The 53,837-nt window shown below is 50.6% G+C and carries 35 protein-coding genes (1 of these 35 cut by a window edge); 22 read left to right on the top strand and 13 right to left on the bottom strand.

Annotated features, from left to right (window positions below):
* Positions 1-324 precede the first annotated feature (324 nt).
* Genes AC1VOR_RS16140 through AC1VOR_RS16130 form a run of 3 tightly spaced genes read right to left on the bottom strand, consistent with a single transcriptional unit; the run spans position 325 to position 4,318 of the window.
* Entirely contained in the window at positions 325-1,347 is a 1,023-nt protein-coding gene (locus AC1VOR_RS16140) for a FecCD family ABC transporter permease (RefSeq protein WP_482619192.1), read from the bottom strand.
* On the bottom strand, positions 1,344-2,372 hold the full coding sequence (locus tag AC1VOR_RS16135; RefSeq protein WP_482619190.1) for a FecCD family ABC transporter permease: 1,029 nt from the start codon (positions 2,370-2,372) through the stop codon (positions 1,344-1,346). Before AC1VOR_RS16135 ends, AC1VOR_RS16140 begins: the two co-directional genes overlap by 4 nt.
* A gap of 2 nt (positions 2,373-2,374) precedes the next feature.
* Positions 2,375-4,318, bottom strand: coding sequence for an ABC transporter substrate-binding protein (locus tag AC1VOR_RS16130; protein WP_482619189.1), 1,944 nt, complete (start codon positions 4,316-4,318; stop codon positions 2,375-2,377).
* A gap of 192 nt (positions 4,319-4,510) precedes the next feature.
* Here AC1VOR_RS16130 and AC1VOR_RS16125 point away from each other — a divergent pair, with 192 nt between their 5' ends.
* A complete protein-coding gene (locus AC1VOR_RS16125) occupies positions 4,511-5,386 on the top strand; it encodes a restriction endonuclease (protein ID WP_482619187.1) in 876 nt (291 codons plus the stop codon).
* 72 nt (positions 5,387-5,458) lie between these two features.
* On the opposite strand, the gene AC1VOR_RS16120 is transcribed toward AC1VOR_RS16125, so the two are convergent.
* Both AC1VOR_RS16120 and AC1VOR_RS16115 read right to left on the bottom strand, forming a co-directional pair.
* Positions 5,459-6,913 (bottom strand): carboxylesterase/lipase family protein, encoded by a 1,455-nt coding sequence (locus tag AC1VOR_RS16120; RefSeq protein ID WP_482619185.1) that lies wholly within the window; start codon positions 6,911-6,913, stop codon positions 5,459-5,461.
* A gap of 45 nt (positions 6,914-6,958) precedes the next feature.
* Positions 6,959-7,711 carry a sulfite exporter TauE/SafE family protein gene (locus tag AC1VOR_RS16115; protein ID WP_482619183.1) on the bottom strand — a complete coding sequence of 251 codons (753 nt, stop codon included), beginning with the start codon at positions 7,709-7,711 and terminating at the stop codon, positions 6,959-6,961.
* Positions 7,712-7,832: 121 nt separating this feature from the next.
* On the opposite strand from AC1VOR_RS16115, the gene AC1VOR_RS16110 reads away from it, so the two are divergent.
* Together AC1VOR_RS16110 and AC1VOR_RS16105 are read left to right on the top strand one after the other, a co-directional pair.
* Positions 7,833-8,702, top strand: coding sequence for a LysR family transcriptional regulator (locus tag AC1VOR_RS16110; protein ID WP_482619182.1), 870 nt, complete (start codon positions 7,833-7,835; stop codon positions 8,700-8,702).
* Between the two features lie 72 nt (positions 8,703-8,774).
* Positions 8,775-8,963 carry a hypothetical protein gene (locus AC1VOR_RS16105; protein ID WP_482619181.1) on the top strand — a complete coding sequence of 63 codons (189 nt, stop codon included), beginning with the start codon at positions 8,775-8,777 and terminating at the stop codon, positions 8,961-8,963.
* Positions 8,964-9,056: 93 nt separating this feature from the next.
* Here the strand turns inward: AC1VOR_RS16105 and AC1VOR_RS16100 are convergent, their stop codons facing one another.
* Positions 9,057-9,578, bottom strand: coding sequence for a ClbS/DfsB family four-helix bundle protein (locus AC1VOR_RS16100; protein ID WP_482619180.1), 522 nt, complete (start codon positions 9,576-9,578; stop codon positions 9,057-9,059).
* Between the two features lie 192 nt (positions 9,579-9,770).
* Between AC1VOR_RS16100 and AC1VOR_RS16095 the strand changes: the two genes are divergently transcribed.
* The 8 genes from AC1VOR_RS16095 to AC1VOR_RS16060 all read left to right on the top strand — a co-directional run bounded on the left by AC1VOR_RS16095 (position 9,771) and on the right by AC1VOR_RS16060 (position 21,782).
* Positions 9,771-11,585: a sensor histidine kinase gene (locus AC1VOR_RS16095; protein ID WP_482619179.1), complete on the top strand. Its 1,815-nt coding sequence runs from the start codon at positions 9,771-9,773 to the stop codon at positions 11,583-11,585.
* Entirely contained in the window at positions 11,582-13,093 is a 1,512-nt protein-coding gene (locus AC1VOR_RS16090; RefSeq protein WP_482619177.1) for a response regulator, read from the top strand. Before AC1VOR_RS16095 ends, AC1VOR_RS16090 begins: the two co-directional genes overlap by 4 nt.
* A gap of 261 nt (positions 13,094-13,354) precedes the next feature.
* A complete protein-coding gene (locus tag AC1VOR_RS16085) occupies positions 13,355-14,209 on the top strand; it encodes an ABC transporter permease (protein ID WP_232436852.1) in 855 nt (284 codons plus the stop codon).
* 12 nt (positions 14,210-14,221) lie between these two features.
* Positions 14,222-15,091 (top strand): carbohydrate ABC transporter permease, encoded by an 870-nt coding sequence (locus tag AC1VOR_RS16080; protein WP_059050953.1) that lies wholly within the window; start codon positions 14,222-14,224, stop codon positions 15,089-15,091.
* Positions 15,092-15,136: 45 nt separating this feature from the next.
* Positions 15,137-16,810, top strand: coding sequence for a type 2 periplasmic-binding domain-containing protein (locus tag AC1VOR_RS16075; protein ID WP_482619175.1), 1,674 nt, complete (start codon positions 15,137-15,139; stop codon positions 16,808-16,810).
* Between the two features lie 110 nt (positions 16,811-16,920).
* On the top strand, positions 16,921-18,051 hold the full coding sequence (locus AC1VOR_RS16070; RefSeq protein ID WP_482619215.1) for a glycoside hydrolase family 88 protein: 1,131 nt from the start codon (positions 16,921-16,923) through the stop codon (positions 18,049-18,051).
* A 15-nt stretch (positions 18,052-18,066) separates the two neighbouring features.
* The gene (locus tag AC1VOR_RS16065; protein ID WP_482619173.1) at positions 18,067-19,947 is read left to right on the top strand and encodes a DUF2264 domain-containing protein; all 1,881 of its coding nucleotides are present in this window, start codon (positions 18,067-18,069) and stop codon (positions 19,945-19,947) included.
* Positions 19,948-19,952: 5 nt separating this feature from the next.
* Complete coding sequence (locus tag AC1VOR_RS16060) at positions 19,953-21,782, top strand: heparinase II/III domain-containing protein (RefSeq protein WP_482619213.1); 1,830 nt, start codon at positions 19,953-19,955, stop codon at positions 21,780-21,782.
* Positions 21,783-21,866: 84 nt separating this feature from the next.
* Here AC1VOR_RS16060 and AC1VOR_RS16055 read toward each other — a convergent pair whose 3' ends face one another.
* From AC1VOR_RS16055 to AC1VOR_RS16045, 3 genes are all read right to left on the bottom strand, one after another.
* On the bottom strand, positions 21,867-22,046 hold the full coding sequence (locus AC1VOR_RS16055) for a hypothetical protein (RefSeq protein WP_059050961.1): 180 nt from the start codon (positions 22,044-22,046) through the stop codon (positions 21,867-21,869).
* A 682-nt stretch (positions 22,047-22,728) separates the two neighbouring features.
* Positions 22,729-24,507 (bottom strand): ABC transporter ATP-binding protein, encoded by a 1,779-nt coding sequence (locus AC1VOR_RS16050; protein ID WP_482619171.1) that lies wholly within the window; start codon positions 24,505-24,507, stop codon positions 22,729-22,731.
* Complete coding sequence (locus AC1VOR_RS16045; protein WP_482619169.1) at positions 24,500-26,311, bottom strand: ABC transporter ATP-binding protein; 1,812 nt, start codon at positions 26,309-26,311, stop codon at positions 24,500-24,502. Before AC1VOR_RS16045 ends, AC1VOR_RS16050 begins: the two co-directional genes overlap by 8 nt.
* Before the next feature lie 265 nt (positions 26,312-26,576).
* Between AC1VOR_RS16045 and AC1VOR_RS16040 the strand changes: the two genes are divergently transcribed.
* From AC1VOR_RS16040 to AC1VOR_RS16025, 4 genes are all read left to right on the top strand, one after another.
* The gene (locus AC1VOR_RS16040) at positions 26,577-27,857 is read left to right on the top strand and encodes a DEAD/DEAH box helicase (RefSeq protein ID WP_482619167.1); all 1,281 of its coding nucleotides are present in this window, start codon (positions 26,577-26,579) and stop codon (positions 27,855-27,857) included.
* A gap of 447 nt (positions 27,858-28,304) precedes the next feature.
* Positions 28,305-32,567 carry a PA14 domain-containing protein gene (locus AC1VOR_RS16035; protein WP_482619165.1) on the top strand — a complete coding sequence of 1,421 codons (4,263 nt, stop codon included), beginning with the start codon at positions 28,305-28,307 and terminating at the stop codon, positions 32,565-32,567.
* Between the two features lie 26 nt (positions 32,568-32,593).
* The gene (locus AC1VOR_RS16030; protein ID WP_482619163.1) at positions 32,594-34,237 is read left to right on the top strand and encodes an S-layer homology domain-containing protein; all 1,644 of its coding nucleotides are present in this window, start codon (positions 32,594-32,596) and stop codon (positions 34,235-34,237) included.
* 49 nt (positions 34,238-34,286) lie between these two features.
* Positions 34,287-39,629 carry a GH92 family glycosyl hydrolase gene (locus tag AC1VOR_RS16025; RefSeq protein WP_482619161.1) on the top strand — a complete coding sequence of 1,781 codons (5,343 nt, stop codon included), beginning with the start codon at positions 34,287-34,289 and terminating at the stop codon, positions 39,627-39,629.
* 76 nt (positions 39,630-39,705) lie between these two features.
* Here AC1VOR_RS16025 and AC1VOR_RS16020 read toward each other — a convergent pair whose 3' ends face one another.
* From AC1VOR_RS16020 to AC1VOR_RS16010, 3 genes are all read right to left on the bottom strand, one after another.
* Complete coding sequence (locus AC1VOR_RS16020) at positions 39,706-40,455, bottom strand: GTP pyrophosphokinase (RefSeq protein WP_059050972.1); 750 nt, start codon at positions 40,453-40,455, stop codon at positions 39,706-39,708.
* 286 nt (positions 40,456-40,741) lie between these two features.
* Positions 40,742-40,999, bottom strand: coding sequence for a spore coat protein (locus AC1VOR_RS16015; RefSeq protein WP_482619159.1), 258 nt, complete (start codon positions 40,997-40,999; stop codon positions 40,742-40,744).
* Between the two features lie 16 nt (positions 41,000-41,015).
* Entirely contained in the window at positions 41,016-41,201 is a 186-nt protein-coding gene (locus AC1VOR_RS16010; RefSeq protein ID WP_059050980.1) for a hypothetical protein, read from the bottom strand.
* Between the two features lie 260 nt (positions 41,202-41,461).
* On the opposite strand from AC1VOR_RS16010, the gene AC1VOR_RS16005 reads away from it, so the two are divergent.
* Complete coding sequence (locus AC1VOR_RS16005) at positions 41,462-43,183, top strand: methyl-accepting chemotaxis protein (RefSeq protein WP_482619157.1); 1,722 nt, start codon at positions 41,462-41,464, stop codon at positions 43,181-43,183.
* A gap of 84 nt (positions 43,184-43,267) precedes the next feature.
* Here AC1VOR_RS16005 and AC1VOR_RS16000 read toward each other — a convergent pair whose 3' ends face one another.
* A complete protein-coding gene (locus tag AC1VOR_RS16000) occupies positions 43,268-44,185 on the bottom strand; it encodes an aldo/keto reductase (RefSeq protein WP_482619155.1) in 918 nt (305 codons plus the stop codon).
* A 219-nt stretch (positions 44,186-44,404) separates the two neighbouring features.
* Between AC1VOR_RS16000 and AC1VOR_RS15995 the strand changes: the two genes are divergently transcribed.
* The 6 genes from AC1VOR_RS15995 to AC1VOR_RS15970 all read left to right on the top strand — a co-directional run.
* Positions 44,405-44,716: a DUF1806 family protein gene (locus AC1VOR_RS15995; protein WP_482619153.1), complete on the top strand. Its 312-nt coding sequence runs from the start codon at positions 44,405-44,407 to the stop codon at positions 44,714-44,716.
* The gene (locus AC1VOR_RS15990; protein WP_482619151.1) at positions 44,713-45,447 is read left to right on the top strand and encodes a PIG-L deacetylase family protein; all 735 of its coding nucleotides are present in this window, start codon (positions 44,713-44,715) and stop codon (positions 45,445-45,447) included. Before AC1VOR_RS15995 ends, AC1VOR_RS15990 begins: the two co-directional genes overlap by 4 nt.
* Positions 45,448-45,463: 16 nt before the next feature.
* Positions 45,464-46,459: a LacI family DNA-binding transcriptional regulator gene (locus tag AC1VOR_RS15985; protein ID WP_482619149.1), complete on the top strand. Its 996-nt coding sequence runs from the start codon at positions 45,464-45,466 to the stop codon at positions 46,457-46,459.
* Between the two features lie 450 nt (positions 46,460-46,909).
* Positions 46,910-48,277, top strand: coding sequence for a family 8 glycosyl hydrolase (locus AC1VOR_RS15980; RefSeq protein ID WP_482619147.1), 1,368 nt, complete (start codon positions 46,910-46,912; stop codon positions 48,275-48,277).
* Positions 48,278-48,491: 214 nt separating this feature from the next.
* Positions 48,492-53,366: a S8 family serine peptidase gene (locus AC1VOR_RS15975; RefSeq protein ID WP_482619145.1), complete on the top strand. Its 4,875-nt coding sequence runs from the start codon at positions 48,492-48,494 to the stop codon at positions 53,364-53,366.
* 234 nt (positions 53,367-53,600) lie between these two features.
* Positions 53,601-53,837 carry the 5' end (the start) of a LacI family DNA-binding transcriptional regulator gene (locus tag AC1VOR_RS15970; RefSeq protein WP_482619144.1) on the top strand. It continues 795 nt past the right edge of the window, so only the first 237 of its 1,032 coding nucleotides appear in the window; it begins with the start codon at positions 53,601-53,603; its stop codon lies beyond the right edge, outside the window.

Genomic DNA, 53,837 nt, shown 5'->3' with positions numbered 1-53,837 from the left:
CCTCCGTTAGTTTTATTATCTTTTTCTCTTAACGAGGTGTCCACTTTTTATTCTAGCTCTAGAATTCCATATAATTAGCTGCAATATGCGGAAAGTAGCGGGAGAAATTCCCTATAAGCTCGGGGTGGCTTCTCCCAGCTAATTAACTAGTTGTATCTTTCGTACCTCACTATACAGTACATTCACTAAATAGGACCTCACTATATCATACCTCGCTTCATCCCATCCAGAACTTATCCAGACCCACTTCCTGCATTCTTCACCTTTGTCCGCTCTTACCCGCCACCACTACCGGTGCTGCCAGCAATACCGCCAGCACTACCACTACCGCTGTCGGCGAAATTCACGCCGCAGCAGGTAGAGGAAGTAAGGGGCGCCGATTAGAGCCGTAATAAGTCCGGCGGGGAACTCGATGGGCGGGGCTACCGAGCGGCCGAGGGTGTCGGCCAATAGCAGCATGATAGAGCCCACCAGAGCGGCGACCGGGATGTAGATGCGATGGCCACCCCGGACCATGCGCCGGGCCATATGGGGGCTGACCAGGCCAACGAAGCCGATCATGCCCACTACAGCGATGGAGCTGCTGGTTAGCAGCACGGCTAGAAAGAGATAGAAGAAGCGCACCCATTCCACGCGCATGCCCAGCCCTTTGGACGAAATATCGCCTAAATGGAGAATGTCGAGATGAGTACCCAGCACCCAGGCCACCGGGATAAGCAGCAGCACGATGGGGCCAAGCTGCGATACCTGCGCCCACGTCTGGCCCCATAATGAACCATTCAACCACAGCAACACCGTGTTGGTGTTCATGGACGAATGGATCACCAGCAACTGTACCAGCGTGCTTCCGCAAGCGCTGACTGCGACGCCCACCAGCCCAAGTCGCACGGGATTGAGTCCGTTGCGGTAAGCGAGGGCGTAGACCAGCATCGCTCCAAGGGCGCCCCCGGCGAAGGCTGCGATGGAGGATAGGCCATAGCTTTGCCACTCCGGCTGCAAGCTGACCATCAGAAGCACGGCGCCGATCGCCGCCCCGGAAGAGATGCCCAGCGTATCGGGAGCGGCCAGCGGATTTAGCAGAATCGTCTGGGCAATCAGCCCGGATACAGCCAAGGCACTGCCGACCAGCAGGGCCAGCAGAATGCGTGGCATCCGATAATGGATGATGATATGCGACAGGTCGGGGTCACCTTCACCCGTGAAGGCGTGCCATATATCGGCCACAGACATGGGCACAGCGCCAATGCCTATATTAACTATGGCCAGCACGGCGGCAATCATCGTAAGCAGCAATATAACAGAGATATTTCGCACCCGAATCGGAACCGCAACAGCTATTTTCTTCATGCGGACCTCCTGCTCCGGCGGCGTGCCAGATAAACGAAGTAGGGCGCCCCGACCAGCGCGGTTACAATACCGACAGGCGTCTCGGCAGGGAAATTCACAAACCGTGAGCCGATATCGGCTGCGGTTAACAGAATGCCGCCCGCAATGGCCGAGAAGGGAATTAGCACCCGATAATTATTGCCCAGTAAATAACGGCTGATATGAGGGACGATCAGTCCCACGAACCCGATGGGACCTGCTACCGCTACAGAGATGCCCGCCAGCATAATGACGATGGCGCTGCCGCTGATGCGCAAGAGCCATACCTTTTGCCCCAGCCCCTTTGCAATTTCATCTCCCAGGTTCATTAGGGATAAAGAACGGCTAATCAGCACCGCGCCTAGCAAGCCGCCCAGACTGAATAGGGCCAGCAGCGTGACCTGCTCCCACTTGATTCCAGCCGCCGATCCAGCCAGCCAGAACAGGATGCGGGAAGAAGATTCTTCATTGAAAATAAGCAGTCCCTGCGTAAAGGAAGACAATACGGCTTGAATCACGATGCCGACGAGCGCCATCCGCAGCTCCATCTGGCCACCGCGGGTGGCTGCGCTCATTGAGAGAACAAGCAGTACAGCGAGAAGCCCTCCGGCAAAGCTGGCCCCGGCCAGCAGCAAGCCGCCCACACCAGGCAAGATAACCATGCTAAGCACCACCGCAAAGGAAGCCCCGGCATTCAGCCCGAACAGGCTGGGGGAAGCGAGCGGGTTACGAGTTAATGCCTGCATGATGCAGCCTGCTACCGCCAAGTTGGCTCCGATCAGCATAATGGCGACGGCACGCGGCACGCGCAGCAGGTGGAGGATCAAATGGTCCTTATTTGTCATGGAATAATCAAATACATATTCGCGAAGAAGAGAAAGGCCGTACCCCGTAGGGCCGACCAGTAGTGACACAAGAAAGAGCAGCAGCAACACCATAAGACCAAGTAGGCTATACCCCAGGAACCTGGAGCGGCCTGCTGAAGTATTTTTGAACAAGGATATCATGGCTAGAAGTGATCAGGCGCTTCAGCAATGACCTTGTCGAGGGCAGGAATGCTGCGTTGTCTGGACCAGGTGGCCAATTCTACCTCATGGGCTTGTCCGTTCTGAACCGAACAAAGTTGATTCCATAGTGGATTGCTTGCTTGTGCTGGCAAAATGGATTCATCATCTTCGTTGATCAGAATCAGCAGAACATCCGGATCAATCGTTAGCAATTGCTCAATGGTCATGAGTTCGTTATGTTCCTTGTCGTTGCTCAGCGCGTAGTTCAGACCCACATGCTTGAGAAAAGAACCATGGAACGAAGAATCCGTCCGCACCTGGAAGGTGTTCCCGTCCTCTTCTTGAGGGGCAACAATCAGCACGCTTTGGTCCAAATTGATCGCTTGTGCCAAGGCCTCTACCTTCTCCTTATGGCTAGCAAGCAAAGCGGCGGCTTCATCCGATTTGTTCAAAGCATCGCCGATGGCCTGGGTTGCGAGGATAGCCTGCTCATAGTTACCTCCGTCATTCTTATAAGCGATGGTAGGCGCGATTTCACTCAGTTGGCTGTAGACCTCCGTATGACGACCTGTATCGGCGATAATAAGGTCTGGCTTCAAGGTGCGAATGACCTCCAGGTTGGGCTCGGACCGGGTACCGACGGAGGTATAGCCTTCAATATAGGCCAGAGTATCCTGCGGGAAACGCTCCGGTTTATTATCATCCGCCACCCCCACTGGCTTGACCTCCAGAGAAGCGATGACCTGGGTAAAGCCTTGCTCCAGCGTAACGATACGCTGCGGAATTCCCTCGATCTGCGTCTCTCCTAAATCATGAGTAATCGTGCGAGCTTCGCTGGTTGCTTGTGTATCTTGCGGCCCGGCCGCTTCATTGGCAGCAGGTGAAGGTGCAGCGTTGTTAACGCTATTTGTCGGTGCGGTGCAAGCGCTGAGCAGCAAAAAGGTGCTAACCAGCAGCAGCATGACTTTATAGCGTGTGAGCATGTAGTGATTCATGTTGGACTTACCCCCTAATTGGTATTGATTATTATTATCAATATAATCATGGAGTTGCCCGGCAACAATGGAATATTCGGAACCGGAAGATGGCACTTTCGGACTTGTAGCATGAATGGAATGCTGATTGCGGTAAGCCAGGGGAGAGAGACCACTGTATTTTTTGAACATTCGGCTAAAGGAATAGCTGTCCAAATATCCTACTCCGGTAGCAATATCCTGTAAGTTCAGCTTCGTACTGCGCAGCAATTTGGCGGCTTCATTCATCCGGACATGCATCAAATAATCCGAGGGGGTTAGTCCGAGGCCACTTTGACGGAAAATCCGTGAAAGATGACGGGTTGAGCAATGCAGGTCAGCAGCCATCGACTCAATTGTAATCGGCTCGGCATAACGTTCATGAATGTAACGGAGAGCCTGAGAAGCCAGATCGCTGGCAGGCTCGCTCATACCCTGAACATGAAGCTGCCCCAGCAGCTCATGGACCAATTGCAGGAACAGAGCTTGAACGCGCATTTTCTGCAAGGGACTGCCGTCTGCCCAGGCCTCCCGAATTTGCCCCAGCCATTGATGAATCAACACAGGATGATCTGTAACTGCTATATAATGCTGTTGAAGCGGGTTGCGTCGTTCCAGCAGACGCTTGATGCCCTTCGGGTCGGCCAGGGTATAGACCGGCTTATACAGCATGAATTGATACTCCAACGTTGCTTCCAGTGGGGTAATGCTCACGCTCATTCCTTTGCAAGCATGAATGATGTGAAAGGGGCCAACTCTATGCTCCTGCTCATCGATACGTACTCGTGCTTCCCCTTGAAGGATGGCGATGAAGGCATTGGCCGGCATGCGGTACACCTTGGGTTGCTCATGGCTGCTGCTCGTCACATGGCGGATATCCAGCATGCGAAATGCGGATTGCTGCCACATGCGAATATGCTCCTCAATATTCATGGTTTCCTCCCAAATCTCTCTATTCTATCGCCCTATCGCGAGTGCTTAATTTAAATTTAAGTATATACTAATGAAAATTATTCTCAATTACAAGGTGAATGATAGCTATACGTAGATAGAATGTCGAAGGAAATGCAGGAACCCTTGTCGAAATATGGATAGACATCATAATTTGGAAGGATGACGAAATCCATGGCAAGAACTTATAAGTCGGAAGGCAAACAACTGGCTTACGTGTTAAAAGGTTTGTTCCTGATTGCAGGGCTGGCGGCGTATTTTCTGTTCCCAAGCCTGAACTGGGGATATACTATCGCCATCATCCTGGGGTCGTTTATAGTGGCGGATGTTATTGGGACCCTCTGGACAGCCAAGAGACGTCGCAAAAAGAAGAAACCTAGTAAAAATAACGCCCGTACCGGGTCCAGACGCTCCAGCAATGAGGTGAGGTCTGATGAAACTATATTGAGCAGCCGTTTGGAGGATCTATCGGGAGCTGAGTTTGAACGCTTGTTAGCTCTCTATTTTCGCGATCAAGGTTACACGGTCAAGGAAGTAGGGGTAGGCGGCAGAGACGGTGGGGTTGATCTGGTTATTACAGACCGGAGGGGGGAGAAGACCGCCGTTCAGGCCAAATGTTATGCTGATCATAATATGGTTCAAGTCATGACCGTGCGTGAATTGGTAGGGGCGAAGCGGAATCACGATTGTATATTATCCCTGCTGATAACGACCTCTGATTTAACCGCTCCGGCCAAGAAGGAGGCCGAGCAATTCAAGGTGGACTACTGGCATGGTGGATTATTGGAGCAGAAGCTTAACGCTTGGGGCAAGTGGAAGCCTGTGAAGAAGCGGCGCCCTACTGCCAGTAAAGAGGCAGCTCTTTCCGAGATGACCAAGGCCAAGCGTGAGGCCGCGGCAACCAAACCTACAACAACGAGAGCTACAACAAACACAGCAACGACAACATGTAAATGTGGAGCCCCGATGGTGCTTCGGAAAAACAAGCAAGGCGGTGAATTCTGGGGCTGCAGCACTTATCCTAAATGTAGACATACTCAGAATGCGTAGTATTAAATAATGCATAAATAACCCGCTGATTTGTGCAACCGAATCAGCGGGTTATTTGTATAAACTTCAACCCTACAGCCGAATCACCGGCACGGGGAAGAGGGGCGGTTCTTGGCTCTCGAACGGAGCCAATGCTTCTACCCGGCAGGTGTGATTGAACACCTGAAGCTGTCCTCCGCCCGCCTGATACGCGGGCCATGCGGGTAAAGCGGCTGCCGGAGAGCGGTGGTGAATGAAGGCAGTCCAGGCCTGGTGAACCGAGCGGGCCAGTTCTTCTTCGCTAGCGGGAACATGCTGGTTGTTCCAGACGAAGTCGAACTCCTCGGCGTGAGACGCCTTGCCGAGCGGGCCTGGACGGTCAAATCGGTAAAGCCACACGGGAGCGCCTGCCTGGCTCCAGGCCTCTGCCGTGCGCAGTGCGCCGAGCCGATACATATGGTCCGTGAGCGTCTCTTCCCAGCTTGCGGCATCCACAGGCTCCGCAAGAGAGCGGCCCGAGCGCCGGGTATATGCGGCCGCAACTGCCGCGGCGTTCAGCCCGAACATACGGTGAAGCAGCTCCGGCGTGGGCCGACGCAGGCCCTCGTCAGCAGCGATGAAACCAGCCGCTTCGTGCCGGTTGGTGCCGATCAGCAGGGCGGGCAGCATCGCCCGCTGCTTCAGTCCGCCCAGCGGCGCGTCCACGATGGTTCGGCCGTCGATGACCGGGCCGAACAGGTGGATGCCGCTGGTATCGCGGACCCAGGCATGCTGCGCCTGGATCAGCGTTGCGGCGGGCAACTCGGCGAGGCGGCAGAGTTCCTGCTCCGGCAAGGCCAGGGTATCCAGGTAGGACTGGGCCAGCTTGATGGCGGTCGCCTGGTCGCGAATCGCTTGCACCGATCCGCTGATAGCAATCGCCTGCTGGAACAGCCCTTCCGCCGCCGGGGCATAGAGCAGCCCGCCCACCGCTTTGGCTCCGGCCGATTGGCCCATAATGGTCACGCGGTGCGGGTCGCCCCCAAAGCAGGCGATGTTCGCCTGCACCCACCGCAAGGCCTGGATGAGATCGAGCAGGCCATTGTTGCCGGACGAGCGGTAAGCCTCGCCCAACCACTCGGATACATCCAGAAATCCGAACACGCCCAGACGGTAATTCGCGGTGACGACCATGACATCCCCATCCCGGGCAAAGGAACTGCCCGCATAGATATCATCGCCCCCTGTACCGCCCGTAAAGCCGCCCCCGTGGATATAGAAGAGAACCGGGCGCAGCGTGTGTTCGAGACCGGGCGTCCAGATGTTTAGCGTCAGGCAGTCCTCCGATTCGGAAGACGACGCAGCAGAATCAGCCGACTGCACGGCCATGGGGCCATAGCTGACGGCGAGGCGAATTCCGCTCCATGGCTCTGGCGGAGCGGGAGGGAGAAAGCGTTGCGGCGGCTTGGCATAGGGCAGTCCACGAAACGCTAACAATCCCTGCTCATGTTGACCTTGCACCCGCCCATCCGGGGTTTGCACAACTGGGGGATGTTCATTATTGTTCATTTCGCTATCTCTCCTTTGGGTTGGGTGAACGTAAGCGGGTCCCTCTTACAACACAAGCACACAGGCTGCGACTACGGGCATGACAATCACGCCTGTCTTCAGTAGCCGGGCCGGGGCATATTTGGTAAAGCGTGCGCCGATATAGGAGCCGACCATGGTTCCAGCCAGCACCTTCAGTAGTAGCAGGGCATCAAAGCCGCCCCCCTGGTAATAGCCCAGCCAGCCCGCAGCGGCAATGGGCAGGATGACGAGCATCGAGGTGCCTGCTGCCTTACGCAGATCCAGGCCAAGCAACAGAATCAAGCCAAGCTGGATGAAGGGCGTGCAGCCGATACCGAAGGCTCCGGTGAGGAAGCCTACCGCAAGGCCCAGACCGACGGCCCGCAGGATGTATTCGGTACTGCCACGCTGCACGGATAGCGGCTTCGCCTGCTTCACCATCGTCAAGCGAAGCCACATCAGCAGGGAGGACAGAACCAGCATGGATGCGGTGAACCAGGTCATTTGCTCCGGGGCAATCAGGAAGGCCGCCTTGGAGCCGAAGATGGAGCCGACGGCCCCGGTGAGCCCAACCCATAGCCCGGCGGCAGTCTCCGTATTACGCTGCCGCTGTTGGCCGATCATGCCGGAGAGAGAAGTGAAGAGCATCGCCGCCAAAGCGACGCCCATCGCTGTATGTACCGGGTAGCCGAATCCCGTGGTCAGGATGGCGATAATAAAGCCGGACCCTCCTGCCCCAATAAAGCCGAGCAGCAGTCCGACCAGCAGCATGACGAATATGAGTGTTAATGTGGTCATGTGAACCTTCCTCTGTCTGCAATTTGAAAGCTCTTCCAATTGTAACGAGCTTTTTCAGGATCGTCTAATGTATAATTCTAATTAATATGATGCACAAAAGGTATGAATAGGGGGAAGCACGATGGAATGGCAGCAGTTGGAGTATTTTCAGACGGTGGCTCGGCTGGAGCATTTCACGCAAGCTGCCGCCGAGTTGAACATCTCGCAGCCAGCATTAAGCCGGGCGATGGCCGGGCTGGAAGCGGAACTCGGAGTAGCCTTGTTCGACCGACAAGGCCGGGGGGTTCGCTTGAACCGTTATGGCAAGCAGTTCTTTGAGCGGGTAGAGCGGGCGCTGCTGGAGATACATGAGGGCAAGGAAGAACTCAGGCACGGGCTTAACCCGGAATATGGCACAGTATCCTTCTGCTTTTTGAAATCACTGGGTCTGGCCGCAGTTCCCCGGCTGCTGGGTGAGTTCATTCCGAAGCATTCGCATATCGGCTTCAAGCTCCATCAATTATCCACCCAGGATATGCTGGATTTGCTGGTAGCGGGGGAGACGGACTTCGCCCTGTCGTCCATGACGGAGACAAGGCCGGGAGTGGAGTGGTGCGAGCTGTGGCAGGAGCAGTTGTATGCCTACGTCCCTTGCGGCCACCAACTGGCTGAAGCTGGCCACGTCAGCTTGGCGGAGCTGGCCGCTGAGCCCTACATTGCCTTGAAGCCCGGCTATGGACTACGTACGATCAGCGAGGAGTTATTCGGCTTAACCGGAACGCGGCCAGCCATTCTGCTGGAGGGGGAAGAAATCATGACGGTGATCGGGTTTGTATCCGCAGGACTTGGAGTCTCCCTGCTACCGGATATTCCCCACCTGTCCCCTACAGCAGCGGTGCGTCTTGAGGTCGATGATGAGCGCTGCCGCCGTACTATTGGTCTGGCCTGGCGGCAAGGTGCTGTTCTGTCACCTGCGGCCGAACGCTTCCGTTCCTATCTGCTATCCCGGTAGTCTGAAGTGGGGAGCCAGATATTTTGCAGCGTATGCAGCACACATTAAATCATGAATCGTAGGTGATTTTTCATGAAACAACGGATAAAAAAGTGGTTAGTATCCATCCTGGTATTTTGGGGTTTGATTCAAATCTTCTCCGCTATTCTGAGTTATTTAAGCATATCTGACCCTTATTCGCTCATTGGGTTATTACTAATGATCCTGTTATCCCTGGTATTCACCTCGCTTCTGGTTAACGAGCGGAATAACGAGGATTGATGAGGTCCAAATGCCTCTAATCTTCCATCGCTCTCCCGGAGCCAGTCCTCAGTCTGAGTACAGTTAGTCAGTAGCCAGTTAACGGCTGAATCGCTATAGTTTCTGCCGATGCTTCTTCCACTTTCTGATCTTGGCCCGGAACGTCTTGAACGGGGCCGCCGAATTGATGTGAATCCAGCGGGCGACGGGCCAGTTCTCCTTGCTGCCCGTCCACTTGCGGTGGCCCTGAGTGAACAACTCTTCTTCACTGAACGTGTCGATCCACTGCTGCCAACGTTGCTCCAATTGCTGGAATTGGTTACGAAGCTCGGGCAACGACAAGGTAGCGTATTGATCATAGAACGATTGATACATTCCGCCAAGCTGATTCCACTTGTAACCGGGAGCAGGCATACTGACCTCTTTGCCGTTCCCTTCATCCTCATCCCAGCCCATCACCAAATGCATCCAGCCTAGTTGATAGGCGATGATCTCCGCCGGAGTTCGGTCCACCTCAGCAATTCGCATATCCTTATCCCCGGGATTCACATCATCAAATTCCCCATCCAATAGCAAGTACAAAGCATGAATCGTCTCTATGAGTTCCTTTTTCGATTTATATTCAAAGCTTGCCATATCCGTTCACTCCCTCTTTTTGATCCTAGTTATAACATAGGATTGTGACAACAGGATGTCCAGTTTATATCCCTTTACTCGCGGGGTTCTTTGTCGCGAGAATTAATTTTTCTTTGTATCTTAAAATGAATTCCGATATTATAGGCATATCTATTTTATTGTAAGCGTTTTTCTACTAACGGAGGAATAGCTATGGCGAGGAAGAAACGGAGGATGTTCAACAAGCAGTTGATGAAATTCTCTACCAAACTCATTATTTGGTTATCGGTGGCCAATCTCTTAATCTCTTCAATTACGGCGTTAGTTACGTACCGCATTCATCTGTCCTTGTTCAATGAAGAGGTAAGCCGGCAATATTATATGACTACAGAGCAGGTGTTAGCCCGTCTGGACTCCCGAGTCAACGACATGTACCGCATTACGGATTACATTACCCTGAATCCCTCGGTGAAGCTGGCTATTTCCGAACAAGCTGAGCAGGCTGACTCGTACGAGCGCATGAAGATTGAGCAGGTACTCGATGATCAAATCTATCAGGTACGCCTGGATGCGCCTGAAATGGTCGGATTACGTATATACGACCTGAAGGAGAATCAGATTAGCCTGGGCTCCTTCGCCGGTTCCTTTTACAGCTTGGACCCGCAATATCTGGATCAAATGGTGCGAAGGCTGGACGGGACCGGAGGGGAATATGTGTGGAGTCGGCCAGGGCGTGACGATTATCAGCAGGAGGGAAGTGCGAATTGGATTCTGGCCGGTCGGCTGATGAGATCCATTGATTTGGATACTTACGGAATGATGCTTATTTTATTTAATACTTCCTTGTTCGAGACACATCTAAAGAATCTCCGATCACAGCAACAAGAGAATGTATTTCTATTTGACCATGACGGCAACTTCTTATATTCATTAAACGAATTGACGGATGAAGCACATCCGGTTCTTGCCGAAATGCCCAACATGGGCAGCACCGTTCGCGAGGAGCAAGGGGTGTCTTACATGTACACCAGACAGGTATCGGAGAAGGTTGGCTTTACGCTGGTCAGCAAGGTGTCGCTCTCGCAAATCCAGAGTAAGAGCCAGATTATACTCAAGGTTGCGGTTCTGTCTGCACTTACCAGCCTGGTCTGTATGGGGCTCATTATCGCAGGGATCAGCCGAATGCTGCTGCGTCCGCTGGGCAGTCTGGTTCGCGGGATGAAGCGGATCAGAGAAGGGAAGTTCGACACCCGGGTAGAGATCAGGACCAGGGATGAACTCGGGTACATCGGTGATAGCTTTAACAATATGACGGCTTATATCGAGACGTTAATCTATGAGGTATACGAGCGGAAGATCAATGAGAAGGAAGCGGAGCTAAAAGCGATACAAGCCCAGTTAAATCCTCATTTTCTGTACAATACGCTGGGTATGTTCTTCTGGAAGTTTTATATGCTTGGCGACGAGAAGTCTGCCCGGCTGGTGACGAACCTGTCGGAGATGCTCCAATACACGTTGGAGCCTGTGCAGGACATGACAACCTTAAGAGATGAGATCAAGCAAATCCGCAATTATCTGGAAATTCAGAAGGCCAGATATCCGGAAGCGCTGACCATGGACATTGAGGTTCAGGAGGAACTGCTGGACTGCCAGGTCATTCGGCTGCTAATTCAGCCCCTTGTCGAGAATACGTTCATTCATGCTTTTCGCAACAAGAAGACGGACCGGTATTTGAAGATCCACGCTTTTACTGGTCTCGTTGCAGAGGGGGAGAACCCTGAATTCCTGATCATCGAGATTGAGGATAATGGCGAAGGGATGACGGAGGAGACATTAAGCAGTGTCTTGCAAGCGTCGGGTGTTCTGCATGAGAAGCGGAAGTCCATCGGAACGGCCAGTGTGATCCGACGTATTGAGCTGCTCTATGGCGCACCATATGGAGTTGAGATAGAATCTGTCCTCGGTGAAGGGACGTTAATACGACTGAAATTGCCTTACCGGCTGCAACTGGAGAGTGAGAATCTATGATTGGAAAGTTGTTGGTTGTCGATGATGAGATATGGTTTCGCGAAGGGCTGGTTCAGCTTATTAGCAGCAATCAGCTAGGGTGGGAGGTTGCAGGAGAAGCCTCTGACGGGGAAGAGGCGTTGCGGGCTGTGGAGCTGTACAAGCCGGACTTGATCATCACGGATATTAATATGCCATTGATGGACGGCTTGGCCTTGGCCGAGCGATTATCCGTGGAGCATCCAGCGATCCAGGTCATTATCTTGACAGGATATCGCGACTTTGAATATGCTCGTCGTGCGCTGCGTTATGGGGCGGTAGAGTTCCTGCTCAAGCCGTTTTCCCTGGACGAAGTGTATCGGGTATTGCGTAAGGCCTACGAACAGTTCCGCCTGAACAGCCTGGCCGTCCGGGTGAGGGAGCGCCAATGGCAGACGGAGGTCTTCCGGGCTGCTGCGTTCGCTCTTCCCTGCGACCATGTCTTGCAGGAGCAATGGGAGCAGAGATGGTCCAGTTCTTGGTTTTGCTTGCTGCAGATTGAGGACTACAACCAAGCGGAGAAAAATTATACGACCAAGGATATCGGCCTACTGTATTACGCGGCGACGAATATTTTGGAGGAATTGCAGCAGCAGACGCGAATGCTTTATTTTCCCCTGAGCCGGGAACGTTTTGCCTTCTTATTAGAGCCAGGCGATCAGGGGGAAAGATATCGGGATGAGGTGCAGCAGGCTCTGAAGAACTTTATTGGCGTAGAGACAAGCTGGGTAGTAGAGCGGATGGTGGTCCGGTTCGATGATCTGGCAGGGTGGAACATTCAAGGGCAGCAGGAGCTTCAGGATGTTCAACTCACGGAGAGCATAATCGCTGCGGATGCGCGTCAGCTTAAGGAGGAACTGATGGCTCTGCTGGTCACCAGCGAGTTCCCCGCCCTTAAGGAGCGATTAGCTACCTATTTGGAGGAAGCTGCTTCATTAGAGTTACAGCCGTGCAAGACGAAGGTCTACAGATTGATGTCTGCGTTCTCGGGAATATTGCTATCCGACTTCAAGCATCTGCAAGCCGCCGATGCCAACGAGGCACTGAATCCCAAGAAGATCATTGAGTTTCAAACCGTTCCCGAGCTACTGTCATGGGCCAGAGGGACGTGCCTGGAATTCGTTAACCTGTTCGTACGCTGGTTGGAGGAGCAGCAGGACAATGTTGTCCTCAAGGCTCGGCAGTACATCGATGGACATTACCAATACAGTTGCTCTTTACAGACGGTTGCCGAGCATGTGCATGTCACACCCAACTACCTCAGCAACCTGTTCAAGAAGGAGACGGGCATCAGCTTTACCCATTATGTAAGCCAGCTTCGGATCGAGAAAGCCAAGCTGCTGCTGAGAAGCACCAGCTACAGAATGACGGAAATTGCCGGACAGGTGGGATTTGACAACTCCAGTTACTTTACCGTGGTGTTCAAGCAAATGACCGGGCAATCCCCCAGGGAGTTCCGCAAGCAGCATTCGGGGGAGCGTAGTGAATAAGGGATATAGGCTGGCTGACTGCCAGCTTTTTTTGTGTAGAAATTCAAAAAATCATCGTTGAATATTAAATGTTCTTGGTCAGGTCAACCGATAGAATGGGGTTACAGACGTTAGAGACACACCGTTCAGAGAGGAGCAAGACGCATGGAAACTTCGGATGTAGTCGTAGCCAAGTCGCCCCAAGTGGGGGGACAGGAGCCAAAGGAGTGGAGAAGGCATCCGGCATGGCGGCGATTCAAGACGAACATTCCGCTGCTGCTTATGTTTTTGCCGGTACTGCTATTTTACCTGATCTTCCGCTATGCTCCCATCGGGGGCTTGATCATTGCTTTTAAAGATTACAATTTCTACGATGGTGTGATGAACAGTCCCTGGGTAGGCACGTATTATTTCGAGATGCTGTTCCAGGACCCGCGCACGCTGCAAATTATCCGAAATACGCTGATGCTCAGTCTGCTGAATATTGTGCTAGGCTTCCCGATCCCGATTCTGCTGGCTATTATGCTGAACGAGGTTCGGATCATGTCCTTCAAGAAAACGGTCCAGACGATCGTATACATGCCCCACTTCTTGTCCTGGGTCATCATCGGCATGCTGGTCACAACGATCTTCTCCATGGAGAACGGCATGGTGAACCGCCTCGTCACCTCCTTGACGGGAGAGGCATATCCGTTCATGTATGAGAAGGCCTCGTGGGTAGCGATCTTTATAAGCTCCGGCATTTGGAAGGATATGGGCTTCAACGCCATCATCTACCTGGCGGCCTTAACCTCGATTAACCCCAGCCTGTATGAAGCAGCAGGTATGGACGGCGCCAGCAAGCTGCGGCAAATCTGGCATATTACGTTGCCTGGTATTCGTTCAACCATCATCTTGCTGATGATCTTGTCCATGGGAAGGGTGATGGAGGTGGGGTTTGATCAGGTATTCATGCTCCAGAACTCGAATGTCAATGAAATTGCCGATGTGATCAGCACGTACATTTACCGGATTGGCTTGCAGGGGGCGCAGTTCAGCCTGACTACAGCCATGGGATTATTTGAATCATTGGTGGCATTCATTCTGGTGTTCACCGCGAACTATATTGCTCGCAAATTTAATGAAGGACTATGGTAAGGGGGAGAAAGAATGCGGGCTAGCCGAGGAGAGAAGTTATTTTACTTCTTCAACTACGTAGTGCTGACACTGATTGCCTTAAGCTGCATTCTGCCGCTTCTGAATGTGGTTGCCCTGTCGCTCAGCGGCGCCAGCGCAGTGGCTAGCGGAAGGGTGACGATTTGGCCGGTAGATTTCAGCTTCTACTCGTTCAAGAGCTTGTTCTCTGGAACGCCTATTGTACGCTCATTCTGGAATAGTGTGCAAATTACGCTGATTGGTACGGGACTGAGTATGGCTGTGACCATCATGGCCGCTTATCCCCTGTCCAGGAGACAATTTTACAGCCGTCGATTCTTTACAATGGCGATGGTGTTCACGATGATTTTCAATGGAGGGCTGATTCCTACTTATCTGGTGGTGCAAAATTTGGGGCTGGTGAACAGCTATGCTGCCTTATGGCTGCCGGGGCTGGTGAGCACTTACAATATGCTGCTGATGCGCTCGTCCTTCGAGCAGTTGCCAGGTGAAGTGGATGAAGCGGCGAAAATTGATGGCTGTGGGGAACTGGGTATTCTGCTGAAAATTGTCCTGCCACTCTCCAAGCCGATGCTGGCTACATTGTCTCTGTTCTACGGTGTAGGATATTGGAACGCATTCATGAGTGTCATGATCTATATCAATGATACAGCCAAATACAATATGACCGTGCTGGTTCAGAACATGATCAAATCGACATCGGTGGTCCAGGATTTCACGGACCCGACGATGGTTGCGAATATGACGCCGGAGGGCATTCGGTCGGCCGCGGTGATCGTGATGATCATTCCGATTTTGGCAGTTTATCCTTTATTGCAAAAATATTTTGTAAAGGGTGTTATGCTTGGTTCTATTAAAGGCTGAGCTTGCTCCATATATATCTATCAGAAGAAAGAGGGGTAGTTCATCGTGGCAAACATAATCAAGAAATGGGCAACAACCATGATGCTGATCAGCTTGGGAGGCAGTCTGCTGGCGGGTTGCGCGGGTAACTCGAATGCCGGACAGCAGGGGAATGGAGCCGCTAATGGCAATGGTGAAGCACGTAGCAGCATTACGTCAACCATTTATGACCGGGGTTCGGTCCCTAACGGTATGGGAACCATCGAAGACAATATGTGGACCAAGTGGATTAATGATAACGGCCCGGCCAATGTAAAATTCGTAGCCATACCGCGCTGGGAATCGCAGTCCAAGCTGAATGTGCTGTTTGCTTCGGGCAGTGCGCCTGACTTGATCTTTGAATTCGGGACTTCGATTCGCAACCAGTTTTTTGATCAGAAGCAATTGCTCCCTCTGGATGATCTGATTGAACAGCATAGTGTGGAGTACAAGGCTTTGATGGAGAAATATCCGCAGCTTAAGCAAGCTGGCACGAAAACCGATGGCAAATTGTATGAGGTAGGACGCATTAACGAGGTTTATCCGCTCGTCAGCTTGTTCATTCGCGAAGACTGGCTTGAGAAGCTGAATTTGGAAGCGCCTACAACAGAAAAGGAAATGATTGCGGTCGCCAAGGCCTTCACGGAGCAGGATCCTGACGGCAATGGCGTGGCTGACACGTATGGACTGAGCGGCCTTAAATTCGGTGACTCCTCGGGTCTTTACAAATTTATGTATAACGCCAACTGGGTCAACCTTGACGAGAATGGCGAAATCGCTGTAGGACTCAACAACATGAAGGAAGCGACGGCGTTCAAGCGCAACTTGTACGAGGCGGGTGTGGTGGATAAGGATTTTCTTACCGATAAGGACGGCTCCAAGGCCAAGCAGGATTTCTTGAATGGCAAGATCGGCATGTATGCCTTCATGACGGCCGATTATAGCAGCTTTGCCTCCAGAGAGCTGGACACCTTGATGAAGAATGTACCGGAAGCCAAGCTGAAGGTCATTCCGTTGCCGAAGACTTCTGTCGGCCAATTCAACCCGGTATGGAACAATCCGGTGCAAATGACGGCGGTGGTGAATGCGCGGGCCAAAGATCCCGAGGCAGTCATGAAGCACATCGATTTTCTGACAAAGGTGGATACGGGCCGCACTTTCAAGAATGGGATTGAAGGCGTTCATTATCAGCTTGAAGCAGATGGCAAGCCCGTAATTACTGATTTGGATAAATTTAAAAATGAAGTTAGTTGGGCTGCGGATTATGATCTGATATACACGCGGCTGGAGGAAGGAAAATACGGTTACGCGGAAACGCAATTTGATGAGAGCATTCCTTATCAGAAGGAAGCGCTGCGTCTGTTCCGCGAGTCGATGGCAACGTATATGAACGATTTGCCCGTGGGAGAAGGCTTAACCCACTCCGAGCATATGCCTCAATTGCCTAAGGAGCTGCAGGTCAAATTCAGCAATGTCACCTCGGCCATCGATGATATCTACACAAGGGCCATCATTAGCGGCAGCAATTATCCTTTGGAGCAGGCCAATGCAGAGGCTATAAAGCAATGGGAAACGGGCGGCGGACCGGAAATTGAAAGCTGGTACAAGGAATGGTGGAGCAAGGAGAAGGATAATGTCCTGATCTGGAGCGATTTCTATGAGATTTATGAACAACAGCAGGTAGCCTTTAAGTCGGAATAATCTTTCATTTATTGCGGAGCGGTCTCCCCATCTGGTGGAGGCCTGCTCTGCGCTTGAAGAGAAGCATAGTAATCGGTATGGAGCTAGAACAAGGGGAGGATGGATTAGGAATGGGAGAAGCGCGGACTTGGATAGATGAGGCTTGGCAGCAAGCTCTGAGCAAGACGTTAAGGAATACCACCCGCATTGGGGCGAGCTTCCCTCATGCCAGTCAGGGTGGTGTTTACGAGCTGGCATCTCCTGAATGGTGGACGGCTGGCTTCTGGCCAGGGATGCTCTGGCAACTGTACGGCGATAGCCAGCGGCCTGAGCTGAAAGAGATTGCTGAGCAATGCGAAGCTGCACTGGATGCCGTGATGAACGCTTACCTTCGGTTGGATCATGATATCGGCTTCATGTGGACGTTGACTAGTGTAGCCAATTACAAGCTGACGGGCAATGAAACGTCGCGGATTCGCGCGCTCAAGGCGGCGAACTTTCTGGCTGCCCGCTTTAATATAAGGGGCCGTTACATTCGGGCGTGGAATCCTTGGCGGGAAGGAGAACGCAATGAGGGGATTGCCATCATCGACTGCTGCATGAATCTGCCGCTCTTGTTCTGGGCCTCCCGTACAAGTGGTGATCCTCGCTATGCCCATATCGCGGAAGAGCATTTGAATACGGTGCTGGCACATTTTATCAGGCCGGATGGCTCTGTGTACCATATGGTGGAGTTTGATCCTCATACGGGAGAACGGATCAAGCCATGGGCTGGCCAAGGACATGCGGCCGAGTCAGCCTGGTCCCGTGGCTCTGCCTGGGCCATTTACGGCCTGGCCTTGGGCTATCATCATACGGGCCGCGATGAATACCTGAGGGCGGCCCAGCAGACGGCGGCCTTCTTCCTGAGCAGGCTGCCGGAGGATCAGGTGCCAGCCTGGGATTTCCGTGCTCCCGAAGAATTGCAAAGCCTGCGGGATAGCTCGGCTGGGGCATGCGCAGCCAGCGGCCTCTTGCTGCTGGCTCAGCAGACGGAAGGAGCAGACGCTATATTTTACCGGGAGCGGGGAGAGCAAATCTTGAAATCCCTGTATGAGCATTATGGTGCCTGGGATGATCCTGCTGAGGAAGGACTGCTTCTCCATGGGACCAGCAACTATCCGCAGGGAAGCAATATTGATGTTCCGCTGATTTATGGTGATTTCTATTTTGTAGAGGGGCTGGCCCGGTTGAAGGGCTGCGGTCCCATTTACTGGGAATAAGAAGGGGTGAATGGTATGAGCAGCAGGGTGCCTCAGCAAACAATCGGCTCCAATCCATTAGTCACGAAGAAGGATTTGCAGCACGCTTTATTGCAGTTAACCGATCCCCTACGGGATTTTTATAGTGAGGGTAGGGCACGCTTGCAACTCAGCGGAGCAGGGGCGGGGCACTCGGAGGAAGTTGCGGGTCTGGAAGGCTTCTCGCGGGTGCTCTGGGGTCTTGTCCCCATGCTGGCTGGGGGAGTGAATAATGAGGAGTTATGGTCCATTTGCCTGGAGGGAATGATTCATGGAACAACCCCCACGCATCCCGAATATTGGGGCGATGTGGCGGATTACGACCAGCGTCTTGTGGAGATGGCCGCATTAGGACTGGCGTTATGCCTCATTCCAGAGCGGATTTGGGAGCCGCTGAGTGAGCAGGAGCAGCGTCATCTATACAGATGGCTGAATCAGATTAATGAGCACCCGTGCCATGATTGCAATTGGCTGTTCTTTCAGGTGATGGTCAATTTGGGATTTCGCCAAATCGGGCAGCCGTACGATGCTATGCAAATGGAGCATAACTTGCTGCGTATTGAGGAGTTCTATCTGGATCATGGTTGGTATAGCGACGGGATCGGGGGGCATAGCGATTATTATATTCCGTTTGCGATGCACTACTATGCCTTGATTTATGCCAAGCTGATGGGTCAGGAGGACCCCGAGCGCTGCGACCGATTCAAAGCCCGGGCGATTCAGTTTGCCGATCAGTTCCTGCATTGGTTCGCCGCAGACGGCTCCGCGTTGCCCTACGGACGTAGCCTGACCTATCGGTTCGCCCAGTCGGCCTTCTGGAGTGCGTTTGCTTTTGCCGGGCTGGGAACGGACCGCTTGACTCCTGGTGTTATAAAAGGAATGCTGCTAAGGAATTTGCGCTGGTGGTTCAAGCAGCCCATTCTGGACGCGACAGGCCTCCTGACAGTAGGGTATGCCTATCCTAATCTGATTATGGCGGAGAATTACAACGCTCCCGGATCGCCTTATTGGGCATTGAAAGCTTTCCTGGTGCTGGCACTCCCGGATGATGATGCTTTTTGGATGGAGCCTGAGCAGGATATGCCGGAGATGGCTTCGATTTCTGTACAGCCAGAGCCGCATCTGGTGTTGTGCCGGGATGAGTCCGGTCATGTTGCCGCCTTTAACAGCGGGCACCTTGCCACGAATGGACATACCCATACTTCGGCGAAATACGAGAAGTTTGTGTATTCGACGCAGTTTGGATTCAGTGTGCCCAGGGCGGAATGGGGACTTGGCCAAAGTGCGACCGACTCCATGCTCGCCTTAAGCGAGAAGGACGACCACTTATATCGTGTGAGGCGCCGGAACGAGCAAGCCTGGATCAAGGACAATGTGCTGCATGCAGTCTGGAGACCTTGGCAGGATGTAGAAGTACGTACCTGGGTTGTGGCTGGTTTGCCTTGGCATATTCGTATCCATCGAATAGACACCCGGCGTCCCCTGGATGCTGCGGAAGGGGGATTTGCGCTAGGTCTGGGATTAGAGCACATGGAGCAGAAATCGTCGGATCAGGCTTTAGCCATGGGACAACATGGTGTTAGCTCGGTGCGGAGCTTATTGGGTTATGAGCGTTGCGATATCATTCGTGCCGATGCCAATACCAATGTGCTCTTTCCACGAACTGTGCTGCCGATGCTGCGGGTATCGCTTGAGCCGGGAGTTCATTGGCTTGCTTCGGCTATTTACGGTGGCGCGGGCAACACGGGCATGGACCTAACGGATGTACTGGAGAAGTGGTCGCCCGAATCTTTAAAGGCTGTTTTTGGTTATGAAGAGATCAGAATCACAACATGTGCAGGCGAAGAGATATCTATAGATATACGGGGGAGGACGTGATTCAGATGGACCTTTACCGTCAGGTGCGCAAGCAAGCTCTAGTGCCGCTTTCATTGCCTTACTATGCCGGGGGTGAGGCGGGAGCGGCCTTCTGGAAGTCTTTAAGGCATCCATGCAAAGCTTCGGGTGAACTTGCGGAATTGCAAGCGGAGGGAGAGCGGCTGTTAGCTTCGCCTACAGTGGAGCTTACTTATTCACTATTTGCTTTGTTTCGTGCGCACGGCTCCAGATTAGAGTATGAGCGGGTGTACTTTGCAAAGCGACGCAGGCTCAACACCTTCGCCTTGCTAGTCTTGCTTGATTCTGAATCTAAGGAAGCGGATGTGTACCACTCAGCCTTACTGGATGCGCTGTGGTCCATTTGCAGTGAGTTCACCTGGTGTCTGCCCGCTCATGTGGGAGAGCAACGGGCTGTATCGGAGACGATCGATTTATTTTCGGCAGAAACGGGCTTTGCACTCGCGGAAATCTCGTTGCTGCTAGGTGAGCGCTTGCATGGCATATTGCGAGAGCGTCTGGCTGAACTGGTTGAAGACCGGCTGTTCAGGCCTTTTCTGAATCAAGGACCCTACGATTGGGAGGAAGCCAGCCATAATTGGGCGGCTGTTTGCGGCGGCTCGATAGGTGCGGCGGCTTTGCTGCTGCTCCAGGACTCAAAGGATGGTCCTCGTCTGGCTCGTATTCTGGAGAGAACCGAGCGCGTGATGTCCTTTTATCTACAGGGCTTTGGAGAAGACGGAGCTTGTCTGGAGGGGTTGGATTACTGGAATTACGGATTTGGCTATTTCGTCTATTATGCGGATCTGTTGTATCATCGCAGCGGTGGGGAGATGAACTGGTTTGCTCTGGATCAGGTGCAGCGAATGGCTACCTTCCAGCAGAAGTGCTTCCTGGGTGGCGGGGCTGTTGCCAATTTCTCGGATGCATTGCCTGAGGCTCGTGTTCAGCTTGGTCTATCTCATTACTTGGCTGAGAAGTATAAGGGAGAGGTCGCGGTTCCACCAGAGAGACTGCGGGCGGAGTACAGCAGGGACCATTGCAGCCGTTGGGCCCCGGCCTTACGTAATTTGATCTGGAGAAATTATGGAGCAGCTCCTATGGAATGGGGAGCCGGTGATTTCTATCTGGAGCAGGCAGCGTGGTTGGTTTCACGGTATGAATCGGCTGGAGAAATTTATGGCTTTGCCGCTAAGGGCGGACATAACGGGGAGCCGCATAACCATAATGATCTGGGCCACTTTTTGCTTGTGGGCCAGGGGCAATCCTTTTTGTCCGATTTAGGCTGTGGTGAATATACGCGGGATTATTTTGGGGCAGGTAGGTATGATTATGCTGCCAATGGATCACATGGGCATTCGGTGCCGCAGATTGATGGTGTTATGCAGAGTTCAGGCGCTGACCGAAAGGCGGTGGTGCTGGAGCAAGCTACAAGTACGGAGGAATGCCGACTCGTTGTAGAATTGTCCGGAGCCTATAGTTGTGAGAAATTGGTGAGTTATCAGCGGTCTTGGAACTGGAAGAAAATAGATCTTCCTAGTCTGCTGCTACAGGATGATTTTCAGTTTGCGGAAGTACCGGGGAGCTTGATCGAGCGTTTTGTGACATGGATTAAGCCTGATCTTTCGCTGAAGGGAATGGTCGTGCTACGGAGGGAAAAGTTGGCGGTTGAAATCCATTATAATCCTCATCAGTTGAACCTTGAGGTAGACGAACAGAATTTCCGTGATCACTTCGGGAATGATCTGCGATGGTATGCGCTGGATTTCTCCCTGCTTAAGCAGAAGATGGCTTGCCATATTGACTTCCGGTTTGCATTTGTGCGGTCTGATGGATAGGGATAAGAAGGGCAGAGGCAGGTATCTCTGGTTCTATCCCCATACCTGCACTCCGGCCACGATCCCGCGTCTCGAGGACGATGATCAGCCTTTTTCGATCAACTCAAGCTTCTCCAAAATTCTCACCGTTGTAATGGCAGACAAACGGACGGCCAGTTCCACGCTGGCCTTAGAGATGCCTTCGCTTTCCAGCGCGTCGCGGTTGATCAGGTGCAGCTCTTCCATAACCTCATCCACGAGCTTATGTACAATCGCTTTTTCCATAATTACACCCCCATTCTTCTTGTTGTAATGGCTCTTCTATAAATATCGACCAGGTTATGCATTTTTCTTTGGGCGTTCAACGAATCTACCCAAAATTAATAAAGGTCTCGGCAGGAGAGAGGTAATTATGGGGAGGGACAATTATATAGAAGGAAGTGGAAGGGGAGAAAACTAGTTTGAAGTGCCACGAGCGCAAGAGTTGGGTGGTGAGGTTGGTTCGCTAAGCGAGGGCATGTGGTTGGAATTATAGACAAATTTAAAGTGTAAAGTGTAAAGTGTGCTGGAGTGGAGTGATAAGGCGGGTTTGTTACTCTAGGGGCGCGTGGTTGGAGTTACAGACAGATATGAAGTGTTAATGGTTGATTTTGGGGCGACTGCTCAAAGTTTATAGGGAATTTCTCCCTATAAATCTAATTGATTATCCCATATTTGGGGAGTTATATGGAAATCCTCCATATAATTTAATCGATTAGTGGCTATAATGCCGAATTCGTCGTTTTTATAGGGAGGAATTCCAGCTAATTGACCATTTTCCTGGAATTGAGGCCAATTAGCAGGAGGATTTCCATATAATCGAGTCTAAACCATCCCATCCCTGCACGTACAAAAAAGAAAACCATCAATTTCACTATTTCTAGTGAATTGATGGTTTCTTTGCTTCTACCGTTCTACTTGACTTCCCTTACACCACTTCCATCTTCTGTGCGGTGTACAAGCGATGGTACAAGCCGCGCTTCGCGATCAGCTCGTCATGGGAGCCGGATTCCGCAATCCCTTTCTCGGAGACGTACATAATGCGGTCGCAGTTCTTGACCGTAGACAAGCGGTGAGCAATGATGAACGAGGTTCTGCCCTTGAGCAACTCGTTCAGGCCTTGCTGGAGCAAGCGTTCCGTCTTGGCATCAATGGAGGACGTTGCTTCGTCCAGGATGAGGATGCGTGGATCGGCCAGCAAGGTGCGAGCGAACGAGATCAACTGGCGTTGCCCTTGCGACAGCTTAGAGCCGCGCTCGTTCACCTCGGTGAGATAACCTTGCTCAAATTCACGGATGAACTCGTCAGCACAGACTGTTTTGGCGGCAGCAATCACTTCTTCTTCGGTCGCATCCAGACGTCCATACCGGATGTTGTCCATAATGGTGCCGGAGAAGATGAAGCTGTCTTGCAGCATGATACCCATCTGACTACGCAGCGAATTCAGCGTGACCTGAGAAATATCATGGTCATCGATCAGGATCTGCCCGCCCGTCAGGTTGTAGAACCGTGAGATCAGGTTAACCACCGTAGTTTTACCTGCTCCTGTCGGCCCGACGAGAGCGATGCTCTCCCCGGCCTTCACATCAAAGCTCAGATTCTCCAGAATGTTCATACCTGGATCATAAGCGAACGTTACATTATTGAACTTGACGTTACCTTGAACCGCAGGCAATGGCTTGGCATTGGGTACGTCGCTGACCGTGACCGGCTCATCCAGCGTTTCGAAGATCCGTTCCAGATAAGCCACGGCATTGATGAAGCTGTTGTACAAGTTCGACAGGTTCAGAATCGGCTGCCAGAAGCGGGCTGCATAGCTGCTCATCGCCAGAATGACCCCGAAGGTAACCTCACCTGGACTAAGTGCCAACAAGCCAATCATGTAGATCAATGCCGTTACAATGGTTGCCAGATTATCGACAGAGAAGGGGATCAGGGCATTGTAGCGCAACGCCCGCATCCACTCTGTCCGGAAGTTGGCGGCAAGCCGTTTGAAGATGCCGGCATTATGCTGCTCCCGTGTGAAGATTTGCGTGACGCCAATCCCGCTGATGCTTTCCTGCAAATAGGCATTCAGGTTGGAGCTCTTGTTGGAGACGGCTTGCCAGGCTCGACGCTGCCGGGTCTTGATCATCAGCATGATGCCGAGGAAGACTGGCAAGCCAGCTAGCGTAATCAAAGATAGTCTTACATCCACGGCAAACATAAATGCGGCGATGAAGATCAGGTTAATAATCTCCAGAATAAAGTTGATGATACCGTTGGATAGAACATCCGATACTGAGTTGACATAGTTGACGACACGAATCAGGATTTTGCCCTGTGGCCGGTCATCGTAATATTTGAAGGGAAGCTCCTGCAAATGCTTGAACAAATCGGTACGTATTTCAAAAATGATATCCTGGCCCACTCGTGTCATGATCCGAGAGCGGATTGTGGCGAATATCACGCTGACCACAATCGTCAGCAAGGTCAGCAGTGACCAGCCGATGAGAGCAGTAAAGTCCTTCTCCGGTATGGTTACATCCACCACATGCTGCAAGATCAGCGGTGCTGACAAGGCAATGGCGGCCGAGAGTGCACTCAGGACGAAGGCAATAATCATGGGCTTCTTCTGCTTGCGGATGTAGACCATCGCCCGCCGGAAATGTCGAATGTCGAAGGGGGACTCCAGGTTCTCGTCGACGTCAAATCTATTTCTAGCCATGAGCGCTCACCTGCCTTCCGATGCCTTCGTTTTGAAGCATAAATACATCATAATAATAACCTCGTTTGGCCAGCAATTCGGCATGAGTGCCTTCCTCAATCAACCGGCCGTTATCAAGAATAAGAATGCGATCGGCTTCGGCAGTGGTGGATACTCGCTGCGCGATAATGATCTTTGTGCAGTCGAAGTGAAGCTCGCGCAAGCTCTTCTGAATATGCTCTTCCGTCTCCAGATCGACAGCAGATGTGGTGTCGTCCAGAATTAGAATCGGGCGCTGTACAGCCAAGGCCCGGGCAAGCGCAATCCGTTGCTTCTGTCCGCCGGATAAGCCCACACCACGTTCACCGACGATAGTGTTATAGCCTTCTGGCATCTTGGTAATAAAGCTGTGAGCTGCAGCAAGCTGTGCATATTCGATGGTTTGCTCCTCGGGTAGCTCGGGATCACCGAAGGCGATATTGCCATCTATTGTATCCGAGAACAGGAGCACGTCCTGGGTAGCTACCCCGATGTTGCTGCGAAGTTCGTCAAGCTCCAGCTTGCGAACATCGACCCCGTCCACAAGCACCTGACCTGAGGCGACATCATAGAACCGGGAAATCAAGTTAACAAGCGATGTTTTACCGGAGCCTGTTGAGCCCATGATCGCGATGGTTTCGCCGGGCTCAATGGTAAAGCTGATGTCGTGAAGCACCTCTTTACCATCATATTTAAAGCTGACGTTGTCGAACTCAATGCGGCCTTCGTAGCGGCGCATCTTTGTTGCATTGTGCTCGTTGGCAATGTTAGGCTTGGCATAATAGATTTCAACGATCTTGCTTAAGCTGGCGAAGAACCGCTGAATATCATTGATGATAATACCGATGTTACGCACCGGGTTGGACACGGCCCAGATGAGTGCCGAGAAGGCGGAGAATTCCCCGAAGGTAATTCGGCCGTTCATGACGAAGTAGCCACCGGCCAGCATCAGAATGACGTTAAAAGCTTGGGCTGCTGTTTCCAAGTAAGGAAAGTAGTCCAGCCATACCAGAGCCGCCTTCTTATTTGCCTGGGAGTAATTGACGTTCTTGTCCGTGAATTTCTCGATTTCAAACTCTTCGCGAGCGAAGGCCTTGACCACGCGATTTCCTGAAATATTCTCTTGTGTGGTCGTGTTGAGCTGCGACAATCGTTCCCGCAAATCAATATACATCGGGCGTACACGTTTGGCGAAGATGTTAGCCACTACAAAGATGGGTGGAGACAAGACCAGTAGCCACAGCGTCAGCACCGCATCAATGGTGAAAAAGTAGATAACAGCAGCTACAAAAATGGTTAACGACTCGATGATCGTCTTAATAATCCAGGACATGGAGTGTCTTACCATATCCAGGTCACCCGTCATCTTGGTCATAAGGTCCCCGGTACGGTTATGGTCGTAATATTCCATATCCTGTCCTTGAATCTTGTTGTACAGGTACACACGAACATCGTATAGCATGTTCTGTGAGGCACGCTCGTATTGCATGGTTGTGAGATAAGCCAGTCCTGTACGCAGCAGAGAGAAGCCGATCATGCCCAGGCAGAGCATAATAAGCAGTCCACGCTCCTGCGTTAAATTCTGTACTGCATCGTCGCTTGCTATAAATGTGTCGACAATGCGTTGGCCAATGTACGGATTAATAATCATGAGCGAGCTGCCCACGACCGAAAGGACCATGGCCACGATGTAACGTGCCCGGTTCCCCTCTAAATTCTGCCATAGCCATTTGAGTTCGAACATTTCATCACCTGGTTTCTGTTTGTTCTCGCGTTCGAGCTGCAAAAAAGGGTTTCCATTTCGCAAATCATGGTGATTATACCATAACCGTCAGCAGGTAAAACCCGTGTATTCCAGCCTATAATGACGTAGTTTTTCATTTTCTCAAAGGGATCGGTCCTTTACTTTCATTTCGTTATAATATTTAGGATATGGGGCCCATATCAACTATTTTTATCGCTCTGATCAAAAAAACAATAGGTGTTTGCCCGTCAACCCGGCCCGTGGTATAGTGAAATGATGCATTAATAAATCAAAGCAAGGAGCACATATGCTATTTAAAGAGTTAAATTTGATTCCACCCATCCTTAAGGCGCTGGAGCGTGAGCAGTATACCAGCCCGACTCCGATTCAGGAGCAAGCCATCCCGCCTATTCTAAGCGGTCGGGACCTGCTGGGCTGCGCGCAGACCGGTACAGGGAAAACGGCCGCTTTTGCCATCCCTACCTTACAACTATTAAATGAAGCGCGAGTTCCGGGACCTTCCCGTCGTAAAATTCGAGCCCTTGTTGTCACACCCACCCGGGAATTGGCCTTACAAATTTTCGAAAATTTCAATAGCTATGGCAAATTCCTGGAGTTACGCTCCGCAGTTATTTTTGGCGGGGTATCCCAACGACCACAGGAAGTTGCACTTCATAAGGGTGTAGATATTTTGGTCGCTACACCGGGCCGTCTGAACGATCTTATTCAGCAGAAGCTGGTCGATTTGAAGGATTTGAAGATACTTGTATTGGACGAGGCTGACCGGATGCTTGATATGGGATTCATTCATGATGTCAAGAAGATCATCGCCAAGACGCCGCCCAAGAAGCAAACGCTGTTCTTCTCTGCGACGATGCCCGAGGCCATTGCCAAGCTCGCCAATTCGCTGTTGATCAACCCGGTTAAGGTAGCTATTACCCCGGTATCTTCCACAGTGGAGACAATTCAGCAGTATTTATATTTTGTAGATAAGACCAACAAGCGGGACCTGTTGCTTCATATATTAAAGGATGCTTCTATTTCGTCGTCCATCGTATTTACCCGAACCAAGCATGGTGCGGACCGGTTGGTACGCTATTTGAATAGAGCTAATATCAGCGCTCAGGCCATTCACGGCGATAAATCGCAGAATGCCCGTCAGCAAGCGTTGGCCAATTTCAAGAATAGAACTTTGCGAATCCTTGTAGCCACCGATATTGCCGCCCGCGGGATCGATATTGATGAACTGACCCATGTTATTAACTACGAATTGCCTAATATCCCTGAGACCTATGTTCACCGAATCGGTAGAACGGGTCGTGCGGGTCACAGCGGAGTAGCTATTTCACTCTGTGATTATGAGGAGCAGGAATACTTCAAGTCGATTGAGAAGCTGATTGGCAAGCGGATTCAGATTGTGAAGGATCACCCGTACCCGATGGAGCAGACGGCCCCGGCGCCCAAAGTGGCAGAACAGCCACGCAACAAGCCTTCCAACAGAAAACCAGGGTATCCTTCGACTTCTCGAACGCCAAGAAGGGACCCAGGCAAGGAGCGGGCAAGCGGCTATAAGGGTAATAAGCGTTAAATCAGCCAAATACAGATGAATCAGGAATGATGATGTCAGAGCGAGCTCTGCATTGTCATTCTTTTTTTTGAATAGGCATACCCATAAATTAGGAGGTAAACAAGCTTTCTTTACATGGAGTTAACAGTGTGAAGAACACGGACTTATATCACAAGTAATGTTAATATTTTATATTTTGCAAGCGCTTAAATGATTGGTCTATAAGTAAATAAATAGTTTCATTTTTAATAAAAATTTAAACCAAAAAATGGTTGTGAATGACATAAAAAAGGAGTGGAGGAATGTTCAAGCGGGTGAGTACCGAGTATGAAGCTGATAATGCCGGTGAAACCGGGCAAGTGTTTTACAGAAAGTTAACCTCCCTTTTACGAAGCATGAATTGAATGAAACGGGGAGGAAGCTTATCATTCATAGGTCATCACAGTTTACTTGAGGAGGGAATAGGGAGTGAAAAGAAGGATCACATTGGTAAGTCGCGTACTTGCCATAGTCGTGCTGGTAACCTCGTTGTTGTCTGCGGGGTATGTCCCTGCTCCGCCAGTTCAGGCGGGGAACGGAGAGATGAATGTATTTGCCGGTACGGGCGTAACAGCTACGTCGATCGGGGAGTTGCCGGGCTATGGCCCAGGTCATGCTATTGACGGCGCCCTGGACAGCAAATGGAGCTATGAGGGTGGCGAGCAGTTACCTGACAGCCAAAGTCCCTATTGGTTAAAAGTCGATGTTGGAAATGAGGCTACAGTACATAAATTCGTACTGGCGCATGCAAGTGCGGGAGGAGAGGCGAAGGAGGCCGACACCCGGGCTTTCTCCATCGAGACGAGCACCGATGATGTGCACTGGACGCCGGTCGTTACCGTGACTGACAGCACCTATGGTGTACTTGGTGGCGTATCCACGCATGAATTGAATGCACCGGTAACGGCACGTTATTTCAAATTAAATATCACCGAGCCTGGAGAGCAGGACGGGAACGGGAAATATGTTGCAAATATTTATGAATTTGCAGCTTACGGTACCAACGCCAAGGATGAATCTACAGACGTTCCGGTGACGGGTATTACGCTGAATAAGCCAAGCCTGCAACTGGAAATGGGACAATCGGAACGGTTAGTAGCGGAGATTACACCCTCAACGGCTACGAATGCAACCTATGTCTGGAGTTCCGATAATCCTGCGATCGCCTCTGTAGATGCGGACGGGCTAGTTACGGCTCTTCAAGAAGGAACGACAGGAGTCACGGTCACCGCTGTTGATGGAGGATACAAGGCCTCTGCCCTGGTTACGGTTGTGAATCCAAATGCAGCCGTTGCTGATGTGTCCACGTTGATTGCCAAGAATAGTAAATGGTCCTATCTCGACGATGGATCTAATCAAGGAACGGCTTGGCGAGCCAGCAGCTTCGATGATAGCGCCTGGAAGAAGGCTGAGGCATCTCTAGGGTATGCCAATAGCAGCAAGCCGCAGCCGAATACGGTCATCAGCTATGGCTCCGACAGCAACAATAAATACATCACGACCTATTTCCGCAAGAGCTTCGAATTGGCGGATGCCGCCGCGATTAAGCAATTAAATGGAAGTATTATCCGCGATGATGGCGCGGTGGTCTATTTGAACGGAACGGAAGTATTCCGTACAGAGAATATGCCAGCAGGGGAGATCGCTTATAACACAACGGCTACGAATGCTATTGGTGATGAGCGGGATGAAGTTCCCTTCTCTATTAATCCGTCATTGCTGGTCAACGGTACGAACGTGATTGCTGTTGAAGTCCATCAGGACCGGGGATCAAGCTCCGACGTATTCTTCGAGATGGAGCTTCGTGGCGACACTAGCGAGCCACCGGTCATTACGGCCGATCAAGGATTGGTAGGACAATACTACCTGGGGATCAAAGATAATAATTTTGCATTTGGTGCTCTTAAATCAACGGTAGTAGATCAGCAAATTAACTTTAGCAATCTGGACCCGATTTTGCAGGCTAGAACGGGTGTGCAAGACAACGCGAATATTCGCTGGACCGCACAATTGATGGTACCGGAGACTGCCGATTATAAGTTCTATATGATGGGCGATAACGGGTTTAAGCTCTGGATTGATGATAAGACCGTTATCGACCATTGGGTCAATGACTGGGATAAGGAACAAACTAGCGCTCCGGTTAGGCTTGAAGCAGGCAAGAAGTATAGCTTCCAAGTAGATTACTTTGAAGATTTTGGAGGCTCTAACCTGTACCTTCGCTGGTCTTCGGACAATCTGTCCAAGGAGATCGTTCCAGCTTCTGCTTTCTATTTGCCAGAAGGCTATAATGGCCCTACCAGCGGGGAAGTCAGCATCAATGGCCTCGATTTAACACTAGGCCTCATCTCAGAACTGGACAGCTTGCCAACAGGACTGAATTCTCATTTCAGCATCCAGGCAGGAGAACGGAAAATCGCCGTTCAAAGCGTGGAATTAGGAGCCAATTCTACTGAACTGAAATTCAGATTAGCCCAAACCGTTAAGGAAAGTGAGATTGTTAACGTAACCTATGATGGTCAAGGTGGATTGAAATATATCTCAGGGGCAAGCATAGCCAAGTTTACGTTTAGCCCTATTAATAAGGCAGCTAACTACGCGCCTATCGCCATCGCTATGTCCTTCTACAAGGACCCGATGACCAAACGTTCTTTTGCTTGGTATACCAAATACGATAATCCGGAGCATGCTCCGGACAATGCCAAGGATAGCATTGTGGAGGTTGTACCCGCAGGTGGTCAATTTGATAGCCCTGACGTCACGCGCTATGTGGGGGACCCTAAGGATACGAAGGTATTAGATCTGGAAGTTACTCGTTCCACAAGAGGGATGTTTATCAGTCATAAGGTGCTATTGGAGGGATTAACTCCAGGAGCTTCCTATCAGTATCGCGTCGGCAGTGAGGGGAACTGGAGCGATATCGGTACATTTACGATGGAGAGAGAAGAAGAATTGGAGTATGAATTTCTCTATCTGACCGACTCCCAGGGTGGGAATAGTCATGATTATGAGGTTTGGGCCGATACGTTGAAGCAAGCCAAAGGCGATTACCCTAATGCCAAATTCATGATTATGACCGGTGACCAGGTGGATGCCGGTTCGCTGGAGAGCCAATGGCTGGACTATTTCGGCAAGCCGCAGGATACATTGATGCACCTGCCGATTATGGCTGCTGTCGGGAACCATGAAGGTCCTTATAACGATAACTACTATCATCATTTCTATTATCCTAATGATTCCATTGATGACCCGCTTCCTCCGGGCAGTGTGTATTCCTTTGATTACGGGGAAGCTCATTTCATGGTGCTTAACACGATGGATATGGGCTGGGATCAGCGGCAGCGGGACTCGTTCAAGCAGCAGATTGAATGGTTAAGACGAGAAGTCGCCGAGACAGATAAGAAGTGGAAGGTCGTTGCTTTCCATAAAGCGATTTATTCCGTAGGCGGGCACTCCGATGAAGCAGAAATTTACGAGTTGAGAGATATGCTTTATCCCGTATTCGATGAGCTAGGCATCGACGTCGTGCTGCAAGGGCATGACCATACGTACATGAGATCACATCAAATGTATGGCGATAAGCCAATTACGGATTTGAATCTGGATGAGAACGGAAATCCGGTGAATCCTGGCGGGACGATGTATATCGTCAACAATGCATCCGGGACCAAATATTACGATGTTAATCAAGGGATTGACAAATCGTATGCAGCTTACTTTGAGCAACGTAAATTACCGGTGTATTCGGGGATCAAGATGACCAAGGACAGCTTTACCATTGATTCTTACCGTGGTGGAGAAGAACGACCTTTCGATAGTTATACGATTGTTCGTACGGACGAGAAGCCAAACCCGGTAAGGAACCTGAACGCCGGAAAAACAGGGAATGGAAAATGGGCGCTGACATGGATGCAGCCGAAGCTGAAAGATGCGGAGGATGCGATCAGAGGTTACCGTATCCATGAGGTTAATGGCAAGCTCGGTATGAACTGGAGCTTGTACATTCCGGCGGAAGCCAATAAGAGTGTATACCAGTACATTTTCGACAACATCAATGCGGATGAGGTCTACGAATTTGCTGTCACGGCCGTCGATCAGCGGGACAACTCCGAGCCGATGCTGGTGAAGACCGAAGGCAATGCAGCAGCGTCTCCAATCAATCCGGTAGTCGATGATGCCTTGAATACCTTTGGTTGGGGAAATGCCCCTGGCTTCAATCAGCTTACCGATTATGAATACACCATAGATGGTGGGGCGACCTGGCAGGCAGCGTCAGCTAATCCACTGATGATTGGTGAAGGCGAGTATCCGGCGGGACGTATAGGAGTACGTGTTAAAGCGGGGGCACAGTCGGGTCTGTGGGCCAGTGCGGCACTCCTCTCTGATCAGCCGTTCACCAATGACGTTTATCGTCTGGAGGGCAAGCTGACTGCGGGGGATCAGCTCAAGGCTAGTGTAACGGTGGATAAATTCCTGGAGTACAGCGGAGATGCCATCGTAGTGTTCCAGTTGATGAAGGGGAATACGCCTGAACTGATCAACGCAATCCCGATTAAGCCTAATCAACTCGAAGTCTCTCAATACTTCAATGTCCGTGGAGAAGACTATAAAGTGAAGGTATTTGTATTTGACCGATTTGACGGGGATTTGAACGTGCCTGACAAATTGGCTACGCCTTTGGTGCTTGAGTAATGGATGGAAAGAGAGGACATAACTCCGTGAAAAAATATATCGCAGCCTTGTTGGTGTTGTTGTTCGCACTTTCGCCGATTTCTGTGTTTGCCGCCGATGCGTTTACGCTGACGCTTAGTGCTAAGGAAGTACGCCGGGGCGGAACACTTACGTTATCTGGAACAGTTCCGGAACAATCCGGGGGCAATGTGATCGTGAAGATTGTCAGCCCTGTGCAGACGGTTCTATACGTCGATGTACTTCCAGCAGTAGATGGCACGTACTCTGCCAAGGTGGGCATTCCCGCCAATCAGGACCTGGCTCCGCTAGGAAGCTATATGGTGGTAGCGGGCTACGGTGAAGAGAATCAAACGGCTAGCTTCTCTATTGTGAGTGGAAGCACACCTGGCAATGGCTCCTCGCCAGATTCAGGCTCCGGAGGAGATTCGGGAACAAACCCGAATCCTCCTGAAGCAAACCCCGATGGCACGGGCATTCCACCTCAAGCGGGTGAAGCCAGCGGTTCAACGGCACGCCCTGAACTTGCGGCAGATGGGCGGTATCTCATTGGCCGTGATACCCTCGCCAAAGCAGCGGAACAAGCACAAGGCGGCGCAGTGACGATTGCTCTGCCTGGTGAAGCAGCAGAGGCGGGCACAGCCTTGGAGCTTCCTGCGACTTCTGTTAGCGAGTTAAATAAGCAGAATATTGGCCTCGTCATTACAACAGGCAGCCGGACAGTCAGCTTCCCGGCTGGTGCCTTCGCTGTGTCCGGGGATGCGTCCTCGCGCATTCGCATTGTTCTGAATGCGGCTTGGTCGACGGAAGCTCAAGCGACGGTCAATCAGTCGCTCAAATCGGTTACGGATTATAAAGCTACAGGCGTGGTGTTGTCCGTCATCGTACAAGTGATCACTGGAGATCAAGTGCAAGAAATCCATCAGCTTGACCGTCCTGCCAAAGTCTCCATTCAATTAACGCCAGAGCAGGAGCAACGAATCTCTGCAAGACTGGCAGGAATTTATTATGTAGACGGTCAAAGTGCGAAATATGTGCCGGGTAAGCTTGAGAACGGTATTTATACCTTTACCGCCGGACATTTCTCGTATTATACGATTTTGGAATATGACAAATCCTTTGCTGACTTGCGCGGACATTGGGCAGAGCAAGCGGTGAAAGGCCTGTCCGCTAAGCACATTGTTACCGGTGTTGATGATCAGCATTATGTCCCTAATCGCAGCATCACCCGTGCGGAGTTCGTGACGCTAATCGTGCGCGCAGTCACTGTCCAGCAGGGAGCTGAGGGCAAAGAGGCGATCTCGGAAGCAAGCAAGATAAGTCCGTTCAAGGATGTTACAACTGATCGTTATTATGCTCAGTCCGTGGCCCAAGCGGCAGAACTGGGCATTGTGACGGGCTATAACGGAGCTTTCCGTCCTAATGACTCCATTACCCGAGAGGAAGCTGTAGTGGCTTTGGTTCGCGCAGCAGAAGTGATGGAAGCTGCAGCTAATGCGCAGGCTGGGAAGGCCACGACCTTCACTGATGCAAGCCAGATTTCAACATGGGCGACTCAGGCGGTGGATCGTGCCTTTACCCAAGGCTGGATTCAAGGCGATGGTCGTAAGTTCAACCCGAAAAATGCGGTAACCCGTGCAGAGGTAGCCGTGATGGTAGAACGACTCTTGTAAGCAGCGTATGGCGTAGGGACAACAATGAAAGCGAGGGGAACGAAATATAATGGGGAAGAAGATAATCTCGGTACTCATGACGATCATGCTGTTGTATGGATTGACCGAATCGTTGTTTACCAGTGGTATCGTGTCGGCTGCCGACCTACGGGTCGCGGCCGCCGCTGCCGGGGGAGGGACAGCTACGCAGAACGTGGCGTTGAATGCTAAGGTAACGGCTTCGGGACAATGTAATAATAACGAGAGCGCCAGATTTGCCATCGATGGCAAGAACGATACGAAATGGTGCGACAATACCGATGCAGCAATCAAATGGATGAAGCTCGATCTGGGCCAGCCTTATACGATCAACGAATGGGTGGTCGTTAATGCTGGAATCAATGAGGGCAACAGCCCATTTTGGAACACCAAGAATTTCCGTTTGCAAAAAAGCACCGACGGCGTAACGTGGACCGATGTGGATGTGGTGCAAAATAACGCTCAAACGATTGTAGACCGTTACTTGCCAGAGCCGTTCACGGCTCAATATGTACGGTTATACATCAGCAAAGGGGCATATGACTCCGATATCGTGCGCTTATATGAGTTGGAGTTGTATGGCGTAGAGGCCGGCCAAACCCCGGCATATCCGCCAGTGAATTTAGACCCGGTCGATTACGTAGACCCGTTCATTAACACGCTTGGGGACAATGGGCAAACGAATCCCGGTCCGTCAACCCCATTTGGCCTGGTATCCTTGGGTCCGGATGGCGATGGGGGAGCCTTTAGTGGCTACTATTATCAGGACAAGAACCTGAAGGGCTTCTCGCATCTGCGCTTTAGCGGCGTTGGATGCAGTGGGGCAGGTGGCAACATCCTGATGATGCCGCAGACCGGTGATTTTACGAATGACAGCGCAAAATACAAGCAGCCTTACGACAAGAAAAGCGAGCAGGCTTCTGCTGGGTACTATGCGGTCAATCTGGCGTCGGGCGTTGGAGTGGAGCTGACGGCTTCGGACAATGTTGGTTTTCATCGGTATACCTTCCCGGATGGTGCAGCTTCCAGGTCTGTGCTCGTTGATTTGTCTAATTCCTATTCGGGGATGCTGGATGCCAGCCTGAATGTAGAGAATAACCGGGAGATCTCCGGTATGGTCAAGTCCAAGAATGTCTGTGGACATGGTTATTATACAATGTATTATTCCATAGAGTTTGATCAGGATTTCCAGTCCTATACTTCATGGAAGGATGGAGAGCAAGGAGAAGTGGAATCACGCTCAGGCAGCAATACCGGTGTGTGGGTGAACTTTAACCCGGCGTCTTCCGGCAAAGTGGTGCAAGCCAAGGTAGGTCTGTCTCCGATTAGTGTCGAGCAGGCCAAATATGAGCGGAACCATGACATTGCTGACTGGGATTTTGCCGGGCAACATGCGAAGATTCGTGCGGCCTGGAGTGACATTTTGAATAAGGTTGAAGTCACGGATGCGGATGAAGAGAACAAGCGAATCTTCTATACGCAGTTATATCATACCTATCTTCATCCCAAGAACGTAACCAGTTCACAAGGGACGTTCCGGGCAGCCCGGGACGAGAATAAGGTCCGTCAAGCTTCCGAGCTTGGGGACGATTTTGATTATTACAATGGCTGGGCAACCTGGGATGACTTCCGTAAATATGCTCTGTTCTCTGTGCTGAACCCCCAGGAATACGAGAATATGGTCAAGTCACTGGTTGATGTGTATAAGACCCGTGGCGAATACTCGCAATGGGGCAGCGGCTACTGGCCTAGCCCTACCGTGCGGAATGAGTTTAACGGGGCGGTTGTGTTGGATGCATACGCTAAGGGTTTTACGGATTTTGATGTTTATACCGCACTTAAAGGAATGGGTGTAGACGCTGACAACTTCGGCGATCAGGACAAGGTATCCGGTCAATTGGAGAAAGCGAGAAGTGGCTATTTCCCTATGAAGCTGGCCGAGATGGTTGGCGATAAGACCAGCTACGAGAAGTACAAACGGATAGCTCAGTCCTATCAGGATTTGTGGAATCCGGAGCAAGTGGATGAGAACGGCCAGAAATTAGGCTTCTTCACCCCTAATGGCATAACGGTTGAGGGCAAAGAGGTTACCTCCGTAGGCAAATATGCTTACCAAGGCAATCTGTGGCAATATCGCTGGTCTGCGATGCAGGATATGCAGGGCCTTGCTGATCTGATGGGCGGCAAGACAGAGATGGCCAAGCAGCTTCTGGATTTCTTTGAACGTGACGAGTACATGGCCATTAATGAAACGGATCTGGACGCACCTTACTTGTTCAACTACCTGGGTTATCCGTATTTGACCCAATATTATGCGCGCCAGTTCACCACAGAGGTGGTAACTCAGAAGTATCATAACCACGGTGCTTACAACTATCCGCTGAAGTCTCGGGTATACCGGGCGGACCCGGAAGGATATTTGCAGTCCATGGATGATGATGCAGGTGCGATGGGCTCATGGTTTGTCTACAGCGCCATGGGACTTTTTCCCGCTAATCCCGGTGATGCAGCCTTCCTGATTGGCTCGCCAATCTTCTCGGAAGTGAAGCTAGATGTAGGGAACGGCAAAACGTTCACGATTCGGGCGAACGGAGTGTCTAGCCAGAATCGGTTTATTCAATCGGCTCAATTGAACGGCAAGGAATTTGACCAGGCATGGATTAGCTATGAGGATATTATGGCTGGCGGAACCTTGAATTTCGAGATGGCTTCCGAACCCAATATGGCTTGGGGGGCCATGAGCAAGTCCGCTCCGCCGATGACCGACTATGGCAATGCCGTCGATGATACGCTGGCTCGGCAAGAGCTGTTGGCTCTTGGATCGGAATGGAAATATTACGACAAAGGCCAACTGCCAGCGACGAATTGGAATGCCGTAAGTTACGACGACAGCACCTGGGCTTCCGGGCAAGCTCCGCTTGGATACGATAATACCGGCTATGCCAAAACAAAGGTAGAGTACGGCCCGGATGGAGGTAACAAATATCCAACGACGTATTTCCGCCAGAGCTTTGAGATCTCTGACACCCAGAATGTCAAGGACGTGCTGGAACTGAATGGAGCGCTCGTTCGTGATGACGGTGGCGTGGTGTATCTGAACGGGCAAGAAGTGTTCCGTACCAATATGCCTAGCGGAACGATTGATTATTCAACCTATGCTAATGTGACAGTGAATAATGAGCGCGATCGTGTAGCTTTCCGCATTGACCCTTCGCTGCTGGTGAAGGGGACTAACGTCATTGCCGTTGAGATTCACCAATCCGGTGGCAGTAGTTCGGACATTGCCTTTGATTTAGGGCTGGAAACGTTGAAGCAACTGGTAAGCTCTCCGGCACCTACACATCCCGTAGTGGATGACAAGGCAAACACCTTGGGCTGGACGGTAGTACCTGGATTTGAGGCTGCTACGGATTACGAGTTTACGACCGATGGCGGCAAGAATTGGACAGCAGCTTCCGCTAATCCGCAAATCGTGGGTCCAGGAGCTTATGACGCTGGACAGGTGCAGGTTCGGGTCAGAGGTGACGTGAATGCAGGTCGTGGTCCTGGCGAACGGCTGGTGTCCGATCAGAAGTATACTTCGGACATCGTGTGGGATGTATTCGATTTGAAAGCGGATGTGAACCGGAAGGGCAATATGACCGTGGATGTTGCGGGCAGCCTGAAAGGCGCTTACGTGGACGAAGCCGTAGCGGTCATTCAATTGATGCGCAACGGTGAGATGATTGTGTCCAGTGCCGTTCCGGTAGAGACGGGAGTCTTTGATTTAACGCAAGCATTCAACGTGAGTTCCAGCAGATATCAGGTCAATGTATACCTGGTTGATGCTTATAATGGCAATATTTATGATTCGGTATGGTTGGCCGAGCCGATCGTTTCACAACCGGAGGACAATCCAAACCCTAATCCGAACCCAGGACCTGAAGAACCGGGCGAGGAAGGATTGCCGGAGCCGATTCCGGTGCCAGTTCCGGAAGTGGAACTTCCAGAGGAAGCGGTGGAACCACCCGCTCCTGTAGAAGATCCAAAAATCATTCAGTTTGAAAATTATAGCTCGGCTAGTTCGGACAAAAATACGTTCAATAATGATGGGCTTGGTACAGAACCGGCGAATACTGGGGATGTAGTTAAGAATACCTTCAACGGTGCTTGGCTGTCCTACCGCAACATTGATTTCGGGAATGAGGGAGCCAACCGAATCAAGGTGGAATATGCGGCTCCGTCCAACCGGGTTCCGGCGGATGCCATGCTTGAATTCCGTGTAGGCAGCGTAGATGGCGAAATCGTGGGAACGGTAAATCTCCCGCATACCAGTAGCTGGTCGCAATACTCGACGGTTACTGCCACCTTGACCAAGGTGATCACCGGTACTCAAGAGTTGTTCATTGTGATGAAGGGGAGTACAACGAGCACGCATCCATTCATCGGGAATTTTGACCGTTTTACCTGGGGCTACCAGAAGATCAGAGATGACTATGCCCAGTTAGAGCTGGAGATTTACGACGAATGGTCTACCGATGTCAACCCGCACAATAATGGACCTTTGAAGACGGAAAATGATGCAGGTGGATACTCCAGCAAGCAGGTTGGTAATACGTTTGATGGTGCCTGGATGGCCTATAAGGGGATGGATTTCGGAACAGAAGGGGTGAATCTCTTCTCCGTCCGGTATGTGGGCAATACAGGCAATACGGCAGCCGACTCCCGTGTTGAGATTCGACTGGGTGGAATAAATGGAACCCTTGTGGGTACTGTAGCTACTCCGCCTACTGGCAGCGATTGGAAGAATTACGCAACGGTGAATGCGGAGCTGACACAGACCTTGGTTGGAGTTCAAGATGTGTATATGGTGCTGAAGGGGTCAACCAGCGGCACCTATAGATACATCGGTAATTTTGAGAGTGCGAGCTTCTCTTTCAAGACACCGGCGCCTAAAACCATTGTAGAGTTTGAAGATCGCAGCAGTTGGTCCATGGAAGAAAGTACCTTCGGTAAGGGAGGCTTAAAAACCGAACCCAATAACGGAGGTACTGTAGTGAACAACACCTTCAACGGAGCATGGCTTGTCTATGAGAAGGTTGATTTTGGAACCGAGGGCGTCAATCATATCGGAATCGAATATGATGCCCCTACGAATCGGGCTCCTGCCGATGTAGTAGCAGAGGTTCGTCTCAATGATAAGGATGGAGCGCTGATTGGAGAAGTTGCCATGCCAAACACAGGGGGAAGCTGGGGGAATTATAAAATAGCTGAAGCCTCGCTCAAGCAGTTGCTGACCGGCGAACAGACGATTTGTATTGTGCTAAAGGGATCTACCACTAGTAGCTTGAATTACGTAGGGAACCTAGACCGAATGATCTTCACCACTAAATAAAATATTATTTAACACAAAAACAAGCAGAGCGATGAGCGCTCTGCTTGTTTTATTTTCATTTGCCGAGATTCAGGCTCTACTCTTCCCCCGATAACAGGCGCAGCAGATTTTGCGGAATATTCAGCTTCTGATTGTCGATCAGTAACTGAAACTCGCTGCCGTTGTCAGGCTGGTTCGCCAGCTTGATCTCTTCCATTTCACGTTGAAGCTGTTCCATCTTCATATCCAGTTCATAGGCGGTGTCGGCAGCCGTCTTCAAATCTTCAAGCAACCGTTCAGGAACCGATTCTTTATACTTATAGAAGATTTTATGCTCCAGGCTGGCCCAGAAATCCATAGCAATGGTGCGAATCTGAATTTCTACGCAGACCATCTCTTCCCGGTCAGACATGAACACGGGAACCTCCACCAGCATATGCAGGCTCTTATAGCCGTTGGGCTTGGGATTTTTAATGTAATCCTTAATGGAGATAATTTTTAAATCCTTTTGCGCTTGCAGCATTCGGCTAATACGATAAATATCGGACACGAACGAACAGGTAATGCGCAGCCCGGCAATATCATGGACGTGGTTCTTGATATCCTCCAGGGAGGTGGCGCCGCCTTTGCGATAAATTTTCCGCATAATGCTCTCTGGGGATTTGATCCGCGATTTCGTATGCTCAATAGGGTTATAGTCATGCAACAACTGAAATTCTTCCTGCAAAATTTCAATCTTGGTCTCTATTTCCTGCAAGGCGAACTTGTACATCATAATGAACCGGGTCAACGATTTCTGTAGTGCTTTCATTTGTTCCAAGGCATTGGAACCTGTTGGGTTAATCATATTTGTTCTTCCGTCCTTCATGCTTAGGATGTCAAAATAAGTAGCTAAGACAATTATAACTTAAGAACGGGGGGAGATTCCAGAAAGGTCAAAATTGAAGAAAGAATAACCCACTATAGCACACCGTCTATAAATGCGAACTTAATGCATATTACAGGGAAATCCTCCCATTAATTTGCGGAAATAGGCGAAATTTTAGGATTCATATGGAAAAAGACGACCACGTATAAGCGAGGTCGCCTTTTTGTAATCGTCATTTATTGTGCCTGTTACGTTGCTACGTGTCTCAGTGAGGTTGGCCGCTCAATTGCGATCTGACCATTTGGATTTCCTGGCTATCCGCCATCTCGGCTGGCATATAATAGCCTTTGGAATGAGCGAGGTTATACAACTCAAATTGAGACTTCTCGCAATTGTCGCGAATTTGCTGAATGGTGGATCTCAATTGCGTATTACTACACTCAGTAATTACGCTGCTGTACGTGGTAAGGCTGCTCTTGACCATGTCGAGTGCGTCATTGACCATATCTTTGTCCTGCATCATGTCGATGGGTTCCTCCCTAGTTTAGAAATGACATAAGCTGTTGTTTGGTGTTCATAGCGTCTTGAGCCGACTTTTGAAAATAAGCCTTGACCTCAGGGTCATTGGATTGCTGGGCATAAGTTAGCATCTTTTGGTTAGCGGTCTCATGGGCGCCAATCAAGTGACGCAAGCTTTGCAATTCTTGCTGGTTCAGTTGAGTCATGTCTCTTGCTCCTTTCGCTGTGGAATTCACTGGTTATTGTTTGCCGATTACGGACAATTATGCGGAAATTTTACTTGTTGCCTAAGCCTCATGGATTTTATGTGAAATGAATGTTAACAACTGAAAAGTAGCTATAAAAATTGTCACTGTGATTTTATCGTGGATTGTTAAAATCAGGAAGTAGCTTTATACAAATATCTACAAATTTTGTCATAAAATCTTACAATATGTAAAACCATTCACAAAGGTGGAATTTGTTCATGTCTAATCAAAATCAGTTGCGTTCCTTCAAACTGTTCAGGTTCAAATCATTGACCGCCAAACTACTTGCGATGATTGTGCTGCTGATGGTGGTATGTGCCGTTTCCTTTACCCTGGTGTCCTACTACGAGGTACAGCGGTCCATGACCAGCCAGATGAAGAGTGACGGGACAACCTTGGTCACCAACATCAAACGGGAAATTGCTGGCAATGAGATTTTCGGTCTGGAGGGGCTACAGCAGATTTTCCAGGCCATTCAAACAGAGAGTGCCGGGAATATTGTCTACGTCTCGCTTTCCGATGCCAGTGGACAACTTATCGTATCCAATGACAGCCGGGTGGAGCAGGGAACAGGAGAGCAGACGGATGCAACCGCTTCGGCTTCGGCAGCCAGTACGGAAGCTGATTTATCCGCAGTCATTACGGGACAAGAAATTCAGGGTAGTATTCTCGAGACGGCTGGCGGAGAGAAGGTCTACAACATCTCTACAGATTTTGCTTACAGCGAAGAATTATCCGGCGCCTTAAATGTAGGCATTTCCCTGGAGAGTATGTATGCGGAAATTCGGGAAGCACTGCTGGAAACGGTAATTATTTCTTTGGTCATTCTGCTGTTTGCTATTGGCTTGGGATTATTGATGGCCCGTAAGATGGTCCGTCCGCTCTCCATGATGTCAGCACGCATCAAAGACTACTCCACAGGAGATTTCTCCACGGAATTTGTACATGACAGTCATGATGAAATCGGTAAAATAGCCAAAGACTTGGCTTATATGCGCACAACATTAGGGGGCATGGTCGAGAACATTCAACTGAGCGCGGGACAGGTATCCTCGGGTTCAGGGCAGCTTGCAACCATGATTGAAGAGAGCGCGGCTGCAGCCAGGGAAATATCCTCGGCCACCGATGCTCTGGCTGCCGGTTCGGGGGATTTGGCCACGAACTCGCAGGAAGGCCTTGAACGATTGAATCGGCTGGCTGCGGAAATCCATGTGTTGACAGAGCGTGCAGATCAGATGAAGGCACGTATGGAGGAGACACTGGAAGCCAATAAAATCAGCATGAGTAGTATGAAGGAGCTGCAGCAGGCCATTCGTGATAATGCAGATGTAACGTTGGGGATTGAAGGGCAAGTCAATGATCTCAGCGCCAAATCAGAAGCGATTACTGAGGTAACCACGGTTATTAAGGGGATTGCGGAGCAGACGAACCTGCTGGCTTTGAATGCCATGATTGAGAGTGCGCGGGCAGGGGAGCAAGGAAGAGGATTTGCCGTGGTTGCCGAGCAGATTCGCAAGTTATCCGAACAGACGACAGGCTCTGTGCAGGGTATCGAGGAAATGGTGCATGAGGTGGCTGAAGCCGTTGCCAAGACAAGAGACTTGATGCAGCAGGGGGCAGAGGTCATCTCCCGAACCAGCGAAGTCTCACGGGAGACAGGTCATGCCTTCAAGAAGATTGATCTTACCGTTCACCAGATGATTGAAGAAATCCAAGGGGTAACCGGAGGGATATCTCAGGTTGATGGCGACAAAAATGAAGTTGTTGGCACGATCGAAAACATCTCTGCTATTGCGGAGGAATCGACAGCCGCGACCCAGGAAATATCCGCCTCTACAGAACAGCAATTGGCCGGGATGACTCAGGTGACCCATTCAGCCGCAGGAATGAAAGCGGTGGCGGATGATCTGAACCGGCTGGTCGGCCAATTTAAGTTTTAACGCGAGACCCAACTACGCAATATAAAAAAACGTTCCTCCAAAGCAACCCGTAACGGGTAGTCCTGGAGGAACGTTTGTGTCTATTTACGGCAAGATATTACCGGCTGCCCGGTAGATTTCATACCATTCTTCACGGGTCAAGCGAATGTCGCCAGCTTTGATGCAGTCCTTCAACCGTTCAATATTCATCGTTCCGATAATAGGTTGCATTTGGGCTGGATGACGTAGCAACCAGGCAACGGCAATCGTCGTATTTGATACTCCATACTTGGCTGCAATGCCGTCAATGGCTTGATTCAATTCAGGGAATTTGTCACTGCCCAGGAACACACCTTCGAAGAACCCGTATTGGAATGGGGACCACGGCTGAATCGTAATATCGTTCAAACGACAGAAGTCTAATACGCTGCCGTCACGGTTCACGGATGAATGATTCTCCATATTCACGTTGATTCCTGCGGAGATCATGTTGGCGTTCGTAATGCTGAGCTGTAATTGATTGGCGACGAGGGGTTGTTTGACGTACTTCTGAAGCAGTTGAATCTGCATCGGGTTCTGGTTGGATACCCCGAAATGACGTACCTTCCCTGAGCGATGCAATTGATCAAAGGCCTCGGCTACTTCTTCCGGTTCCACCAGGGCATCCGGGCGGTGGAGCAGCAGCACATCAAGGTATTCCGTTTTTAGGCGTTGCAGGATGCTATCTACCGAGTTCAGAATATGCTCTTTGGAGAAATCGAAGGAGCCTTGGCGAATCCCGCATTTGGATTGCAGGATGATGTTCTCGCGAATGCTGGCGTTCATATGGATCGCCTCGGCAAATATTTCTTCGCATGCCCCTGCTCCATAGATGTCTGCATGATCAAAGAAGTTGGCGCCTTCCTCTAGTGCAGTTTGCACGAAGCGCTCAGCCTCAGCCGGATTCAGCGAATTAATCCGCATACAGCCGACGGCAACAACCGGGACTTCGAGTGAAGTGGCTCCAAGTTTTATAGTTCTCATTGTATTGGCCTCCTGGAATAGTAGAATCGTAAGCATTCCTATGCAATAAATATGTAAGTATTCTTAACCCCCTCATTGTGACACAGAAGGCGACCGGGTTTCAAGTTGGACAGCGTGCAAAATTGATTTCTTGCTCTTGTGTATCCCCATCAGCGTATAATATAGTTACTGATGTTCACAGGACTTCAAGAATGTAAATGTAAAGGACTGCGTAAAAGAATGAAGCCTATCGAGAAGAAGCAAGTAGAGAAGATGCTAAGCCAGTTTGTAGGGGCGGAAGTCTATGTACATAGCGAAGCTACCTCTTATATGTTTGTACGGAATTTCAAAGTTAACCTGACGGATGCCTTCATTGCCGGAGATGATTCTTATCGGGTAGCACTGCGCTATGACGGTCACGGCTGGTTGCGGATTGAAGGGCTTACCCATGCCGAGTTGGACGAGCAAGGGCGCCTTCTGCTAGAAGGTTTTGACGACCAGGGTCGCATGGATGTGGCCTTGCATCTGGGAAAGGAGCCGTTCCCGGAATGAAAAAGGACAACAAGACAAATAGCCTCGGGCGTTTGCTCGCTGTATTTGCTCATCCTGATGATGAGACCTTTATTTGCGGCGGCACGTTAGCTAAATATGCGGCCGCAGGTGTGGAGATTACGCTGGTTAGCGCGACCCGTGGAGAGATGGGGCGCCGCATGGGAAATCCCCCTTATCTGAATCGTGAGACGATTGCGGCAGCAAGAGAGATTGAACTACGTCAGGCTTGCGATCATTTAGGCGTTAGTGAACTGCAATTTCTGGATATTCGCGACAAGACCGTTGAATTCATCGATGAGGAGTGGCTGGTCAGCCAAATTGAGCAACTTATTCGTAAGCTCAAGCCGGATGTCGTTCTGACCTTTCACGAGACTTTAGGGGGGCATCCGGATCATTGCGCCATTGGGAAAGTTACCACGAAAGCCTTCCACCGGATAGGGCAAGGAGAATTGTATTTTATCTCCTTCGGCGACCGAATGCTGCAACCGGAAAGGTATGGCTATACGGCTCAGGATATTGTTGCGGTGGATGTGCAGGATCATTTGGCGGCCAAGCTGGCGGCATTCCGTGCGCATCGATGTCAGTCGGAGATTGATGAGTGGGTATGGCAGCGGGATGACAAGGCACTGCGGCATTTTGGCCGCTATGAGTATTTCATTCGCGGCAGCCAGCCACAGGTCAGCGTCTCGACTATGGAGAACGATCTATTCAATCCAATCATAAATAGATGATTTGGGGGACCAGACGATGAAGGTCAGTATCTTTGATGTAGCCCAAAAATCGGGCCTATCTGTAGTTACCGTGTCCAGAGTATTAAATAATTCCCCTTCTGTTCGGCAAAAGAACAAGGAGAAGGTACTCCAGGCCATGAGAGAGCTTGATTACCATCCGAATGCGGCTGCCAGAAGTTTGGCACGAGGAAAAACCGGGATTATTGGACTGACCCTTACGACGTTAGATGATTCTTTCTTTGATGCGGTTGTGAATGAGATGAATGAACGGCTGATAGAGCGAGGCTATTATTTAGCTCTGTCGGTGTCCAGGAGCCATACAGATAGAGTCGCTCGTCCCTTGTTTGCAGAGGATCGGGTAGATGGAGTTATCCTGCTGTCTCTATCCCCCACAGATGAGGAAATGTATATTCATGATTTGACGAAAAAGAATATTCCCTTCGTCATGATCGACAACTCCAATAATAATCACAATGTGAATTCCATCATCGTCGATAACTTCAAAGGGGGGTACGAGGCCACCCGACATCTGATCGATCTTGGGCATACGGAGATTGCTCATATTGCGGGTCCTGAACATTTCTTAAGCAGCCGGGAGCGAGAGCGAGGTTATCTGGCTGCGCTTGCCGATGCGGGATTGGAGCCATATCAAGTGCAGCGGGGAGCCTTTGAGATTCCGGCGGGATATCAGATCGCCATGAACTGGATCAAGGCAGGGAAGCTTCCTTCCGCCATCTTCGCTGCGGATGATTATATCGCTATCGGAGTGATGGATGCTTGCTTGAACGAAGGAATTTCCATCCCGGCGGATATATCCATCGTCGGGTTCGACGATCAGGTGCTGGCATCGGAATTTCGCCCGATGCTAACCACCATTCGACAGCCAGCAGATAGAATTGCGACAGTTGGCGTGGATTTGTTGCTGGCCGCAATAAAAGACCCCGGTAAGGAAAGCGTGACGATACAGATCGATCCGCAGCTAATTATTCGTGAGACAACTGCTCGTAGATAAAAATGAAGAAATTACGGCTTAATTCAAGAATTAGTGCTTGACCAAAGATATCTATAGAACGGAGGGTCGTAGGGATTCTGGAGAAACGAAGTGTTCGCCTTTGCGAGTGGATTTCTACCTTATAGGAATTTATGGAATGAGGAAATCCAGGAACAATAGCGATCGGAAGAACCCTACGAACCCGGAGGGCCTCATTGCTCCCATGTCAAGCACTGACTTCGGTGTTGAGCCGAAATGAAGTTAAAGCGCTTTAATTTTCGTTGACAGAACCTTTGCCAAGCTACTACAATTATAGTGATTATAGGTAATTATTGGTTTATTTCAACTAGATTAACTTCATAGAGCAAATGATATTTTTATGCAGAGGGAGGGGAGGATATTTTTTGACTAAAAAGTTAAAGCGCTTAAACATTCAAGATCAGGTTCAATAATCCAATAAGAGAGGCAGTGATGATCATTATGGGATTTCGTCAGGGGAAGAGACGTCATTATGGTGTAACGGTGGTCGTGCTTGTGACATTGTTGGTCGGCTTGTTTCCCGGATCTACCGGCATCGGTTCAGCGGATTCAATCATGAGCACAGAGCTACGCCCCTTTCCGCAGCACGTGACGTATACGGCTGGTACGATTAAGCCAAATCATGTTACGCAGGCGCAAATGGACGCTGAGGTCAAGCTACTCTATAACGAATATAAGCAGAAATATATCAAACAAAATCCGTATAACAGCAACCAATATTATGTATGGTACAACGATGGGGGCTGGAATGGAGATGCAATTACCGTATCCGAAGCCCATGGCTACGGGATGATGATTACGGCTTTGATGGGAGGACATGATTCACAAGCGAAGACTTTGTTTGACGGCATGTATCGTTATTTCCGTGCGCATCCCAGCTCACAGGACCCCAATCTGATGGCTTGGCAGCAGGCCAACCGTAACGGCAGCATTATTGATATTAATGGAACAAACTCTGCCATTGACGGTGATATGGACATTGCCTACTCCCTTCTATTAGCCGACAAGCAGTGGGGGAGCAATGGGACAATTAACTATCGTGCGGAAGCTATTAAAGTCATCAATGCCATTATGAATAAAGAGGTTCACCCGGTGTATTATCATTTACAGCTTGGCGATTGGGTGCAAATCTCGGGAACCAATCCGGATTACCGCAACGCGACACGTCCTTCTGACTTTATGCTGCAACATATGAAGGAATTCTACCAGGCTACAGGTGATGCACGATGGTTGCAGGTCATTAATACGACCTATGATATTATCGAGGACGTATATACAAGCTACAGCCCATCCACCGGACTGCTGCCGGATTTCGTGTATCGAGACTCAAATGGGGAATATAAGCCTGTCTCCGAGTTTACCTGGAATACCTCTGACGGATATTTTCTGGAGTCCGAATTTGACGGAGATTATAATTACAATTCCTGCCGAACCCCTTGGCGGATCGGGACCGATTACTTGGTAACCGGCAACAATAGCGCGAAGCAACAGTTAACCCTATTGAATCAATTCATTACCACCAAGCATAACGAGCCTTGGGAGATTTGGTCAGGGTATTCCCTGGATGGACAGACGAAGCTAAGTCCTTGGGATGGGGGGATGGACTTTACTGCCCCGTTGATGGTTAGCGCGATGATCTCCAGCAACAATCAGCAATGGCTAAACGACCTGTGGGATTATCACACGAATGCTTCCAACCCAACGGCCCTGGAATGGAATTATTATTACGGCAACTCGATTCGTCTGCTTAGCATGATTGTTGCATCGGGCAACTGGTGGACGCCGACTGGGGCTAACTAGGAATAGTTGAATTCATGAACGTTACGGAACAAGAGAGCGCATGAAATAGTGCGTTCTCTTTTTTGTGCGCCCGCGATAGACTGGCTAGGGAACTAATCGTTACTTGCTGCTAAATTCGGAAAATGAGAATATATTGCAACCCTCGTCAATAGGTATAAAGTTAGCAACTTGTATATACCTCTAGGAAACTATGTAAAGCGAGGGAGATGAGAATTTGAGTAGGAGAGTTGTAGCTAGTATTCTTAGCTTCCTGCTGACATTTACCCTGCTGCTGCCTATGGTAGGCGCAGAGGGGAATGGCTTGACGGAAGCAAGCGGGAGCAGGCAGGCCAAATTCGGGCTAGACCCGCATGCCGTGACGCAAGAGGCATTGAAGAGCAACCTGGATACATCGGTGCAGTCCAAGCAGCAGCAAGGTGCTTCGCAAGGAGGCGCGGTCTCGCCCGCTTCGTCGCGAGGGCTGGTACTTGAGCGGCAGGAAGAAGGCACGGTAGCCGTAGGGCCGCAAAGCTTTGTGCCTTTGTCTGACGGAGACGAGCAGACGACGGTAATTGTTGAGTTGCGTGAGGAGCCGGTGAAGGTATTTGAGGCGACGCGTAGCCAAATGCACACCAGCAAGTCGGTGACAACACATAAGCAGGCGGTAGACCTGCAGCAGAAGACCTTCAAGACACAGGCCGCTGGCAAGCTGCAAGCCAGAATCAACCGGGAATACTCCAATGTATTTAACGGCTTCTCGTTGACGCTTCCGGCTAATCAGGTAGAAGCCCTGCTTCAGCTTCCGGGCGTGAAGGCAGTATATCCTAACCTGACGGTGCATGCCACTGAAGAGGAAGCGGCTACAGCGAATCCTCTGGATAGCGTGTCCTTCATCGGGAGCGGAGAATTCTGGGACGAGGGTGTGAAGGGCCAAGGCATCAAGGTGGGTGTGATTGATACCGGGATAGCCAAGGATCATCCTGACCTGGCTGACGCTATTCCAGAAGGCTATTGGGGGTATGACTTTGTTAATAACGATCAAGTCCCCTATGAAACAACACGCCAGGATTATCTGGATGCCAAGGAACTCAATCCAAGTCTGCCCGAGTTTAACGAGAATGGCAGACCTTATTATACTTCGCACGGCAGCCACGTATCGGGGATTGTAGCCGGACGTGATGTGGGTGTCTCCGAATCCGCAGGCGTGAAGGGGGTAGCCCCGGAGGCAGACGTATACGCCTACAAGGTACTGGGACCTTACGGTAGTGGTACCACGGAAAATGTGATCGCAGGGATTGAGAAGGCCGTAGTAGATGGCATGGACGTTATCAATCTCTCTCTGGGATCGTCCAGCAATAATCAGCAATCTGCGGACTCGATTGCATTGAATAATGCGATGAAGGCCGGAGTCATTGCTGTTGTATCTGCTGGCAACTCAGGTCCTGGCGACGCCACGGTAACTGATCCGGGCAGCTCGGAGCTGGCTATCACGGTGGGAGCATCCAAGCCACCGTTAACGACGCCTATCATGCAGGTTTCTGGTATCGCGGGACAGGAATTCTTCCTTGATACCTTCGATAGATCCGCAGGCATTGAAGATTTAACAGACTCCTACGTCTTGGTGGATGTAGGCTTAGGCAAACCAGAGAATTACGATGGGAAGGAGCTGGCCGGGAAGATTGCCTTGATTAAGCGCGGGGAGATTTCCTTTGCCGACAAGGCGCTAAATGCTCAAGCTTCTGGAGCTGTGGCTGCCATTATATTCAATAATGCACCAGAGGCCTTGGAGAGCGGTACGCTGGGGGACATCAATATATCTATCCCGGTGTATGCTCTGTCTGGAGCTTACGGTGAGCAGATTGTGACAGCGTTGCAGCAGCAAGAACAAGCGGCTGAATTTACGACGACGCTGGAAGCGGATATTATGGCCGGATTCAGTTCAAGAGGGCCTGCCAAGCCGGCGTATGATATCAAGCCGGATATCTCGGCCCCGGGTATTGGCATTCGTTCCAGTGTGCCGGAATATGAGGACTGGTATGTGGCTCAGAATGGTACCAGCATGGCTGCACCGCACATTGCGGGGGCTGCGGCTCTGCTGGCTCAGCAATTCCCAGCGCTTACGACCTATGAGATCAAAGCGCTGCTAATGAATAACACAGTGAAGCTGACGGATCGTAACGGCCATCGCTATACACATATGGACCAGGGAGCCGGGCGGGTTGCTCTGGATCAGGTGCTTGAGGCCAAGGCCATTGCCCTGGTGGAGGATACAACTCCATTCGTGGCTGGTAATGAGCCGGAAACGTTCTATAGCGGTAGCTTGTCGTTTGGTTACGTAGGTTACGGACAGACGGCATCACAGCCGGTCATTGTAAAGGATATTGCGGGAGCTGCCTCCCAATATTCGGTAGCTTCACAGTGGTATGGTCAGTCACCCATTGAACTGACATTGTCCACCAATCAGGTGAATGTACCGGCAGGTGGCGCGGGCAACTTGATGATTACGGTGGATGTACCGGCAGATGCGGTTAGCCAGCGGTACGAAGGTGAAGTCACCCTGACAGAAGCATCTACAGGTCATACCATCAATCTGCCGCTATCGGTATACGTAGGCGAAGCGCCTCAGGTTGATATCGTCACGAACGTAGCTTTGTCTGACAATCCGTTCTCGCCAAATGGAGACGGGGTTTTTGATACGGCAGATATTACGTTCACAATTCAGGAATATACCGATTATTTCTCCCTGGATGTACATGGCCTGGATGGAGAATGGTTGGGAACTGTACTGGAGAGCGATCAGGGCATCGAACCGGGCAACTATATTATCCGGGGCTGGGATGGCTCCGCTTTTGATGGCTTAAGTGAAGCGGTCTTATCTGATGATGCCTATCTGCTGGTTCCTTACGTTGGACCCTCCTTCTTTGATTCCTTGCCTATAGAAGATCAGGCGTATGTATTCTTCCTGGATACAGAGGCTCCGCAGGCACATCTCAACGATCCAGCCTTTAGCTTGAATGAATCTGGTCTGACCGGCACGATATCCGGAGAGGTGACACAGGATCTGTTGATTGATTATCTCGTCACCCTCGCAGGCTTGTCAATTGGCGATGTCATTGGAGTAGCTGCCCTGTATTCTGACGGAAATGGGGAGTTGCAGCAGAGTGATGGTGTAATCGATGATAGCGGACAATTCCAGATTGAGGTTCCGGTGGCGCCAGGCCACAATGTATACGAGGTATATGTCTATGACCTTGCTGGCAACGGAATACTTGTTCCGCTTAATATCGTAGAACATGAATTAAACGGAGTGGTATCTCCAGTGCTTCAGGCTTCAGAAATTGAGGCGAATACACCGTTCTCGCTGGATGTGCGCTTCTCGGTAACCGAGGCTGTGTATGCTGCTGAGCTAAATCTGCTCTACAGCAGCGAGCTTGGCGAAGCGAATGTATTGCCTGGTACGGAGCTGGTTGAACACCAGGAAGATCATAATCCTGGGGTTCCACTTACCGTGACGGAGGGGGTATATGAGGTTGATGCTGCGGTAACGCGGCATGAGCTGGCAGTAAGCCTGAACGGAGTAGAAGGTTATTTGGGAACGGGCACCTTGGCAAGCTTCCAATTTGCCGGAGCGCCTGTGGGGCAATTTGATTTTACCTTGACTGATGTGAAGCTCTATAGTCAGGACGGTCAAGAGGTGCAAGTTACACTGAACCGTGGGGCCTCCCTAACCGTAACTGAGGGGCCTGCCCAGCCGAATGATGAGCTGCTCATATCTACATCCTCGTTATCCTTGAAGAAGGGGGAGAGTGGTTCGTTAAGTGTCACTTATAAGTCAAGTGGCTCCGATGAGACGGGCGTGGATGTAACAGCAGAGGCGGAGTATACCGTCCAGAATCCACAGATTGTTGCTGTATCCGCAGGCCGCGTGACGGGGCTGAAGGCAGGAACTACAGTCATCGATGTGACTTACAGAGAATTAAGCGAGCAAGTGAATGTTACGGTTTCTAATGTCACAACACCGCCCAGCAATGGTGGTGGCTCTAGCGGAGGAGGATCAAAGAGCAGTAGCGGCACCACATCCCCTCCTAAAACAGACAGCAATATCGTTAAGTCACCCATTCAAGCAGGAGAAGCAACGACGTTGAAGCTTCCCGGCGGCTTGACGCTGACGATTCCGGCCGATGCAGTGGATGTGCCGGGAGCAGCATTCGCCTCCGCCAAGGCAGCCACTGAGACAGAAACGAAGGAATTACTGGGCGAGTTGGGACTTGATGGCGATAAAATAACATCCTATGGTGTTTATTATGATTTCGCCATTCTCGATAAAGATGAGAAGCCGTTGTCCAATGTTACCTTCCGCGAGCCAGCGGAGACGGTCATTCCCCTTTCTGCCTTGAAGGCAAGTGAGCTTGAAGGGGAGAAAATCGGGCTATTCAAGCTTGGGGAGGATGGCAAGCTGACTCCGCATACGGGCCGGATTAAAGACGGCAACGTTGTGGCTAAGCTTCATGGATTCAGCCAGTATATCTACCTGGCCAAGCAGATTTCGTTCGCCGATGTGACGGAGGCAAGCTATCCTTGGGCGATTAATGAGATCGAAATTCTGGCCGCCAAGGACATTGTCACCGGTACCGCAGCGGGTCTGTATAATCCATCCGGTGAGGTTACGCGCGCCGAATTTGTTGCTTTGCTTGTGCGGGCGCTAGAACTGACGGCGGATGAGAAGTCAACTGCTGGTGGACAGTTCAGTGATGTCGGGCACGGTATCTGGTATGAGGAAGCGGTGAATATAGCCGTTGCCAAGGGAATCATCAGTGGCTATGAAGGGGGAGTATTCGCCCCGGATCGCTCGATTACCCGGGCTGAAATTGCCGTTATCCTGTCCAAGGCGTTAGCTGCCTTGGGACAGAGTTCAGCAGCCACTCCAATATCACTCGAATTTGCAGACCGGGAGCAGATCCCGGCCTGGGCCACGGGAGCCGTAGCGGAGGTCACACAAGCGGGTCTGATGAAGGGCAAGACGGGCCAACGCTTTGAGGCAGGATTGCCTACGACTCGAGCCGAGGCGGCGGTAGTCATTTATCGTTTGTTCAAAGGATACACCTACTAAAATCAAAGCAACAGCCGCTGGATGAAATTTATCCAGCGGTTGTTTTTTTATGCCAATTATAAAACCGGTTTCGTGAAAATATCAATCAAAATCTTCTTTTTTTAACGTTTTAAGCTAAGTATTCTAGTAAAATTTGCGATTTTACAAAAATAAGAACGGAAATGGAAATGATTTTTACAAAACCGGTTTAATGTATTGATTGTACTAGTACGCAAAAGAGAGGAACGATCGGTATTGGCAACCATTGATGATGTGGCAAAGGCAGCGGGCGTGTCCAAAAGCACGGTGTCCAGTGTGTTCAGCAAGAAGCGCCCGATCAGCAAAGAAGTCACAGAGCATGTAATGAAGGTAGCGAAGGAACTGAATTACCGCCCAAACTATTGGGCCCGTAGCCTAGTGAACAAAACAACTCGCATCATCGGCTTAAATATGCGCGGTGAGCAGAAGGCAAGGATTAATCAATTTCAGTAT

It is taken from the genome of Paenibacillus sp. 1SOY10 (genome assembly GCF_056836745.1).
The sequence above is the reverse complement of the archived record's forward strand: the minus strand, read 5'-3'. Positions and strand labels throughout refer to the sequence as shown.

Bases quoted from the DNA above. Each gene is read 5' to 3' on its own strand.
- AC1VOR_RS16140 (WP_482619192.1), bottom strand. From the start codon at position 1,347: ATGAAGAAAATAGCTGTTGCGGTTCCGATTCGGGTGCGAAATATCTCT.
- AC1VOR_RS16135 (WP_482619190.1), bottom strand. From the start codon at position 2,372: ATGATATCCTTGTTCAAAAATACTTCAGCAGGCCGCTCCAGGTTCCTG.
- AC1VOR_RS16130 (WP_482619189.1), bottom strand. From the start codon at position 4,318: ATGAATATTGAGGAGCATATTCGCATGTGGCAGCAATCCGCATTTCGC.
- AC1VOR_RS16125 (WP_482619187.1), top strand. From the start codon at position 4,511: ATGGCAAGAACTTATAAGTCGGAAGGCAAACAACTGGCTTACGTGTTA.
- AC1VOR_RS16120 (WP_482619185.1), bottom strand. From the start codon at position 6,913: ATGAACAATAATGAACATCCCCCAGTTGTGCAAACCCCGGATGGGCGG.
- AC1VOR_RS16115 (WP_482619183.1), bottom strand. From the start codon at position 7,711: ATGACCACATTAACACTCATATTCGTCATGCTGCTGGTCGGACTGCTG.
- AC1VOR_RS16110 (WP_482619182.1), top strand. From the start codon at position 7,833: ATGGAATGGCAGCAGTTGGAGTATTTTCAGACGGTGGCTCGGCTGGAG.
- AC1VOR_RS16105 (WP_482619181.1), top strand. From the start codon at position 8,775: ATGAAACAACGGATAAAAAAGTGGTTAGTATCCATCCTGGTATTTTGG.
- AC1VOR_RS16100 (WP_482619180.1), bottom strand. From the start codon at position 9,578: ATGGCAAGCTTTGAATATAAATCGAAAAAGGAACTCATAGAGACGATT.
- AC1VOR_RS16095 (WP_482619179.1), top strand. From the start codon at position 9,771: ATGGCGAGGAAGAAACGGAGGATGTTCAACAAGCAGTTGATGAAATTC.
- AC1VOR_RS16090 (WP_482619177.1), top strand. From the start codon at position 11,582: ATGATTGGAAAGTTGTTGGTTGTCGATGATGAGATATGGTTTCGCGAA.
- AC1VOR_RS16085 (WP_232436852.1), top strand. From the start codon at position 13,355: ATGTTTTTGCCGGTACTGCTATTTTACCTGATCTTCCGCTATGCTCCC.
- AC1VOR_RS16080 (WP_059050953.1), top strand. From the start codon at position 14,222: ATGCGGGCTAGCCGAGGAGAGAAGTTATTTTACTTCTTCAACTACGTA.
- AC1VOR_RS16070 (WP_482619215.1), top strand. From the start codon at position 16,921: ATGGGAGAAGCGCGGACTTGGATAGATGAGGCTTGGCAGCAAGCTCTG.
- AC1VOR_RS16065 (WP_482619173.1), top strand. From the start codon at position 18,067: ATGAGCAGCAGGGTGCCTCAGCAAACAATCGGCTCCAATCCATTAGTC.
- AC1VOR_RS16060 (WP_482619213.1), top strand. From the start codon at position 19,953: ATGGACCTTTACCGTCAGGTGCGCAAGCAAGCTCTAGTGCCGCTTTCA.
- AC1VOR_RS16055 (WP_059050961.1), bottom strand. From the start codon at position 22,046: ATGGAAAAAGCGATTGTACATAAGCTCGTGGATGAGGTTATGGAAGAG.
- AC1VOR_RS16050 (WP_482619171.1), bottom strand. From the start codon at position 24,507: ATGGCTAGAAATAGATTTGACGTCGACGAGAACCTGGAGTCCCCCTTC.
- AC1VOR_RS16040 (WP_482619167.1), top strand. From the start codon at position 26,577: ATGCTATTTAAAGAGTTAAATTTGATTCCACCCATCCTTAAGGCGCTG.
- AC1VOR_RS16025 (WP_482619161.1), top strand. From the start codon at position 34,287: ATGGGGAAGAAGATAATCTCGGTACTCATGACGATCATGCTGTTGTAT.
- AC1VOR_RS16020 (WP_059050972.1), bottom strand. From the start codon at position 40,455: ATGATTAACCCAACAGGTTCCAATGCCTTGGAACAAATGAAAGCACTA.
- AC1VOR_RS16015 (WP_482619159.1), bottom strand. From the start codon at position 40,999: ATGATGCAGGACAAAGATATGGTCAATGACGCACTCGACATGGTCAAG.
- AC1VOR_RS16010 (WP_059050980.1), bottom strand. From the start codon at position 41,201: ATGACTCAACTGAACCAGCAAGAATTGCAAAGCTTGCGTCACTTGATT.
- AC1VOR_RS16005 (WP_482619157.1), top strand. From the start codon at position 41,462: ATGTCTAATCAAAATCAGTTGCGTTCCTTCAAACTGTTCAGGTTCAAA.
- AC1VOR_RS16000 (WP_482619155.1), bottom strand. From the start codon at position 44,185: ATGAGAACTATAAAACTTGGAGCCACTTCACTCGAAGTCCCGGTTGTT.
- AC1VOR_RS15995 (WP_482619153.1), top strand. From the start codon at position 44,405: ATGAAGCCTATCGAGAAGAAGCAAGTAGAGAAGATGCTAAGCCAGTTT.
- AC1VOR_RS15990 (WP_482619151.1), top strand. From the start codon at position 44,713: ATGAAAAAGGACAACAAGACAAATAGCCTCGGGCGTTTGCTCGCTGTA.
- AC1VOR_RS15985 (WP_482619149.1), top strand. From the start codon at position 45,464: ATGAAGGTCAGTATCTTTGATGTAGCCCAAAAATCGGGCCTATCTGTA.
- AC1VOR_RS15980 (WP_482619147.1), top strand. From the start codon at position 46,910: ATGATCATTATGGGATTTCGTCAGGGGAAGAGACGTCATTATGGTGTA.